Raw genomic sequence first — 56445 nt, forward strand, 5'->3', positions numbered from 1 at the left:
AAGAGGGCAGCACGCGTGACATGATTTTCGATATCCCCGCGTTGATCGCTTGGTTCTCGAGTTTCATGACGCTTGAGGCTGGCGACATGATCTTGACCGGCACGCCCGAGGGTTTGGCCGACACGCAGCCCGGCGACGAGGTCATCACCGAAATCGAAAGCATCGGCAGGCTGGCGAGCACGATTGCCGCGGAACAGCTGAACAAGGAGCCCGCATGAACGCCGTCAACATGGACCCCGTCAAACACTGGATCGACGGCCGGCAGGTCGACAGCCCCGAGCGTTTTATTACCACCAATCCGGCTACGGGCGAGGCGATTACCGAGGTGGCGTCGGGCGGCGAAGCGGAGATCAATGCGGCGGTAGCGGCAGCCAAGGCGGCATTTCCAGCGTGGGCCAACACACCGGCCAAGCAGCGCGCCACGTTGATGCGCCGCTTGGGCGAGCTGATCGAGCAGAACGTGCCGCACCTCGCTGCGCTGGAGACGATGGACACGGGCTTGCCGATCGCGCAGACGAGCAAGCAGCTCATTCCGCGCGCATCGGAGAACTTCCACTTCTTCGCCGAGGTGTGCACGCAGGTCAACGGCCGCACGTATCCGGTTGACGACCAGATGCTGAACTACACGCTGTATCAGCCGGTGGGCGTTTGCGCGCTGATCTCGCCGTGGAACGTGCCATTCATGACGGCCACGTGGAAGGTCGCGCCGTGCCTGGCGCTGGGCAATACAGCGGTGTTGAAGATGTCGGAGCTGTCGCCGCTGACCGCCGAGCAGCTTGGCCGCCTGGCGTTGGAGGCGGGCATTCCGCCGGGCGTGCTGAATGTCGTGCAGGGCTATGGCGCAACTGCGGGCGATGCATTGGTGCGTCATCCCGACGTGCGCGTGGTGTCGTTCACCGGCGGCACTGTCACCGGCAAGCGCATCATGGAGCGCGCCGGCCTGAAGAAATTCTCGATGGAGCTGGGCGGTAAATCACCCGTGCTGATTTTCGATGATGCGGATCTGGACCGTGCGCTGGATGCGTCGCTGTTCACCATCTTCTCGATCAACGGCGAGCGCTGCACGGCCGGTTCGCGCATCTTCGTGCAGGAAAGCGTCTACGACGACTTCGCGCGCAAGTTTGCCGAGCGTGCGAAGCGGCTTGTGGTGGGCGATCCGGCAGATGAGAAGACCAACGTCGGCTCGATGATCACGCGCGCACATTGGGAGAAGGTCACGGGCTACATCCGCCTGGGCGAGCAGGAAGGCGCCAAGGTTCTGGCGGGTGGCCCCGACAAGCCGGCAGGGCTGTCCGAGCATCTGAAGAACGGCAACTTTGTTGCCCCGACGGTGCTGGCCAACGTCGACAACCGCATGCGTGTGGCACAGGAGGAAATCTTCGGACCGGTGGCTTGCCTGATCCCGTTCAAGGATGAGGCCGATGGCTTGAAACTGGCCAATGACGTGGAATACGGCTTGGCCTCGTACATCTGGACGCAGGACGTGGGCAAGGTGCACCGTGTGGCGCGTGGTATCGAAGCGGGCATGGTGTTCGTCAACAGCCAGAACGTGCGAGACCTGCGTCAGCCGTTCGGCGGGGTGAAGGCGTCCGGTACCGGGCGCGAGGGCGGCGAGTACAGTCTGGAGGTGTTTGCCGAGATCAAGAACGTCTGCATCTCGATGGGCAGCCACCATATCCCACGCTGGGGCGTTTGACGCTGCTGACGCTGCGCCGGACATACACCAAGACAAGGGCGGAAGGAGACATCATGGGCAAGCTGGCCTTGGCCGCAAAGATCACCCACGTGCCGTCGATGTACCTGTCGGAGTTGCCGGGCAAGCACCACGGCTGCCGCGCAGCGGCCATCGACGGGCACCGCATCATCGGCCAGCGTTGCCGTGATCTGGGTGTGGACACCATCGTCGTGTCCGATGTGCACTGGCTGGTCAATGCCGGGTACCACGTCAACTGCAATGCGCATTTCGAAGGCATCTATACGAGCAACGAGCTGCCGCATTTCATCAAGGATATGCGGTATGCGTACTCGGGCAATCCAGCGCTTGGCCGGTTGATTGCGCAGACGGCAACGGAGCGCGGCGTCTTCACCCGGGCGCACGAGATCGACAGCCTGGAACTCGAATACGGCACACTGGTGCCGATGCGTTACATGAACAGCGATCAGCATTTCAAAGTCGTGTCGATTGCCGGTTGGTGCGCGTGGCACAAATTGGATGAAAGCCGCCGCTTTGGTGCTGCACTGCTCGAGGCCATTGAAGCCAGCGACAGCACCGTCGCATTCCTGGCCAGCGGTTCGCTCTCACACCGCTTCAACGATAACGGCAGCCCGGAAGACGCTATCGACCGGATCAGCCGCGAGTTCTACCAGCAGGTCGATCTGCGCGTGGTGGAATTATGGAAGCAGGGCGACTGGAAAACCTTCTGCGCGATGCTGCCCGAATACGCATCGCTGTGCGAAGGCGAGGGCGGCATGCACGACACGGCCATGCTGCTTGGCCTGCTCGGTTGGGATGCCTACGACAAGGGCGTCGAAGTCATCACCGAATATTTTCCCAGTTCCGGCACGGGCCAGATCAATGCGATCTTCCCGTTGCCGGATCGGGTGTGAGCAGGAGCGCGACATGCCGCATGTCATCGTCGAATACACCGACAACCTGGGCGGCGACGCCCGCATCCAGCAACTGCTGCAGAGCCTCAACGAGACGCTGATCGCGCAGAATGGCGTGTTCCCGACGGGCGGCATCCGCTCGCGCGCCATCAAGCTGACGGACTACCGCGTAGCCGACGGCAAGGAAGACGACGCGTTCGTCCATGTCACGCTCAAGATCGGTGCGGGCCGCACGCCCGAGATCAAGAAGGTTGCGTGCGATGCGCTGTTCGAGGCGATCAAGGCGCATTTTGCGGAAGTCTTTGCGCGCCGTTACCTGGCCCTCTCGATGGAGCTGACCGAGTTTGACGAGGGCAGCAGCTATAAGCACAACAACATCCACGCGCGTTTCCGCAAGGCCTGATCCATGCTCGAACCCACGACCGTTGAGACCATCGCGCGCCGCTTGCATCGGGCCGAGATCGATCGCAAGCAGATCCGCCAGGTGTCGCTCGACTACCCCGACATCACCATTGAAGATGCTTACGCCATCCAGCGCGAATGGGTGACGATGAAGCTGGCGCAGGGGCGGCGCCTGAAGGGCCACAAGATCGGCCTGACATCGCGCGCGATGCAGCAGTCTTCGCAGATCGACGAACCTGACTATGGTGCGCTGCTCGACGACATGTTCTTTGCCGAGGGCAGCGAGATTCCCACCCATCGATTCATCGTGCCGCGCGTGGAGGTGGAACTGGCGTTCGTGCTCGGCAAGCGGCTGGGGGGCGCGGAGGTGACGCTGTTCGATGTGTATGAAGCGGTGGATCACGTGATTCCCGCGCTGGAGATCATCGATGCGCGTTCGCAATCGATCGACCCCGAAAGCGGCCGCCCGCGCAAGGTTTTCGACACGATTGCCGACAACGCCGCCAACGCTGGCGTGGTGATCGGCGGCCGGCCGATCCGCATGCACGATGTGGACCTGCGTTGGGTCAGCGCCATCCTGTCGCGCAACGCCGTCATTGAAGAAACGGGCGTGGCAGCCGGCGTGCTGAACCATCCGGCCAACGGCGTGGTGTGGCTTGCGAACAAGCTGGCGCCGCACGGTGTGGCGCTGGAGCCGGGGCAGGTCATCCTTGGTGGCTCGTTCACGCGGCCTGTGGCCGCACGCCCGGGTGATACCTTCCACTGCGACTACGGCCCGCTCGGCAGCATCGCCTGCCATTTCGTCTGATCCTCGACAGGGTGCACACCATGCAACTCCCAGAGAACCTCTTCAAGCGCGCGCTGGCCGAACGCCGTGCGCAGATTGGCCTGTGGATGGCGATGACGCATCCGTACCCGGCCGAGATCGTGGCGGGGGCTGGTTTCGATTGGCTGTTGATCGACAACGAGCACGCGCCTAACCAGTTGCAATCGACATTGGCCCAACTGCAGGCAGTGGCACCGTACCCGTCGCATCCGATTGTTCGGCCGGCCTGGAATGATCCGGTCGAGATCAAGCGCCTGCTCGACATCGGCGCGCAGACATTGCTGATACCGATGGTGCAGAACGCCGATGAGGCACGTGCCGCGGTGGAAGCGATGCGCTATCCGCCCAACGGTATCCGCGGCGTGGGCAGTGCGCTGGCTCGCGCGTCGCGCTGGAACCGTGTGGACGATTATCTGCACCAGGCCAATGCGCAGATGTGCACGCTTATTCAGGTCGAAACCGTAGAGAGCGTGGCGAATCTCGACGGGATTCTCGCGGTGGAGGGCGTGGACGGCGTCTTTATCGGCCCCGGCGATCTGGCTGCCTCCATGGGGCACCTGGGCGCGCCGGGGCATCCGGAAGTTCGCCAGGTCATTGACGGGACGATCGGCCGTATCGTTGCCTCGGGCAAGGCAGCCGGCATCCTGTCGGCGGATCAGGCGCAGGCACGGCACTACCTGTCGCTCGGGGCGACCTTCGTTGCGGTGGGGACGGATGTGACGTTGCTGGCGCGCAGCGCCGAACAACTGGCGCAGGCGTTCAAGGGAACGGGCGCTGCCAAGCCTCAGACCGCTGGCAGCGTTTATTGACGGGGGTTACTCGTCGCCCGTGAACCGTGCCATCGGTGTGTGCGTTTCCATGACGCGGATTGACTCGTCGATGGCAGTGTAGAGGGCGTCCAGCCGCGCGCGACCAAGCTGCCCCTCGATACGTGCGTACTCCGCATCCACCTGCGGTTCCACATCGGCCAGGAACTGGCGGCTCTTGGGCGTGAGCGAAATCACTTGCCGACGCTGATCTACCGCCGACTTCGTCCGCACGATCATCTCGGATTGCTCCATCGCCGCGAGCATGCGCGTCAGGCTTGGGCTCAGGATCAGGCACGCATCGGCAAGCTGGTTGGGCTCCATGTCGCCCGTGTCGTTGAGCGTGCGCAGCACACGCCATTGCTGCTCGGTGATGCCGTGCTCGCGCAGGATCGGCCGAAAGCGCGCCATGAAGGTCTCACGCGCGCGCAGCAACAGATGCGGCAGATTGCGGTGCTTGAAAGCAAAAGCCATGCTGGGCGCCCCCTATGCGCTGCGCAGAGCGGCGACCACAGGCGTATGGTCCGAGGGCTGCTCCCACGTGCGCGGCACACGATCGATATGGCACGACTCGCACAGCTTGGCGAGTTCCGGCGACAGCATGATGTGGTCAATCCGCAGGCCGGCATTGCGCTTGAAGCCGAACATGCGGTAATCCCACCACGAGAAGAGCTTGTCTTCCTGTTCGAACATGCGGAAGGCATCGACCAGACCGGCGCCTTCCATCGCGCGAAACGCGGCACGCTCTTCCGGCGACACCAGATTCTGACCTTCCCACTTCTTCGGGTCGTGCACATCGCGGTCTTCGGGGGCGATATTGAAATCGCCCAGCAGCATCAGGCGCGGGTTTGCTGCCATCTCGGTCTTCAGCCACGCTTGCAGCGCCTCCAGCCAGCGCAGCTTATAGACGAACTTGTCGGAGTCGAGCGCCTGCCCGTTCGGGATGTAGGCAGAGATCACGCGAACGGGGCCACCGTCCACGTCATACGTGGCAGCCAGGATGCGCTGCTGCTCGTCGTCAAAACCCGGGATGTTCTTCACCACATCGCGGCCTTCTGGCACCGCAGCCTTGCGCGCGAGGATGGCGACACCGTTGTATGTTTTTTGACCCGTGAACAGTGATGCATAACCGGCAGCGTCCAGCTCGGCCAGCGGGTAGCGGTCGTCGGGCAGTTTGAGTTCCTGCAGGCAGAGCAGGTCGATGGGCGTGGCGTCGGCTTCGCGCTCGGCCAGCCACTGCAGCACGTGCGGCAGGCGGACTTTGAGGGAGTTAACGTTCCAGGTTGCGACGCGCATGGGGCTCGGTCCTTGCAAATGGCGACGGCGCACGGGTGGCGCCGTCCAGGGGTGCGTTATTGTGCCATCAAGCGCAGTGGGCTCTAATGAAAACGCCGCTTCGGCGCAAGGCGCGAAGCGGCGTTGCCATCGCTGACGACGCAGCGCGTTATGCGGCTTCCTCCACCATGCCGCCGTGGCGCAGCAGCGCGTCGATGCTCGGCGCGCGGCCGCGGAAGGCTGTGAACGATTCGATCGCTGGACGGCTGCCGCCAACGGCCAGGACTTCGCGGCGATAGCGTGCACCGGTCTCGGCATCCAGCACCGAGCCACTCAGCTTGCAAGCCTCTTCAAACGCCGCATAGGCGTCCGCCGACAGCACCTCAGCCCACTTGTAGCTGTAGTAGCCCGCCGCATAGCCGCCGGCAAAGATATGGCTGAACGTATTCGGCCAGCGCGACAGCTCGGCCTGCGGCACCACGTGGAAACGGTTGTTGACCTGGCGCGACAGATCCAGCACCGAGGTTGCGCCTTTCGGGTCAAAGTCCGTATGCAAATGCATGTCGAACGTCGAGAACACGATCTGGCGCAGCGTCGCCATGCCGTTCTGGAAGTTCTTCGCGGCCAGCATGCTCTCGTACAGCTTGCGCGGCAGTGGCTCGCCGGAAGTCACGTGGCGGGTCATGCGCGAGAGCACTTCCCACTCCCAACAGAAGTTCTCCATGAACTGCGATGGCAACTCCACCGCGTCCCATTCCACGCCGTTGATGCCCGACACGCCCAGCTCATCCACCTGCGTGAGCATGTGGTGCAGGCCATGGCCGAACTCGTGGAAAAGGGTGATGACTTCGTCGTGCGTGAACAGCGCGGGTTTGTTGCCGACCGGACCGGAGAAATTGCAGGTGAGGTAGGCCACCGGAGTTTGTACGCGCTGGTTGGGCGTATTCGCGTTCAGCAGCTTGCGGCCGCGTGCGTCGTCCATCCAGGCGCCGCCGCGCTTGCCTTCACGCGCGTACAGGTCGATGTAGAACTGCGCGAGCAAGTCGCCTTGCGCCGATTCCACGCGGAAAATGCGCACGTCCGGGTGCCACACCGCTGCCGCTTCCGGCTGGATCTTCACCGAAAACAGCGTCTGCACGACGTTGAACAGGCCATCCAGCACGGCAGGTTCCGGGAAGTACTGCTTCACCTCCTGCTCGGAGAATGCATAGCGCGCCTCGCGCAGCTTTTCTGACGCATAGGCCATGTCCCACGGTTCGAGCTTGTCGATGCCGAGCGTGGTCTTGGCGAACGCCTGCAGCTCTTCCCAATCCTTCTCGGCGAAGGGGCGGGCGCGGTCGGCCAGTTCGCCCAGGAAGCGCAGCACGTCTTCCGGTGAATCGGCCATCTTCGGCACGAGCGACACCTCGCCGAAATTGCGATAGCCGAGCATGTGCGCTTCTTCGGTGCGCAGCGTGAGCTGTTCGGCCATGTTGGCAGTATTGTCCCACTCGGCCTTGCCGCTGCCGTACTGTGCGCCCAGTTCGGACGCGCGTGTGACGTTGGCTTCGTACAGCGTGCGACGCAGCGCACGGTCGTCTGCGTACTGCAGCACCGGGAAGTACGAGGGGAAGTGCAGCGAGAATTTCCAGCCGGTCGCGTCGGCGTTGTCGCGGCGGGCGGCTTCCTGGGCGGCTTGCTTTGCGTCGTCGGGCAGGCCGGCCAGGCGGGCTTCATCGTCGATCAGCAGCGCGTAGGCGTTGGTGGCATCCAGCACGTGGTCGCTGAAGGCCTTGGTCAGTTGCGCCTGTTGTTCCTGGATGGCTGCAAAGCGCGGTTTCTGGTCTTCCGGCAACTCGGCGCCACCCAGGCGGAAGCCGCGCAGTTCATTGTCGAGCAGCTTCTTGCGGGCGGGCGACAGCCCAGCGTATTCCGCGCTGTCGGCAATCGCCTTGTACTTTTCGAACAGCTCCAGATCCTGGCCCAGACCCGACCAGAATTCGGTCACGCGTGGCAGGTTGGCGGCGTGTGCTTCACGCAGCGGAGGTGTGTCGACGACGGCGCTCAGGTGGCTGACGATGCCCCAGGCCCGGCCCAGCGGCTCCGTGGCTTCTTCCAGCGCGGTGACCACGGTTTCCCAGCTTACCGGCGTGGTCGGGTTCTTGACCTGCGCAACCGCCGACGCGGCCTGCTCGAGCAGCACGTCAACAGCCGGTGTGATGTGTTCGGGGCGGATGTCTGCAAAGCGCGGCAGACCGGAGAAATCGAGCAGCGGATTGTTGGCTTGGGTCATGGCGGGCTGGGGTAGAAAAATCGAAGGGACAAAAAAAGCGTCCGATCCAACAGGTGGGGACGCTTTTTCCGTTTCCAACTGGATCGGGGTGAAGCTTACGCCGCCAGAGCGGCTCCTTCAGCAGCGCGCTCGGCCGCTTCCAGGGTATTGATCAGCAGCATGGTGATCGTCATCGGGCCAACGCCGCCCGGCACCGGGGTGATGTAGCCCGCGACTTCTTTGACACCGGCAAAGTCGACGTCGCCGCAGAGCTTGCCGGCATCGTCTCGGTTCATGCCCACATCGATGACGACGGCGCCCGGCTTGACCATGTCGGCGGTGATGATGTTACGGCGGCCAACGGCGGCCACGATGATGTCGGCCTCACGCGTGTGCGCAGCCAGGTTGCGCGTCTTGCTGTTGCAAATGGTGATGGTGGCGCCGGCCTGCAGAAGCAGCATCGCCATTGGCTTGCCGACGATGTTCGAAGCGCCCACCACCACCGCATTGGCCCCGCGCACCGGGTAGTTGATCGATTCCAGCATCTTCATGCAGCCGTAAGGCGTGCATGGGCGGAACAGCGGGGCGCCGGTCATCAGCGCGCCGGCATTGGCGACATGGAAACCGTCGACGTCCTTCTCGGGCGCAATGGCTTCGAGCACCTTGTGGCTGTCGATGTGCTTGGGCAGCGGCAGTTGGACCAGAATGCCATGGATGCGCGGGTCGCGGTTCAGGGCATCGATGCGGCCGAGCAGGTCAGCTTCGGTCAGGTCAGCGGGGTAGCGGTCGAAGCTGGACAGAAAGCCGTTGTCTTCGCACGCCTTGATCTTGTTGCGCACGTAGACCTGGCTGGCAGGGTCTTCACCGACGAGGATGACGGCGAGGCCAGGCTGGTGGCCCCGTGCGGTCAGCGCGGCGGCGCGTTGTGCGGCCTCGGCGCGGAGTTGTTTGGCAAGCGCGTTGCCGTCAATGAGTTGGGCGGTCATGGCTGGGCGGAGGAGGGAGAGGGCAAACCGCGATTATAAATCGCCGCCTCCCTTCCGCCCGCCCGGATGATCGCTTGGCAGTTCCTGCGGCCGAATCAGGCGTTGCGCGACAAGGCCAGACGCAGCAGGTCCGCCACGGTGTTCACGTTGAGCTTTTCCATGATGTTGGCGCGGTGCGCTTCCACCGTCTTGATGGAAATGCCCAGATCGTCAGCAATCTGCTTGTTCAGGCGGCCCGCGACGATGCGCTCCAGGACTTGCTGCTCGCGCGTGGTCAGGCGGCCGAGCAGATCCTTGGCGGCCTTTTGCTCGCGGGCGACCGAGTCTTCGCTGCGGGCCTTGCTGAGCATGCGCTCAACCAGCTCGCGCAGTTCGGATTCGTCGAACGGCTTTTCGATGAAATCCACCGCGCCTTTCTTCATGGTCGACACCGCCATCGGCACGTCGCCATGGCCGGTGACGAAGACGATGGGCATGCGGCTGTTTTCGGCCACCAGGCGGTCTTGCAGCTCGGGGCCGCTCATGCCTTGCATGCGCACATCGAGGATCAGGCAGCCGACGCCTTCGCCGCGCTTGTCGTCAACCAGGAATTCTTCGGCGCTGCGATAGGTGCGCACGGTGTAACCGTTGCCTTCGAGCAGCCACGTCAACGAGTCGCGCATGGCTTCATCGTCGTCGACGACAAACACGGTTTCGTTGCGCGGGGCAACTGCAGCGGGCGTTGCACTCATGGAGGAGTCCTCGGATTTACGTTCTACGTTTTAAAAGCGATTTACAGCGGATTCAGCGGCAGGATGATTTTAAACGTACAGCCGATGCCGTCGGCGTTGTTTTCGACCCAGAGCCTGCCGAGGTGGGATTCTATGATGGAGCGGCAGATATTGAGCCCCATGCCCATACCGTCGGATTTGGTGCTGAAGAAGGGCTCGAACAGGCGCTCCTTGGTGCTGTCGTCCACGCCCGGGCCCTGGTCGATCACTTCGATCAGGACGGAGTTTTCGGGGTCGTCGATCAGGTTGGCGTGCAGGCGCAGGACGCTGGCGGCGCGCAGGCGCGGGTGAGCGGCCATGGCTTCAGCGGCGTTCTTGAGCAGGTTGACGAGCACCTGCTCGATCAACACCGGGTCGACATACAGATGCGGCAGGTCGCCCGGCAGGCGCGTGAGGATGGTGATGCCGCGCCGCGTGGCTTCCAGCTCGGCCAAGCCGACTGCATCGGCCACGATTTCGCGCAGGTCGGATTCGCGCCGCTGCGGCTGGCTTCGCTTCACGAAGCCGCGGATACGCTGGATGATGGTGCCGGCACGCACGGCCTGGGCGGAGGTCTTTTCGAGCACCGGAATCAGCTCTTCCGGCGTGCTGCGCCCGGACTTCAGACGGCCGACCGCGCCCATGCAGTAGTTGTTGATGGCGGCCAGTGGCTGGTTCAGCTCGTGTGCCAGCGACGATGCCATTTCACCCATCGTTGTCAGGCGGCTGGTGAACTGCAGCCGCTCTTCGTGCTGGCGCGTCATTTCTTCTGCGGCCTTGCGCATGGTGATGTCGGTGGCAATCTGCATCTGCGCCAGGTGCCCGTCCACCCATTGGATGTAGCGGCGCCGCACTTCAAACCACTTCTGCATCGACGGCACATAGATTTCGCGCGCGTCAGCCGCATGCGGCGTCAGTTCGGAGGCGGGCAGGCCGGCGTAGGCATCCACCAGGTCGAGTGCATCGCTGGACACGTCTTCCGTGTTGACGTCATTGCCGGAGAGCTGCAGATGCCCGAATGCCTCCCAGCCGAAAAGCTGGCGGTAGTAGCGGTTGGCGAACAGCAGTTCGGCCTTGTCGGTCGAGAGCACGGAAACGGCGGCGTCCAGGCTTTCCAGCACGGTGGTGAAACGGTCGTGCGCGGCGGCCAAGTCTTCGCGCGCGCGCTTGGGCTCGGTAATGTCGGTAATCGAGCTCATCCAGCCTGTGTGCCGGCCACGTGCGTCGATCAGCGGTGAGACGTACATCCGTGCGTAAAAGCTGGTGCCGTCGCGGCGCATCATGCGCAATTCCATACCGTTGGCGGGCGCCTTGCCGCGCAGGGTCAGCTCGATGTGCTTCTGCATCTCGCCAACCTCATTGGGCGGCCAGTACGGGAAAGGCGGCATGCGGCCGACCAACTCGGCCTCCGTCCAGCCGATCATGCGGCAGAACGCCGGGTTCACGTAGGTGATGCGGCCGTTGAGGTCAAGGGAGCGCATGCCGATCACCATGGAGTTCTCCATGGCACGTCGGAACGAGGTTTCCGCCAGCAGAGCGCGTTGCGCTTCGGAGCGGCGGCTGGTGTGGCGCCATACGCTCCAGAGGCTCCAGATCACAAAGCACGACAGGCCGGCCACCAGCCACATCAGCATGTTGTTTGGCAGATTGGACGGCGCCGGATACGCCTCTGCCCGCAACGACAGCGAATGCCCAGGCGGATCCAATAGCACCTCGTACGACGCGGCCGCCTTGGGCACCGGCCGCAGCGACGTGCTGGCGCGGATCACGTTGTTCTTGTCGACCAGCGAGAAGCGGTAGCGATCGGTCAGCTCACCCGGCAGCAATTGCGTGAGGATGCCCGTCACGGAGTACATGGCGCCGACAGTGCCGAGGAACTCGTTGTCCCGAACGATCGGCACTTCCATGAGCATGAAGCTCTCGCCGCGCTCGTTCTGGATGGGGCGCGAGTAGACGGCGCGCTGCGTTTCACGCGCGGCATCGTAGGCGAACTGGATTTCGGATTCGAGCGGGTGGTCACGCGTTTCGCGCACGCGCGTGGTGAATTCGGAATTGGACGGGAATGCCCAGCGCGGGCGGCGCGTGGCATCCAGCCAATTGATGAAGACCAACTCGGGGTTCTCGCGCAGCAACTGGCGGGCAGCATCGCGATAGGCGCTCGGGTCGAGCTGCGCGGCGCCAATGTCGCGCGCCAGGGCGGCTACCTGATCCTGGTTGCTTTGCAGGGACAGGCGCACCTTCTGCTCGGCCCAGGCGGCATCGCGGTAGAGGGCGTCGCGCTGTTGCTGCACCTCGGTGGCGTGCAGTTGGTACAGGATGAAGATCATTGCGCCGGCGAACAAAACGATGGCCACCAGCGGGATGAACATGAACCAGTTGGTCGTCCACAGGCGGCCCAGGCGCGTCAGCCACAGGCGGCGCGGCATGTTTGGGCTGACGACTTCATCGGACGGCAGCTCGGGCGCATTCACGGAAATGGGCGCAGGCACGGCAGGCGGTGACGGCTCGGACTTGGCGGCCGGATCCTGCGAGGCGTGGGAGGGGGCAAGCATGATAGGCGGGCGAACGCCGGAATTCTGCGGAGGTAAAAGAGTGGACATCTGTGCAACTGCGCAAAACCAAGTGTAACGGCAATTAACTTGCTGGTCGCTTGGGGAAATCGCTTGGTGAGGTGTCTCGGTCGCTCGAAAAATGCTGCGGTGCAATGTCAAAAGTGATTTGTTTTGCGTCGCCGCAATATTTCATATTATAAAAAACCATATCGCAATTTGAAAATTCCGCTTGTGCTGCATTCGGGGGTGCCCATAGAATCAGCGCAAAAGTCGGGGTGGCCCCGTGCATGCGTGCGAACGCGCACTGGTGGGCGCCTCACAAGAGACGCAACTACCGTTACTGCTACCAAGGAGACCGCCATGTCGGCCGTACCAGAACAAGTCCTGGGTGCCACGAGCGCCAGCGACGTTGATCCCCAGGAAACGAAGGAGTGGCTGGAGGCGCTGCAAGGCGTCATCGGCGCGGAAGGCCCGCAGCGCGCGGCGTTCCTCCTCGACAAACAGATCGAGTACGCACGCATCAACGGCGTGACGTCTCCGCTGCACGCAGAAACCCCCTATATCAATACGATCCCGGTCGAGAACCAGGACCGCATTCCCGGCAACCAGGAAATCGAGCACCGCATCCGCTCGTACACGCGCTGGAACGCCATGGCGATGGTGCTGCGCGCGAACAAGGACACCAACGTTGGTGGCCATATCTCGTCGTTCGCCTCGGCAGCCACACTGTATGACGTCGGCTACAACCACTTCTGGCACGCCCCGTCGGACAAGCACGGCGGCGACATGGTTTTCGTGCAGGGGCACTCGGCGCCGGGCGTGTACTCGCGCGCATTCCTGCTGGGCCGCCTGACCGAGAACCAGCTCGACAGCTTCCGTCAGGAAGTGGACGGCCACGGCATTTCGTCGTATCCGCACCCGTGGCTGATGCCGGATTTCTGGCAGTTCCCCACCGTGTCGATGGGCCTGGGCCCGATCATGGCGATCTACCAGGCACGCTTCACCAAGTACCTGGCCAGCCGCGGCCTGATCCAGAACTGGGAAAACCGCAAAGTCTGGGCCTTCCTGGGCGACGGTGAAACTGACGAGCCGGAATCGCTGGGCGCGATCGGTATGGCCGGCCGCGAGAAACTGGACAACCTCGTCTTCGTGATCAACTGCAACCTGCAGCGCCTGGACGGCCCAGTGCGCGGCAACGGCAAGATCATCCAGGAGCTGGAGAGCGAATTCCGCGGCGCCGGCTGGAACGTCATCAAGGTCATCTGGGGCAGCCGCTGGGATCAACTGCTGGCGCGCGACACCAAGGGCCTGCTGATGAGCCGCATGATGGAGTGCGTCGACGGCGAGTACCAGACCTTCAAGTCCAAGAGCGGCGCCTACGTGCGCGAGTTCTTCTTCAACACGCCGGAACTCAAGGCCATGGTGGCCGACTGGTCCGACGACGATATCTGGGCGCTGAACCGCGGCGGCCATGATCCGCACAAGATTTACGCGGCGTTCCAATCGGCGAGCAACCACAAGGGCCAGCCGACCGTCATCCTCGCCAAGACCATCAAGGGCTATGGCATGGGCGAAGCGGGTGAGGCGATGAACATCGCTCACCAGCAGAAGAAGATGCCGGTGGATGCCATTCGCAAGCTGCGCGATCGCTTCAACATCCCCGTTGCTGACGACCAGCTCGAGCACGTCCCGTACGTCAAGTTCGAAGAAGGCTCGAAGGAGCTCGAATACATGCGCCGCGCCCGCATGGACCTGGGCGGCTACCTGCCGGCCCGCCGCCAGAAGGCTGACGCGCTGCAAATTCCCGCACTGGCTGCGTTCGACGCGCTGCTCAAGGCCACCGGCGAGGGCCGCGAAGTGTCCACCACGATGGCCTTCGTGCGCATTCTGAACATCCTGCTGAAAGACAAGAACGTCGGTAAGCACGTTGTGCCCATCGTGCCGGATGAGTCCCGCACGTTCGGCATGGAAGGTCTGTTCCGCCAGGTCGGTATCTGGAACCAGGAAGGCCAGAAGTACGTGCCGCAGGATCACGACCAACTGATGTTCTACAAGGAATCGCAGACGGGTCAGGTGCTGCAGGAAGGCATCAACGAAGCCGGCGCCATGTGCGACTGGATCGCGGCCGCCACGTCGTATTCGACGCATGGCGTGGCGATGATCCCGTTCTACATCTATTACTCGATGTTCGGCATCCAGCGTATCGGCGACCTCTGCTGGGCCGCTGGCGACATGCGCTCGCGCGGCTTCCTGCTGGGCGGTACCGCTGGCCGCACCACGCTGAACGGCGAAGGCCTGCAGCACGAAGACGGTCACTCGCACGTGTACCACGCCGCCATCCCGAACTGCATCTCGTATGACCCGACCTTCCAGTACGAACTGGCTGTGGTAGTGCAAGACGGCCTGCGCCGCATGTATGTCGAGCAGGAAGACGTCTACTACTACCTGACGGTGATGAACGAGAACTACGAGCACCCGGAAATGCCGGCGGGTGTCGAGGGCGACATCATCAAGGGGATGTACCAGTTCAAGAAGGGCGTCGAGAACAGCAACGCGCCGCGCGTGCAACTGCTGGGCTCGGGCACGATCTTCCGCGAGGTGATTGCCGCCGCTGAGCTGCTCAAGAAGGACTGGGGCGTGGAATCCGACCTGTGGGGCTGCCCGAGCTTTACCGAGCTGGCCCGCGAAGGCAATGCCACCGCACGCTGGAACCTGCTCAACCCGACCGAACCGCAACGTGAGTCGCACGTTGAGAAGCTGCTCAAGAACGCACGCGGCCCGGTCATCGCTTCGACCGACTACGTCCGTACCTTCGCCGAGCAAATCCGCGCGTTCGTGCCGCGTCGCTACGTGGTGCTGGGCACCGACGGCTTCGGCCGCTCGGATACCCGCGAGAAGCTGCGTCACTTCTTCGAGGTGGATCGCTACTGGGTGACCGTCGCGTCGCTCAAGGCGCTCGCCGATGAAGGCGTGCTGCCGCGCGAAAAGGTGGCCGAGGCACTGAAGAAGTACAACCTCGATCCGAACAAGCCCAACCCGATGACCGTATAACGGAGCCGCCGGGCGCGCAGGTTGCGTCCCGGCCGGTCACCGCCCCGGCAGACTTTGTCGCGACGTGCATTTGCCTGCACGATGCGGTAGCCTGCGGAGCGCGCGTGTCCACCGCCGGATGCTCTCGCCGCCAGACCCTCTGGAGACCGAAGAATGAGTCAAGTCGTAGAAATCAAGGTGCCGGACATCGGCGACTACAAAGATATCCCGGTGATCGAAGTGCTGGTGAAGGCGGGCGATACCGTCAAAGCCGAGGATTCGCTGGTTACGCTGGAGTCGGACAAGGCGACCATGGACGTGCCGTCGCCCAAGAGCGGCGTCGTCAAGGAAGTGAAGGTCAAGGTGGGCGACACGGTGTCGGAAGGCTCGCTGGTGGTGCTGCTCGAAGAGCAGGGCGCTGCCGCTGCTCCGGCGCCTGCCGCACAAGCTCCGGCACCGGCTCCGGCCGCTGCTGCACCGGCACCCACACCCGCTGCACAAGCTCCGGCCCCCGCGCCGGCGGCCGCAGGTGGCGGCACGGTTGAAGTGAAGGTTCCGGATATTGGCGATTACACCGACGTGCCGGTCATCGAGATCAGCGTGAAGGTGGGCGACAAGGTGGAAGCCGAGCAGTCGCTGATCACGCTCGAATCGGACAAGGCCACCATGGATGTGCCGTCGCCGGCTGCGGGCACCGTCAAGGAAATCCGCGTGAAGGTGGGCGATGCAGTGTCGCAAGGCACGCTGATCGTCGTGCTCGAAGGTGCTGGTGGCGCGGCTGCTGCACCCGCATCGACACAAGCGGCACAAGCTTCGGCGCCCGCACCGGCTGCTGCCGCACCGAGCCCGGCACCCGCTGCTGCGCCCGCTGCCGCTCCGGCCGCGGCACCCGCTACATACACCGCCGACACTGTCGGCACGGTGGGCAAGGCCGCCCACGCCAGCCCGTCAGTGCGCAAGTACGCGCGTGACCTGGGTGTGAACGTGAATCTCGTTGGCGGCACGGGCCCGAAGAATCGCATCACGCAGGAAGACGTGCAGCGTTACGTCAAAGGCGTGATGAGCGGCCAGGCTGCTGCGCCGGGCAAGGCTGCCGCAGGTGCACCGGCTGGTGGTGGCGAGTTGAACCTGCTGCCGTGGCCGAAGGTGGATTTCACCAAGTTCGGCCCGGTCGATCCGAAGCCGCTGTCGCGCATCAAGAAGATCTCGGGCGCGAACCTGCACCGCAACTGGGTCATGATCCCGCACGTCACCAACAACGACGAAGCGGATATCACCGACCTCGAAGCCCTGCGCGTGACGCTGAACAAGGAAAACGAAAAGGCCGGCGTGAAGTTCACGATGCTGGCGTTCGTGATCAAGGCGGTGGTCGGCGCGCTAAAGAAATTCCCGACCTTCAACGCCAGCCTGGACGGCGACAACCTGGTCTTCAAGCAGTACTTCCACATCGGCTTTGCGGCCGATACGCCCAACGGGCTGATGGTGCCGGTGATCCGCGATGCCGACAAGAAGGGCCTGGTCGACATCGCACGCGAAATGGCCGAGCTTTCGAAGGCTGCGCGTGACGGCAAGCTCAAGCCGGACCAGATGCAGGGCGGCTGCTTCTCGATCTCTTCGCTGGGCGGCATTGGTGGCACCAACTTCACGCCGATCATCAACGCACCGGAAGTGGCCATCCTCGGCTTGTCGCGTGGCTATCAGAAGCCGGTCTGGGACGGCAAGCAGTTCGTGCCGCGCCTGACGCTGCCGCTGTCGTTGTCGTACGATCATCGCGTGATCGACGGGGCGGAAGCTGCGCGCTTCAATGCGTATCTGGCCAGCGTGCTGGCGGACTTCCGCCGCGTCAGCCTGTAAGCCCGTACGGGTGCGGCACGCATCTGGCTTCTGGCCTGTGCGTGCCGACCCACATGGGTTTGCAGCGGTCGGCGGATTTTTCGCGAGGACGACATGACGACGTGCGTGGTGGTCAAGAAAGACGGCGAAGTGGCGATTGCGGCGGATTCGCTGGTGACGTTCGGTGATACGCGTTTGGCGCGCGGTTACGAACAGAACCAGAAAATCTTCCAAGTGGGCGATTCGCTGATTGCCCTGGCGGGTACGACGGCGCATTTCCCGGTCATGCGCAGTCTGCTGACGGGGCTGGCCGATGAGTGCCGGCTCGGCACGCGCGATGACGTCTTCCGGACCTTCCTCAAGGTGCACGAAAAGCTCAAAGACGAGTATTTCGTCAACACCAAGGAAGACGACGACGACCCCTATGAATCGTCGCAGATCACCTGCCTGATCGCCAACGCAACCGGCATCTACGGTGTTTATTCGTACCGTGAGGTGTTTTCGTTCGATCGCTTCTGGGGCATCGGGTCGGGGCGCAATTTTGCGCTGGGTGCGATGTCGGCGGTGTTCGATATGCCGGGAAAGTCGGCGGCGGATGTCGCGCAGGTGGGCGTGTCCGCAGGCGTGGAGTTTGACAAGAGCTCCGGTGGCCCGATCGAAGTGCACACAGTACGTCTGCAGGATTGAAAAGCGTCAGCGGGCCTCGGCGATGCCAGGTGCCGACGACAAGAACAAGGAGTCAGGAATGAGCGTGGTGGAAATCAAGGTGCCGGACATCGGCGATTTCGATGCGGTGGAAGTCATCGAAGTGCTGATCAAGGCGGGCGATACCGTGGCGCCCGAGCAGTCGCTGATTGTGCTGGAGTCTGACAAGGCCAGCATGGAAGTGCCCTCGGATGTGGCCGGCAAGATCGTCGACGTGAAAGTCAAGGTGGGTGATAAGGTCGCCAAGGGCGCGGTGATCGCTACGGCGGAAGCCGGTGCAGCCGCTGCGGCGCCTGCGCCTGCGCAAGCACCGGCTGCTGCGCCTGTAGCCGCAGCCCCTGCTACGTCATCGGCGCCCGCACCGCAGGCTGCCAAGCACGCTGGCGGCGCCGATATCGAATGCGACATGCTCGTCCTCGGTTCCGGCCCCGGCGGTTATTCGGCCGCTTTCCGCAGTGCCGATCTGGGCATGAACACCGTGCTGGTCGAGCGTTTTTCCACGCTGGGCGGCGTCTGCCTGAATGTAGGTTGTATCCCGTCAAAGGCGCTGCTGCATACCTCTGCCGTGATGGAAGAGGTCAAGGCCATGGCCGCACACGGCATCGTCTACAGCGAGCCGAAGGTTGATATCAACCAACTGCGCAAGCACAAGGAATCCGTGATCGGCAAGCTGACCGGCGGCTTGGCTGGCATGGCCAAGGCACGCAAGGTCCAGGTCGTGCGCGGCGTCGGCACGTTCCTCGATCCGAATCATCTGGAAGTGCAACTGACCGATGGCGCTGGCAAGGCTACCACCGGTGAGAAGAAGGTCATCCGCTTCGCCAAAGCGATCATCGCTGCGGGCAGCGAGGCCGTGAAGCTGCCATTCATTCCGCAAGACCCACGCATCGTCGATTCGACCGGCGCGCTGGAACTGCGTGAGGTGCCGGCCAAAATGCTGGTCATCGGCGGCGGCATCATCGGCCTGGAAATGGCCACGGTGTACAGCACGCTGGGCACACGCATCGACGTGGTGGAAATGCTCGACGGCCTGATGCAGGGTGCCGACCGCGACCTCGTCAAGGTGTGGGACAAGATGAACAAGGGCCGCTTCGACAAGGTCATGCTCAAGACGAAGACGGTCGGGGTCGAAGCCAAGCCGGACGGTATCTACGTCAAGTTCGAAGGCGAAGCCGCACCGGCCGAGCCGCAACGCTATGACATGGTGCTGGTGGCCGTGGGGCGCGCTCCGAACGGCAAGCGCATCGGCGCGGAAAAGGCCGGCGTGGCCGTGACGGACCGCGGCTTCATCGGCGTGGACAAGCAGCAGCGCACGAACGTGCCGCACATCTTCGCGATCGGCGACATCGTCGGGCAGCCGATGCTGGCACACAAGGCGGTGCATGAAGGCCACGTGGCAGCCGAGGCCGCGCACGGCGAGAAGGCGTATTTCGATGCCAAGCAGATTCCGTCAGTCGCCTATACGGATCCGGAAGTGGCGTGGGCAGGTCTGACCGAGGACCAGTGCAAGGCGCAGGGCATCAAGTACGGTAAGGGTGTGTTCCCTTGGGCCGCTTCGGGCCGCGCGATCGCCAACGGTCGCGATGAGGGCTTCACCAAGCTGATCTTCGACGAGGAAACACATCGCATCATTGGCGGCGGCATTGTCGGCACGCATGCCGGCGACCTGATCGGCGAGGTCTGCCTGGGCATCGAGATGGGCGCAGACGCCGTGGACATCGGCAAGACCATCCACCCGCACCCGACGCTGGGTGAGTCGGTGGGCATGGCGGCCGAAATCTACGAAGGTGTTTGCACGGATGTGCCGCCGGCTCGTAAGCGTTGATGTGCAATTAACCGCCTCGATTTCAGGAAGACCCTGAAACGCGTCGAGCAAGGAGAAGGGCCGCCCAATCGAGCGGCCCTTTTTCTTTGGGTGCAATGCTGGGTGAGTTAGCGTCGAGGTTCGATGGGGCGGCGGTGGCGGCGCAGCAGGCGCACTGCCGCGGTCAGGCGTCGCCATATCTGCTGCACCAGACCGTGCCGGCGGGTGCGCCAGACAGCGATTCTCACCTGCAGCGCCTGCCATGCCGGCGTTGCCTGCAGGGCGGCCACCATTCGCTGTTTCCACGCCAGAAAAGCAGATTCCCAGCGGGCATACCAGGCAATCGTGTGCAATTGCGGCCGCACGGCCGAATAGATGCGCACGCCCAGCCCAGTGCTAACGACTTTGGCAGCCACCAGAACTAGCGTGCCCGCAATCAGATGGCCACGTGCCAGCACGTAAACAGCTGCCAGCTTGAATGGCAGTAGCGCGAGCATGGGCAGGGCAAAGGCGCTGAGCGCTTCGATGGGTTCCAGTTCGGCCAACTTCCGCTCTGCCGCCTGAACCCAGGAATGCTCCGCCAAGCGGATGGTTGCCCGCTGCATGACGTTCCAGATCCACTCTTCGAACAGCAGGATGAGCGCCGCCGCGACGATCAGACTGCGCTTGGCCAAGGATTCACGAGACATTGGAAAGGAGAGTAGGCGGCGGGCCGCAATACAGGATGGAGCGCCGGTCACGCACAAAAGTTCGCAATTTGAGCGTGCGAGACATTTCTAGCGCACACAAAAAACCCGGCCGAAGCCGGGTTAAAGGTACCCACTGATCACCACTGAGGACAGTTTTTCGGTAGCGGGACCGAGGAGACAATCTAACGAACACGGTGGAATGGACCGGCGGGCGTGCGTTTCGGTTCCGCGCAAATGCGCGCAAACGGTGTGTTTGGAGGTGTGGCTCGGCGGCCAAAACAAAACGGGCCTCCCGAAGGAGGCCCGCTTGAACAACCGAGTGACTACGGTCGCTTAGGCAGCGGTCGTGGCCGACTTCTTGCCCGTGGCAGCACGCGCTTGGGCCGAAGCTTGGGCGGTTGCCTTGCTTGCAGCGTTGGCAGCAGCGTGGAAGTTGCTTTCAGCCAGTTCCACGGCTTGCTTGGTGGCCTTCTGCACCGAGTCGTAGGCGTTGTTGGCAGCCGACAGTGCCGACTTCACCAGGGCAACAGCCGATTCCGAACCTGCCGGAGCGTTCTTCGACACGTTGTCGACCAGCGCTTGCAGCTTGCGGCTGTTCTCAGCGATTTGCGATTCAGCGGCCTTGCTGAATTCGGTTTGCGTGTCCGAAGCGATTTCGTACAGGTGGCGGCTGTAAGCCAGAACCTTTTCAGCCAGCGGCTGCACAGCGGCGGTTTGCACCGACAGCAGCTCTTGAGCATCCTTGGCGGACAGGGCCTTCTTGGCGTGTTCGACGTTCTCGGCCAAGGTGGCCTTGACGACCTGCAGGTTCAGTTCGACCAGCTTTTCGACGCCTTCAAATGCCTTGTTGGTCAGGCCGAAGAACGTTTCCAGATTGGCTTTGTGCGCCGCAGCGATCTGTTCCTGAGTCAGCATGTTGTCTCTCCAATTACAAAGGTGGGTCGGGGAATCAAAATAAGAATTTAGATCGCCCAGATGTACAAAGCATGACGGTCAGCGTCGAGCCTTCCAGGCGACATCGCGGTGCATTAGGGATGGTGCATCGCAACAATTTCATTGTTGTTGAATGCCAAATGAGTGTCAAGCGTTCTTTGTGCATCGCACAAAAATCAGAATTAGCTGATTTTCTATGCAGAACAATTGCGCAACCAACCGTTTGGCGTAACTTTTTGTGGCATGAAAATGCGCGTCCGTGGTGCGTGTGAAATGCATTTAGCCACTTCGTTCGGCAACTTCGTCTCAAAAAACATACGGGAGCAGCGTAGGTTAGGATGCGCCCGAGTGCCATTCTTGTTGCGTTGCGATTCTTTGTTCACATGCGGGCGTTCTATACAGACCACTTTGTTTTGCCGCTGCCGCCTGGCCATCGGTTTCCCATGCGCAAGTACAGCGACCTGCGGGCGCGGGTGCTGGCCGACGTACCGGGACTGTCCATGCACGAGGCGCCGCGCGCCGATGACGACGCGTTGTTGCTGGCGCACACACTCGAGTACGTTAGTGCAGTCAGTGCGGGGCAACTCGACCCGGCACGCCAGCGCGAGATCGGCTTTCCGTGGTCGCCGGAAATGGTGGAGCGCAGCCGCCGTTCGGCCGGCGCCACGATGGCCGCCTGCGAGGCGGCGCTGGCGGATGGCGTTGCCGTGAATATGGCGGGCGGTACGCATCATGCCTATGCAGATAAAGGCGGTGGCTTTTGCGTATTCAACGACGCGGCAATCGCCTCGCGCTGGATGCAGCGCCGGCCGGGCAGGGCGCCGGCGGATTTTCCGGTCGCCATCGTCGATCTGGATGTGCATCAGGGCAATGGCACCGCGTCGATCCTGCGCGACGATACGACCGTGTTTACGCTGTCGCTGCACGGCGAGAAGAACTACCCGTTCCGCAAGGAAGCGTCGGACCTCGATATCGGCCTGCATGATGGCTGCGGCGACGAGGACTATCTACAGGCACTGACCGGCGCACTCGATATCCTGGCCGGGCGCTTCAAGCCGCAGTTGATCATCTATCTGGCTGGCGCCGATCCCCACGAGGGCGATCGTCTGGGCCGGCTCAAACTGACCCTGCAGGGCCTGGCCCGGCGTGATCAGGAAGTCTTCGACTTCGCCTACCTGCGACGCATACCGATTGCCGTTACCATGGCGGGCGGCTACGGCAACAATATTAGCGACACCGTGGCCGTTCATGCGCAGACCATCGCGCTGGCTGCCAAGTATGCACAGCGCTGGGCCGCACGCGACGCCGCCGCATCGATCTCTCTTCCGCTTTCCGCATGACCCAAGCGTTTTCTGCCGCGCCAACCTCGGCGCGTAACTCCCTGTTTGTCGTCGCCATGCCGTGGCTGTTCGTGCTGATCTGGAGCACGGGCTTTATCGTGGCCAAGTACGGCATGCCGTACGCCGAGCCAATCACCTTCCTCTTCTTCCGGTTTGTTGGCGTGCTGGTGTGCCTGTTGCCGCTGGTGTGGCTGGCGCATGTGCGGCTGCCGCGTCGTGCGGGCACAGGCGAGACCGATTGGGCGACCGTTGGCCACATCGCGGTGGCCGGGGTGTTGATGCAATGGGGTTATCTGGCGGGCGTCTGGGCTGCAGTCAAACTGGGCATGCCGGCGGGGATGACCGCGCTGATCGTCGGCATGCAACCCATCCTGACCGCGCTCTATGTGTCGATGCGCGGTGAGCGTGTCTCCGGCCGCCAATGGCTGGGCTTGCTGTGCGGTATCGGCGGCGTGGGTCTGGTGGTGGCCAACAAGCTGCATCTGGCCGGTGTGGGCGCAACGACGCTCGCGTTGTGTGTGGGTGCGCTGCTGTCGATCACGATCGGCACGTTGTATCAGAAGCGCCATTGCCCATTATTCGATTTGCGTATGGGCGCGTGCATCCAGTTCGGCGCATCGGCGCTGCTGTGTCTGCCGTTCATGTTTCTGTTTGAAACGCGCGAGGTGCATTGGACGGCGCAGATGATCGGCTCGCTGGTGTGGTCGGTGCTGGCCTTGTCGATCGGTGCGATCTCGCTGCTGTTTGTGCTGATTCGCAAGGGCGCGGCCACCAAGGTGACGTCGCTCCTGTATCTCACGCCGCCCACGACAGCCGTGATGGCCTGGGCGTTGTTCGGCGAGCGTTTTCCGCCGCTCGCAGCGCTCGGCATGGTGATTGCCGCGTGCGGTGTGGCGCTTGTCATCCGCAAGTGACTGCCGATAAGCGGCTGGCGTATCCTGAACACTTTCCATTGACCCGCCTGCCGCCCATGAGCACGCTCCGTCAGACGCGCGACGACTATCGCCACTTCCACACCATCACCACGCGCTGGATGGACAACGATGTCTACGGCCACGTCAACAACGTCGTTTACTACAGCTACTTCGATACCGTGGTGAACGCCTACCTGATCGAGCAAGGCGTGCTGAACCCCGAGCACAGCGACACCATCGGCCTCGTCATCGAGACGCAATGCAATTACTTCGCGCCGCTGTCGTTTCCTGATCCCGTTGTGGCGGGGATGCGCGTGGCGCGCTTGGGCAACAGCAGCGTGCGCTATGAGGTGGGTCTGTTCCGTGGCGACTCACAAGAGGCCGCCGCACAAGGCCATTTCGTGCACGTCTATGTCGATCGCGAAACGCGCCGGCCTGTGCCGTTGCCCGACGCGCTGCGCGCCGTGCTTGAACCGCTTGCAACTGGCATCGCCGCCTGAGTTTTCGTATCGCCATCGCCATCGCCATCGCTATCGCTATCGCCATGACCGACCGACGCCCCACCTCTGCCGAAGTCGAACTCGTCGATCAGGCAATCACTTCGCGCCGCTCGGTACGCGCGTTTCTGCCCACGCCTGTTGCGCGCGAAGACATTGAGGCGATTCTGGATGTGGCACGCCGCGCACCATCCGGCAGCAATACGCAGCCATGGAAGGTCTACGTGCTGACAGGCGAATCGAAAGCACGCTTGTCCGAATCCGTACTTGCAGCGTACGACCATCCGGAAGTCGACACGCTGCATCGCGAGGAATATCCGTACTACCCGCGCACGTGGATCGATCCGTACCAGAGCCGGCGCCGCAAGGTCGGCTGGGATCTCTATGGCTTGCTCGGCATCGAACGCGCCGACAAAGCGCGCATGCACGCGCAGCACGCTCGCAACTTCCGTTTTTTCGATGCTCCAGTCGGCATCATCTTTACCATCGACCGTGTGATGGAGCAGGGTAGTTGGCTCGATTACGGCATGTTCCTCGAAGCCGTCATGGTGGGTGCCCGCGCGCGCGGCATCGATACGTGTCCGCAGGCCGCTTTCACGCAGTTCCATCGGATCATCGGTGAGCATCTCGGTCTGACCGATGACGAGATGGTCGTCTGCGGCATGTCGATGGGCTATGCGAACCCCACCGCCATCGAGAACACGCTCCTTACCGAGCGCGCACCTGTCTCCGACTTCACTCGCTTCTTCGACTGACGTCGTTATCACGGCGCCGCTTGCACGCTACAGCGCACTTCTTCGTGCAAAGCGCGAATTGGCGCTGAAAAATCATCGAATTCTGTCAACAGACTCGACCGATGTGTCGTTAGACTTCCATCATGCGACTCCGTGTACGACGCGAGCGTGTTGTGAGGAAGTGCCGGGCCTGGTTGCACACCGTGATTGTCGTCATGCGCGATGGAATCCCGGGGCAATTTCCGACTCCGTTCTGATCCCGCACACAACGTCATGTGCTGTTTGCGCAACTTTCTTCGCGATCTGAATCCTGCCGAAGCAGACAATTGCGTCGAAATGATGACCGAATGATAAGGCTCCAGAGGTCAAACTTTAAGGCCGTGAGCTAAGTCCTTCATCTTGCTTAGAATTTTGTTTTTGCCTACACTTGCGCCATCTCACGCGCGGGTGATCGAACCATGTCACGGTCTGTTTCCTCATTTTTTCGACGTCTCGGCTTCGTTTCGCTGATGACCGTCGCGCTCGCTGCCGCCTCCGTCGCTACCGTGGCCAGCGCTGCCACTACTGACAAAAAGCCCGCTGCCAGCAAGAAAGCCACAGTCAAATCCAAAGGCAAAACCGTCGCCAATCGCAAGGCCAGCGCCAAAGTCGCGGCTGCGAGCAACGATGAAGTCGCCTCCACCAAAGTCCGCAAGGTCGTCACCGTCAAAGGCAAGCGCCGCGTGATCTTGGTCGAGCGGGGTGCGCATCCGGTGCGCGCCGCCTTCGTGCCCGCCGCTCCGACGCTGGGTGAAGCGATGGGTCTGCGTTCGACGCCCGATGCGCTGGCGCTGCGTTCGTCCGTCGCGCTGGTGATGGATCAGAACAGTGGTGAAGTGCTGTTCCAGAAGAATTCGTCGGCCGTGCTGCCGATCGCCTCGATCACCAAGTTGATGACTGCGCTGGTTGTGACCGACGCGCATCAGCCGATGGACGAGTTGCTTGAGATCACCGATGACGATCGCGACTACGAGCGCAACACCGGTTCGCGTCTGCGCTTTGGCACGATGCTCACGCGTGAAGACCTGCTGCTGCTGGCGCTGATGTCGTCGGAAAACCGTGCCGCCTCGGCGCTGGGCCGCAACTACCCGGGCGGTCGCCCGGCATTCGTTGCCGCCATGAACCGCAAGGCGCGCGAGCTGGGCATGAACGACACGCACTATGTCGATTCGAATGGCCTGTCGAGCAGTAATGTGTCGAGCGCACAGGATCTTGCCAAGATCGTGATGGCGGCTTACAAGGTGCCGCAGATCCGTCAGTTCACGACCACGACGGAACATACCGTCAACGCCAACGGCCGCACGCTGCACTACGTCAACACCAATCGCCTGGTGCGTGGCGGTGAATGGGACATTGGCTTGCAGAAGACCGGCTTCATCAACGAAGCAGGCCGCTGCCTGGTGATGCAGGCCAACGTGCACGGTCGCAATGTCGTGATGGTGTTCCTGGATTCGGCCGGTAACCTGACGCGCTTTGCGGATGCCACGCGCGTACGCAACTGGCTGGAGCGCAGTCCGCATATCGAGCAGGCCACGCAAGCTGCGGCGCCGCTGCGCAATGTGCCGGTGTCCACGCAACCGGCAACTGTGTTGGCGTCGGAGCAGCACGGCGCCTGAGCTACTGCGTCACCCAACAAAAAAGCGCGTTCGATGACGCGCTTTTTTGTTGGGTAAAACCGGCGCTTACTCAGCGCGCACGGCGTCCTCTTCATACGTGTAACCCATGCCTTTGGAGATCTGCAGGGCGGTGTCCTTGAGGTTGTCGAGCCAGCTGTCTTGCAACCGGTCGGCCGGTGCAGACAGCGATAAGCCCGCCACCAGCCGGTTTGAATCATCGTAGATTCCAGCGGCGATACAGCGCACACCGAGTTCCAGCTCTTCGTTGTCGCGCGCGTAGCCGTTGGTGCGCACCCAGTTGAGTTCGCGTTCGAGCTTAGGCAGATCGGTGATCGATGTGCGCGTGTGGCCGGACAAACCGGTGCGCGTGGCATAGGCCCGCACGCGGCCGAGTTCATCGGCGGCGAGAAACAGCTTGCCGACCGACGTCAGATGCAGCGGCGCGCGGCCACCGATGGCGCGCACCACTTGCATGCCAGAGCGCTCGGAATACGCACGCTCGATGTAGACGATTTCGTCGCCCTGGCGTACCGAGAGGTTGACCGTCTGGCCGGTCAAGCGGTGCAGGGCGCGCATCGGCGCGAGCGCCGCTTCACGCACCGACAGGCGCGCTTTGACGAGGTTACCCAGTTCCAGCAAACGCATGCCGAGACGGTAGCTGCCCGGGTCGGAACGATCGACAAAGCGGCAAGCCACCATGTCGTTCAGGATGCGGTGCGCGGTAGACGGGTGCAAGCCGGTGCTGGCGGACAGCGCTTTCAGGCTGACCGGATCGGCATGATCGGCGAGCGCGTCGAGCAGCATCATCATGCGTTCGATGACCTGGATAGACGTCTTGCCGGGGTCCTTGTCTGCTTCTGCCATGGGTGCAGTGGGTTGCGGATGCGATGCAAAATTCTATCCCACGATGTGAAAATACGCACCATCCCGACGCATGATTCCGGGTATTTTTGAGGACTTTCTCAGTCGGCGCGCAGTTGTGCTTGGCGGGGCCTGGTGAAGCGCACTCACCACTGGCATGAAGAAGTTCTATGCCATGAGAACCGCGCCGGGCGGAGCATCGGGCGCATAATGGTGGCTTCCCGCAGAACACACGAGACTCCTCATGCGCGTAGGTTTGTTTGTCACTTGCCTCATCGATCTGATGCGGCCCGACATCGGGTTTTCGGTGCTCAAGCTGCTGGAAAAGGCCGGTTACGACGTTGTGGTGCCGCCCGCGCAAACCTGCTGCGGCCAGCCTGCCTACAACTCTGGTGATCGCCCGCTGGCACGCCATCTGGCCGAGAAAACGCTCAAGGAATTCGAGCAGTTCGACTACGTGGTCATCCCCTCTGGCTCGTGCGGCGGCATGATCCGCAAGGGCTATGCAGACCTCTTCCGTGACGACCCGGAACTCGCCGCCCGCTACGAGCGCCTGGCGCCCCGCGTGCATGAATTGACTGATTTCCTCGTCAACGTGGCGCACATCGAATCGCTCGACTCTGAATTCAAGGGCCACGTGACGTACCACGACTCGTGCTCCGGCCTGCGTGAACTGGGCGTCAAGGCGCAGCCGCGTGAGTTGCTGGGCAAGCTGCCCGGCGTGCAGTTGACCGAGATGCCAGCGTGCGAGGCATGCTGCGGGTTCGGCGGCACGTTCTCGATCAAGTACGGCGATATCTCTACCGCCATCGCCGATGAGAAGTGCGCCAACATCAAGGCCAGCGGCGCCGATGCCGTGGTGCTCGGTGACGTGGGTTGCATGCTCAACATCGAAGGCCGCCTGCGCCGCACGGGCGATACGCAAACGCGCGTGCTCCACATCGCGCAAATCCTCGCCGGCGACGCATAAACCACAGCTGCCCAAGAACACGACGGAGACGCAATCGCATGCAAGTCCGCAGCATGGAATTCAAGGCGCGCGCCGGGCAAAAGCTTGCCGACAAGCGCCTGCAGCAGAACCTCACCAAGCTCTCGACCAAGTTCGTCACCGCGCGCGCGGCGGCCATCCAGGAAATCGATTTTCCGGCCACGCGTGAGGCGCTGAAGGAGCGTCGCAACCGTGCGCTCGAGAACCTCGACGTCTGGCTGGCGACGTTTGAAGCGGAAGCGACGCGCCGCGGTGCCACGGTGCTCTTTGCCGAGACCACGGCGGATGCTGCGCGCCTCGTCGCCGAGATTGCCCGCAAGCACGACGTGAAGAAGGTCATCAAGAGCAAGTCGATGGTGACCGAGGAAATGCGCCTGAACCAGGTGCTCGGCGAGATGGGCGTGCAGAGCATCGAGACCGATCTGGGCGAATACATCCTCCAGATCAACGACAGCGAACCGCCGTCGCACATCATCGCGCCGGTGGTGCACAAGGATAAGGAAGAGATTGCCGACCTTTTCGCCAAGACACACAACAAGCCGCGCCTGACTGACATTCCTGAGATGACGCGCGAGGCGCGCGAAGTGTTGCGGCCAGAGTTCCTGTCGGCCGATATGGGCGTGACGGGCGGCAACTTCATCATTGCCGAGACGGGTTCGGTGGCGATCGTCACCAACGAGGGCAACGAGGGTATGTGCACGATCATGCCGCGTGTGCACGTTGCCGTGACGGGTATCGAGAAGGTGCTGCCAACGCTTGAAGACTTGGCGACCGTGATGCGCCTGTTGCCACGTTCGGCTACGGGGCAGGCAATCTCGAATTACTTTTCGTTGCTAACCGGCCCGCGTGCGCCGGGCGAGCAGGACGGCCCTGAGCATATGTATTTCGTGATCGTTGACGGCGGCCGCAGCGGCCTGATCGGCGGCGAATTTCAGGAGATGCTGCGTTGCATTCGGTGCGGGGCGTGCATGAACCACTGCCCGGTCTATCAGAAGATCGGCGGCCATGCCTACGGTTGGGTGTATCCGGGCCCGATGGGCAGCGTGCTGACGCCGAGCTACGTTGGACTGTCGAATGCGCTGGATCTGCCGCAGGCCGCCACGTTGTGCGGCGAATGCAACCGCGTGTGTCCCGCGTCCATCCCGTTGTCCGACTTGCTGCGCACGTTGCGTGAGAAGCAGATGGAGCGCGAACTGCGCCCGCAATCGGAGCGCTTTGGCCTGCGCATGTGGGGGTTCATGGCGCGGCGTCCGGCGTTGTACTCGGCCGGTACCTGGGTTGCTGCGCGTGTGCTGCGCTGGATGGGCGGTGACAAGAAACTGATTCACTCGCTGCCCGTGGGCAAGGGCTGGACGGATACGCGCGACATGCCGGCCCCCGCAGGCAAGACGTTCCGCGAGCTGTATCGCGAAAAGAAGGCGCGAGCATGACTGCCACTGAATCCCTTCAGACACTGCGAGGCGCGCTCGATCGTCACGCGAAATCGTCTGATCTGCCGCACCTGCTCAAGACGTGGCGCGACGATGCGGTGCTCGCGCCGTTGACGGTCCTGCCACCCGCATATGATCAGGTGCGCCACTCGCTGCTGCAGCGGCTCGACATGGCGGTCTCGTTTGGCGAAGAGAGCTGTTCGTTCTCGCCGTCGTCGCTGCTGGCCGAAATGCGCTTGTGGACGGACAAGGCCGAGGCGAAGCTCGCCAGCATGTAACCGGCGGTCGACATGGAACGCAGGATGCGTGCTAGTGTCTGACACGTTATTCCCGTGCCAGCCGACGCGCCATGAACCAGACCGCCCGCGAAATCATGCTGTACGACGCCCAGAAGAAAAGCACGGGCGTGGCTTATCTGTGGTGGTTCCTGTTGGGCTTCCTGGGTGCGCACCGTTTCTATATGAAGCGACCCGGCAGCGGCATCGCGCAGGCTATCGCCAATATTGGCGGTACATGGCTGGCATTCCGCGATATGGGTAACACGGCCGGCTGGGTATTGGCCGTCATCGGTGGGCTGTGGGTGCTGGTGGATATGTTCCTGATCCCGGGGATGGTCCGCGCGTACAACACAGTGCTTGCCGAGCGGCTCTCGGCCACGCCTTGAAAGGCCTCGATCTCATGAACAAGACGACTTGGTGGAAACGTGCCGCGCTGTGGGCGGCTGGTTTGGCTTGCATTGGTGGCGCACTGACAGGTTGCACGACCTCGCGCGATCAATACAGAGATAGCTCCAACGTCAGCGCATATGGCGTAGTGGATGTGGGTATCGAGCGCACCTCGCGCTGACCGTCATTCCGTGGCGGATGTCGCATCCTCAAACGGCCGCCATTCCCCATTGATCAGCAGCTCCAGCGGCTGGAACAACGCCTTGTAGGCCATCTTGCGGCTTTGCTTGATCCAATAGCCGAGATAGACGTAGGGCAGGTCCAGCGCCTGCGCCTGGGCGATCTGCCACAGCACGTTGTACGTCCCGTAGCTCGCCTTTTGCTCGATTGGATCGTAGAACGTGTAGACGGAAGACAGGCCGTCTTCCAGCACATCAATCATGCTGACCATGCGCAGCTTGCCCGCCCATGGCGATTCGGGCGGCTCGCGAAACTCCACCAAACGCGAATTCACGCGACTCTGTAGTAAAAATTGCTCGTATTGGTCGCGGCTGTCGTGATCCATGCCACCGCCCGCATGGCGGACTGACTGGTACAGCAGGTAGAGCTGATAGTGCTCTTCGACATAGGTGAGCGGCGCCACCAGCGCTTCAAGCGCTTGATGCCGCTCGGCGGCCCGGCGTTGGGCGCGCGACGGCGAGTATTGATCAACGACGACGCGGCATGGCGTGCACGCATGACAGTCGTCGCAATGGGGGCGGTACGTGAAGATCCCACTGCGCCGGAACCCGGCCCGCACGAGCTTGGAGTAAACATCTGCGTTGATCAGGTGCGCTGGCGTGGCAACCTGCGAGCGCGCCAGGCGGCCATCCAGGTAGCTGCATGCATAAGGCGCGGTGGCATAGAACTGCAATGCCGAGAGGGGGAGTTCCTTAAGCTTGCTCATTGCGCACGGTCCACCGGCGGAGCACCGATTTGTCGAAATGCCAAGGCACGATGGCCGGCGCATTGGCTGCTTCGCGCACATGTGCGAGAAACGCCGCGCGCGGCACAGGTGCCCCGCCCAGCGACGCCAGATGCTCTGTCTCCTGCTGGCAGTCTATCATCGCGACGCCCTGACCGCCGAGGAAGGCGCACAGCGCCGCCAGCGCTATTTTCGAGGCATCAGTGCGGTGCGCAAACATCGATTCGCCGTAGAACATGCGGCCGAGCGCCACCCCATACAGCCCGCCCACGCGTTCCCCCGCGTACCAAGCCTCGACACTGTGCGCATAGCCGCGGCGGTGCAGGGCGGTGTAGGCGAGGATCACGTCTTCGGTAATCCACGTGCCGTGCTGGCCGGGGCGCGCAGTCGTGGCGCAGGCGACCATCGTGTCGCGGAAGGCGTGATCGATGCGGATTTCCCAGGCAGGGTCATCGAGCACGCGGCGCAGCGTCTTGCGAAACGTGGTCGACACACGAAAATCTTCGGGGCGCAGCACCATGCGCGGATCTGTGCTCCACCACAGCACCGGCTGACCCTGGGCGTACCACGGAAAAATGCCCTGTCGATAGGCAATCAGCAGCCGCTGTGGCGATAGCTCTGCGCTGGCAGCAAGCAGCCCAGGCGCTTCGGACTCAGGCCCGAGCGCGCGATCGGCCGGCGGGAAGGGATCGTGCGGATCCAGCCAGGCGATCATGATTCGGACAACGTTGGTTTGAAGTTATGACGTCGTGGCCGGCGTATCGATCACGGCCGAGCGCATCGGCTTGTAGATGTCGAGCGTATGGAGGCGGAAGCTGCCATCGGCCAGCTTGCCCGCCGCGCGGTCGGCGAAGAAGCACCGCAGTGTGTGGATGACCGTCGGGAAGGCGAGGTCATCCCAGGGGATGTCGGCTTCATTGAATAGCGCGACTTCAAGGCTTTCTTCGCCCGCTGCGAAATCCAGATCGTTCAACTTGGCCAGATAGAACAGGTGTACCTGGTGCACGTGCGGCACATTGAGCACCGAGTAAAGCTCGCCGATCTCGACGTTGGCGCCAGCTTCTTCCTGCGTCTCGCGCAAAGCTGCCTGTGCAGTGGTCTCGCCGATTTCCATGAAACCTGCGGGCAAGGTCCAGAAGCCGTAGCGCGGCTCGATGGCGCGTTTGCACAGGAGAATTTGATCGTTCCAAACGGGCACCGTGCCGACCACATTGCGCGGATTCACGTAGTGAATCGTATTGCAGTGGTCGCAAACGTCGCGCAGTCGGTTGTCTCCGGCGGGAATGCGCGAGACGATTGACTGGCCGCAGTTGGAACAGAATTTCATGGGGAATCGTCGCGGGTGGAATGTCTCAGTGTATCACCGCGGCGTAGCGGCCCTGCGTGGCAGAGGTATCGACTGAGTTGCACACGAAACGGTGCGTAAAAACGTAGAAAAGCAAAAAGCCCGCTGTGTGCGGGCTTCATGATTCGGCTCAGGTCTTGGAGCGAGCCGCTCTACTTGGCTGGTTGCGGGGGCAGGATTTGAACCTGCGACCTTCGGGTTATGAGCCCGACGAGCTGCCAGACTGCTCCACCCCGCGTCCGTCGAATAAAAGAGTATAGCGATATCTGTGCGGCGATGCAACACCTTTTCTGCGGGAGGTACATCGCAATGGTGCTTGATGTTCGTGCGACGGGCCCGCAAAGCGAAGCGTCGACCTGTTGTTAGACAGATCGTGTGCCGCAATGTTCGAAAGCGGTGCGCTCGATGCATTGTGGGGCGCTGGCCGTTTACAATGCCGCCTTTCGCGCTCTCCTCTTGATTCCGATCGTGCTTAACGCCCTGTATCCGCTTGCCCGTCCGCTGCTGTTTTCGATGGACCCCGAAGACGCGCATCACTTCACGTTGAATCAGCTCAAGCGGGCGCATGCGTTGGGGCTCTCGGGTTGCATTGGTGGCCGCGTTGCGCCGCAGCCGCGCACGGTGATGGGCGTCAAGTTTCCCAACCCGGTGGGTCTGGCTGCTGGCTTGGACAAGGACGGTGCGTATATCGATGCGCTTGGCGCGCTCGGTTTTGGCTTTATTGAAGTTGGCACGGTCACGCCGCGCGCGCAGCCGGGCAACCCGCGCCCGCGCATGTTCCGCTTGCCGGCGGCCAATGCGCTCATCAACCGGATGGGTTTCAACAACGGCGGTGTGGATGCATTCATCAATAACGTGAGGGCATCGAAGTGGCGCGAGGGGGGCGGCGTGCTCGGCTTGAACATCGGCAAGAATGCCGATACGCCTATCGAACGTGCCGTCGACGATTATCTGCATTGCCTTGAGCGTGTGTATCCGCACGCCAGCTACGTGACGGTGAATATTTCGTCGCCGAACACAAAGAACTTGCGCCAGCTCCAGGGCGCGAGTGAGCTGGACAGCCTGCTCGGCACCCTGCGCGATGCACAGCAGCGTTTGGCCGACCAGCACAAGCGCTACGTGCCGGTGGCACTGAAGATCGCGCCGGATCTGGACGACGATCAGATTGCCAACGTGGCCGATGCGCTGCTGCGTCACAAGATGGATGGCGTGATCGCCACGAACACGACGATCCGCCGTGAGGCCGTGGCCGGTCTGGCGCACGCTGAGGAGGCGGGCGGCTTGTCTGGCCAGCCGGTGCGTGACGGCTCGACGCACGTGATTCGCGCCTTGCATGGTTTGCTGGGCGACGCCGTGCCGATTATTGGTGTGGGCGGCATCCTGGCCGGTGAGCACGCGCGCGAGAAGATCGACGCCGGCGCGCAGCTGGTGCAGCTCTATACGGGATTGATCTATCGCGGCCCTGCGCTGGTGGCGGAATGCGCCCGCGCACTGGCGCGTTGAAAACAGCTGGCAGCGCCTAGCGGCGGAACAGGAAGATGATGAGCGCGCTGGCGGCCACCACAGCGGCTGCCAGGTCGTACGGGCCAGCGTAGTCGGCCCAGACCGCCGGGTCGAGGCGCTGCATGAACGCCGACTGCGTCCACGGCAGGATCATGCGCGGGATGGCAAACAATAGGACAGCCACGACCAGCAGCACGATCAGTGCAGTCAACGAAGGCTTGGAGCGCCCCCAGATGCGGATGGATGAGTGGGGCAAGGCCGTCCCCGTTTTTGAGGTGCTGGGCGGCCGATCGCCAGTCGCTCAACAAAGTTTTGCAATAAAGGTTTGTCGGGCATTTTCCTACAAAGTTCTGTCGGCCGCAGTCCTACTTTTGGCTATGTGCGGCACAGCATGCACAACCTGTTGCCAGTACGCGAAGCCGCGCCAGTTGGCGCCGCGCAATGTGATCTATGCTGATTTTGTGTGCTCGGGCAGTATGTCTTCGGCCCATCAGAACGCTTTACCAGTGCGGCAGCGCATCGTGACGCACCGCGGCAACGAATGGCCGTTCGAGGGGTTGGCGTGACAGAGGCGGGGAGTACAATCCGCCCTCATTGTGCATTGCACTATTTTTGAGCGGCCAGCCATTCGGCCGATTTCCAAGTTCATGAGTCAAGCTCTCACAGCAACCGGGTCGCCCCAGACCAACGTGAACCTGCGCGCCATGGTGATCGGCGCCGTGGGTGTGGTGTTCGGAGATATCGGCACCAGCCCGCTGTATTCGCTCAAGGAATGCTTCAGCCCTGACCACGGCATTCCGTTCTCCAGCGGCGCGGTGCTCGGCATCATCTCCATGCTGTTCTGGGCGATGGTGATCGTGGTGTCGCTCAAGTACGTGCTGTTCGTCATGCGTGCTGACAACAACGGCGAAGGTGGCATCCTGGCGCTCATGGCGCTGTCGCTGCGCACGGCCAATACCAGTTCAAAGCGCATGTCACTGCTGATGATGCTGGGCGTCTTCGGCGCGTGCATGTTCTACGGCGATGCGGTGATCACGCCTGCCATCTCGGTGCTATCTGCCATGGAAGGCCTGGAGATTGCCGCGCCGTCGCTCACGCCGTTTGTGCTGCCGATCACGATCGTGATCCTGGCGGCGCTGTTCCTGATCCAGCGCAGCGGCACGTCGGTGGTCGGCAAGCTGTTCGGCCCAGTGATGTTGCTGTGGTTTGCCGCGCTGGCGGCGCTGGGCATGATGAATCTGGTGAAGGCGCCGCAGATCCTGGTGGCCGTCAACCCGATGTATGCGATTTCGTTCCTGCACAACCATGCACTGCAGGCGTTCATCGTGCTGGGTTCGGTGTTTCTGGTGCTGACCGGCGCTGAGGCGTTGTACGCCGATATGGGCCACTTCGGGGCACGCCCGATCCGTTGGGCGTGGTTCTTTATCGTGGCGCCGAGCCTGCTGCTGAACTACTTTGGCCAGGGTGCGATGTTGCTGACCGACCCGAGCACAGTCGAAAACCCGTTCTACCGTTCAGTGCCCGAAGCGCTGCAACTGCCGATGGTGGTGCTGGCTGCAGCAGCCACCGTGATTGCCTCGCAGGCGGTTATCTCTGGCGCGTTCTCGCTGACGAGCCAGGCGATTCAGCTTGGATTTGTGCCGCGCATGCGCATCCGCTACACATCGGAAGCCGAAATCGGCCAGATCTACGTGCCGATGGTCAACTGGATGCTATTGATCCTGGTGGTGGGCGTGGTGCTGGCGTTCAAGAAATCTGACAATCTGGCTGCAGCCTACGGCATTGCCGTGACGACCACGATGGTCATCACCACAGTGCTGGCGACGGTGGTGATGCGCTCGGTATGGCGCTGGCATGCGGCGCTGGTGACGCTGGTGAGTCTGGGGTTCCTGGTGGTCGACATGGCGTTCTTCTCGGCCAACCTGCTGAAGATTCGCGATGGCGGGTGGTTCCCGCTGACGCTGGGTGGTGCCGTGTTCTTCCTGCTGATGACCTGGTACAAGGGCAAGAAACTGGTGCGTGCGCGCAGCCTGGAAGACGGTATCCCGCTGGAGCCGTTTCTGGCCGGTCTGCTGGCCCATCCGCCGCATCGTGTGGAAGGTACGGCCGTATTCCTGACGGGTAACACCGAGTTCGTGCCGGTATCGCTATTGCACAACCTGAAACACAACCGCGTGTTGCACGAGCGCGTGATCTTCATCAGTTTCGTCACGCGCGACATTCCGTACGTAGACGACAAGCGCCGCGTGGCCGTGCGCGATCTGGGCCGCGGTCTTTATATCGTCAAGGCAGAGTACGGCTTCAAGGAAACGCCGGATGTGTACCGCGTGCTCGAACTGAGCCAACCGCAAATCGGCACGCGCTGTGAGCTGATGGATACGTCGTTCTTTATTGCGCGCGAATCGGTTGTGCCATCCAAGCTGCCCGGCATGTCGATGTGGCGCGAGCGCCTGTTTGCGTGGATGCATCAGAACGGTGCCAAGCCGTCGGATTTTTTCCACATCCCTGCCAACCGCGTGGTGGAACTGGGGACCAAGGTCGAGATCTGATTCGTCGGCATCGCTGTGTAGCAAAACGGCCCGTGCGAGAGAGACGCACTGGCCGTTTTGTCGAGCGCTACAGGAATTACATCTTCGAGGCAGCGTGGTTACGCTCACGAACCTCGTCGTTGCGCGCATGGACGTCGTGGTTGCGGTCCTTGACGTCGTGGTGCAAGTCACGGCGGTCCTGATGCAGGTCGCGGCGGTCGGTGTTGACCTGACGCTGGTCCTGAGCGCGTTGCTTGTTCCAGTATTCGGCGCCCTTGACGTTGCCATTGGCCAGATCGCGGTTTTCGCGGCGTTGTGCAGTATTGCGCTCGGCGCGCTCGTCAGCCAGGGCGGCCTTGTCCTTGCCGATGTCGGCGCGGTCGTGGCGGATGTCACGGTTGTCGTGACGGATGTCTCGGTTGTCCTGGTGAATCTGCTGGTTGTCTTGTTGCACCTGCGTGGCGGGCGCCACGGGAGCGGGCGGCGTGGTCTGCGCGAAGGCAGCGGTACCGGCGACAGCAAGCAGGGCGGCGATCAGGGTGTGGCTCGTCTTCATGGAGTTTCTCCTCGTGGGTGCCAGGCGGTGTGCCTGTGTCTCCTTAACGGGCCGAAAAGACGCTCTGACGACGCGCGAGTGTTAGAAAAGCTCCATGCGCGTAAGGACTTGTAACGGTCGGGGCAAGAAAAAACCCGCCGAGCCCGAAAGCTGAGCGGGTTCTGCCTTGCAGAATGTGCGTTAGCGCTTGAGTTTGGCGAAGGCTTCGGCCATGGCGCCAGACGGCTCCGGCGTGCGGCGCTGCTGGCCGCCCTGGCGGTTGCCGCCGTGGTTCGGCCGGTCACCGCCGCCGGTGCGCGCAGGGGCCTGGCCGGGCTCGTCCGACAGGCGCATCGTCAGGCCGATCCGGTTGCGCTTCACGTCGACTTCCATCACCTTGACCTTGACGATCTGGCCGGGCTTGACCACCTCGTGCGGGTCACGCACGAACTTGGTGGAGAGCGCCGACACGTGCACCAGCCCGTCCTGATGCACGCCGATATCAATGAACGCACCAAAGGCCGCCACGTTGGTCACCACGCCTTCGAGCACCATGCCGGGCTGCAGGTGCTTGATGTCTTCCACGCCATCCTGGAACGTTGCCGTCTTGAACTCGGGGCGCGGGTCGCGGCCGGGCTTTTCCAGTTCAGAAAGGATGTCGATCACGGTCGGCAGGCCGAACTTCTCGTCGGTGAACTCACGGGCAGTCAGACCACGCAGCGCTTCGCGGTTGCCGAGCACATCGCCGATGCCCTTCTTGATGCTGTCGAGAATGCGTTTGACCACCGGATACGCTTCCGGGTGGACAGACGAACGGTCCAGCGGGTTGTCACCGTTATTCACGCGCAGGAAGCCTGCTGCCTGCTCGAATGTCTTGTCGCCCAGGCGCGGCACATTCTTGAGCGCATCGCGGTTGGCAAACGCGCCGTTGGCATCGCGGTACTCGACGATATTCCTGGCGAGGATCGCGTTCAGGCCCGACACGCGCGCCAGCAGCGGAGCAGATGCCGTGTTCACGTCCACGCCGACCGCGTTCACGCAATCTTCGACGATGGCGTCCAGCGCACGGGCCAGTTCGCGTTGGTTCACATCGTGCTGGTATTGGCCGACGCCGATCGACTTCGGATCGATCTTCACGAGTTCGGCCAGTGGGTCTTGCAGGCGACGCGCGATCGACACCGCGCCACGCAACGACACGTCCAGTTCGGGGAATTCCTTGGCCGCCAGTTCCGACGCCGAATACACCGATGCCCCAGCCTCGCTTACGACGATCTTGGTTAGCTTCACCTCAGGTGCGGATTGGGCCAGAAGTTGCATCAGGTCTTGCACGAGCTTGTCGGTCTCGCGGCTGGCAGTGCCGTTACCAATGGAGACCAGGGCCACGTTGTGCTGCTTGGCCAGGCGTGCCATCGTGGCGAGCGAACCATTCCAGTCACGGCGGGGCTCGTGCGGGTAGATCGTGGCGGTTTCCAGCAGCTTGCCGGTGTGGTCGACCACGGCAATCTTGCAGCCGGTGCGGATGCCCGGGTCGACGCCCATCACGGCCTTCGGGCCAGCCGGCGCGGCCAGCAGCAGGTCGTGCAGATTGCGGCCGAAGATCTTGATGGCTTCCGCTTCCGCCGATTCGCGCAGTTGCGTCAGCAGTTCGGTCTCGATATGCGGCTGGACCTTGACGCGCCAGCACCAGCGGCACACGTCCGACAGCCACTTGTCGGCAGGGCGGCCTTTGTTCTCGATGCCGACATGGCGAGCGATCATGATTTCGCACGGATGCGGGCTCAGCGCGTCTTGTTCTTCGCCCAGGCCGAGCTTGACGAACAGCACGCCCGCATTGCGGCCGCGGAACAGCGCCAGCGCGCGGTGCGATGGCACATTGCGAATGGGCTCGCTGTAGGCGTAGTAGTCGCGGAATTTCTCTTCCTCAGCGGTTTCCTTGCCTTCCACCACGGTCGACGACACTTGGCCCTGATTCCACAGGTGGTCGCGCACCTTGCCGAGCAACTCGGCCGTTTCGCCGAATTGTTCGGAGAGAATGTCGCGCGCGCCGTCCAGCGCGGCCTTTACGTCTGGCACACCGCCGTCGGCAGTCGGGTTGCCGTTCACGAACTTGGCGGCTTCGGCTTGCGGGTCCAGCGTCGGATCAGCCAGCAGCGCCTGGGCCAACGGTTCCAGGCCGCATTCGCGGGCGATCTGCGCGCGCGTGCGGCGCTTGGGTTTATAGGGCAGGTAGAGATCTTCCAGTACCTGCTTGGTCTCAGCCGCCTCAATGGCGGTGCGCAAGACGTCAGTCAGCTTGCCTTGTTCTTCGATAGACGCCAGGATGGCCGCGCGGCGGTCCTCCAGTTCGCGCAGGTACAACAGGCGCTCTTCCAGGTTGCGCAACTGCGTGTCGTCCAGGTTGTCCGTCACTTCCTTGCGGTAACGTGCGATGAAGGGCACGGTGGCGCCCTCGTCCAGCAGTTGCACAGCAGCGGCAACCTGCTGCGGCCTGACCGCCAGTTCAATGGCGATGCGGGAGACGATCTTCTGCAACACGGAATCAGTCATTGCTTCCAGAGAGTGCGATGGAAAGCCGCGCATTTTGCCACAACGCGAACCCTGTTCCTGAGCTGAAATCCGTGGCCGCGCGGCGTTTGCCGCACAGGCGCGGTGATAAAATGCGCATTATGCCTACGCTCCCGTTTTCTGCCCGCTGCCGCGCTGCTGCGCGCCACGCTTCCCGTCTGGTTCTGCCGGCGTTCATGCTGACTTTCGCGGTGCTGGCCGCGCCTGCGTGGGGCCAGTCCCAGCCTGCCGCTGCGCCTGCGGCCGCGGTGCCCGTTACACCGCCGGATTTTGGCGCCGAGCACGATCGCATCACCAGCGCCAAATCCTGGGCCGAATACCGCTACGCACAGGCAGAGCGTGCTTGCTACGACAAATTCCTCGTCACGCGCTGCATCGATAAGGCCAAGGATGCGCGTCGCACGGAGCTCCACTCCATCCGCGAGCGCGAGTTGGCGCTGGACGAAGCCGAGCGCGCTGATCGTGCTGCCCGTCGAGACCAGGAGCGCGCCATCCGCGACGCTCAGTACAATGCCGAGCGCCCCCAGCGTGAAGCCGCCGAGCAGAAGAACCGCACCGATTTTGCGAACAAGCAAGAGCAGCAACGCCTGAACGAAGCGCAGCGCCAAGCTGATGCTCCGCAGCGCGCCGCCAACGCGCAGGCTGCGGCCAAGAAGCAGTCTGATTACGACGCCAAGCTCAAGGCGGCGCAAGAGCAGGGTGCTGCCAACGCCGCCAAGCGTGCCGAGAGCGTCAAGCAGTTCCAGGAAAAGCAGCAAGACGCCGTCAAGCGCCAGAAAGAACTGGATGAGCGCCGCGAACAGACCAAGCGCCGCAACGAGCAAAACCAGAACAACACCAGCCCGCTGGGGTTCTAAACTTCAGCCAAGGCCGGGGTTTCGGAGGAGAGCGATGGACAGCGATCTGAACACGATCTCGCGTCGCATCATTGAATTGCAGATCGAGCACCGCGATCTCGATTTCCTGATCGACCGACTCGCAGCAGCAGCCGATCATGACGAGCTGCAGTTGCGCCGTCTCAAGAAGCGCCGCCTCAAACTCAAGGACACCATCACCCTGCTACAGTTGCAGCTTGAGCCGGACGTGCCGGCTTAGCACACGACAAATGTTGGTTCGATTTCCATCCCGCGAGGCCGCAATCACGTGCGGCCTCCGTCATTTAACCCCACGGATTCCGCGTTGACTTCGCTTTCCCCGCTGGCCGAGCCGTCGGCTGATTCCGACGCCGATGCTGGCGACGCTTCGGCTCCCGCTGCCTCTGTATCCGCCGACGCCCACCATGCTGAGTTGGCGACGCTGTTCGCCGATGAGGGCACGCTGGCCAAGGGCATCGACGGTTACCGGCCTCGCAGCGCGCAGTTGACGATGGCACGAGCCGTGGCCAATGCCATCGAGGCCGCCGATTCCGTGATCGTCGAGGCCGGCACGGGCACGGGCAAGACTTACGCGTATCTCGTTCCGGCGATGCTGTGGGGCGGCAAGGTGATCCTTTCCACGGGGACGAAGAACCTGCAGGACCAGCTCTTCCTGCGCGATATTCCGACGGTGCGCAAGGCGCTGAATGCGCCGGTGTCGGTGGCGCTGCTCAAGGGGCGCGCCAACTACGTTTGCCATTACCACGTGGAGCGCACGTCGCAGAACGGGCGCCTGTCTTCCCGTCAGGATGCAGCGTGGCTGCGCCAGATCAATCTCTTTCTGAAGACCACGAAGACGGGCGACAAGGCGGAGCTTGCCAGCGTGCCCGAGAACGCACCGGTGTGGAACCTCGTCACATCCACGCGCGACAATTGCCTCGGTTCGGACTGCGCATACTACAAGGACTGCTTTGTCATGCGCGCCCGCAAAGAGGCGCAGCAGGCCGACGTGGTGGTGGTCAACCATCACCTGTTCTTTGCGGACGTGATGTTGAAGGACACCGGCATGGCCGAGTTGCTGCCGGCCGCCAACACGATCATCTTCGACGAAGCGCATCAACTGCCCGAAACCGCCACGCTGTTCTTCGGTGAGACCATCTCCACGAATCAGATTCTCGAACTCGCGCGCGACAGTGTGGCTGAAGGCCTTTCACATGCGCGCGACGCGGTGGATTGGGTCGCGATTGCAGCGCCGCTGGAACGTGCCGCGCGCGATTTGCGCCTGGTTTTCCGTCAGGATGGCTCGCGCCTGTCGATCAAGCAGATCGACAACGATGCGGCGATCGCCAAGCCGTTCTACGAGGTCTTGCCGAAGCTGGAACAAGCGCTGTCCGACTTCACTGGCGCGCTGGAAGCCCAAGCCGAGCGCGCCGAGACCATCGAGCAATGCCACCGTCGCGCTGTTGCGCTATGCGAGAAGCTCGAAGCATGGGCTGATCCCAAACCACCGCAAGCTTCCCAAAAGGGCGACGACGAGACAGGCAACACCCCGCCGCCCGTTGACGAACGCGTGCGCTGGGTCGAGGTGTTCGCCAATTCCGTGCAACTGCACCTGACGCCGCTGTCGATCGCGCCGATCTTTTCGCGCCAGCGCGCCGGCCAGCCGCGCGCGTGGGTCTTTACCTCGGCCACGCTGTCTGTGCGTGGCAACTTTACGCATTACGCGGCGCAACTCGGCCTCGATCGCGATCGTTCGATGACGCTCGACAGCCCGTTCGACTATGCGTCGCAAGGGCTGCTGTACGTCCCCCGCGATTTGCCGCAACCGAGCGATCCGCGCTTCACCGACGCCGTGCTTGACGCCACCTTGCCGCTGATTGACGCGGCGGGCGGCAAGACGTTCTTGCTATGCACGACGCTGCGCGCCGTCAACCGCGCAGCGGAGCGGTTGGCTGATGAGTTCGCGCAACGCGGTTGGGATTTTCCGCTACTCGTGCAGGGCCAAGCCAGCCGTACGGAACTGTTGGACCGTTTCCGCGCGCTCGGCAACGCCGTGCTCATCGGCAGTCAGAGCTTCTGGGAAGGTGTGGATGTGCGTGGCGAGGCGCTCTCGTTGGTGGTGATCGACAAGCTGCCGTTTGCCCCGCCAGACGACCCGGTGCTCAGCGCCCGCATGGAAGCACTGGAGAAAAAAGGGCTGAGCCCGTTTGCCGTGCATCAGTTGCCGCACGCGGTGATTACGCTCAAGCAGGGCGCGGGGCGGTTGATTCGCTCCGAGACCGATCGCGGCGTGTTGATGATCTGTGACCCGCGGCTGGTTGAGAAAAACTACGGTCGCCAGATCTGGCAGAGTTTGCCGCCATTCAAGCGCACCCGGGAGGCCGAGACGGCTGCCGAATTTCTGCGCTCCCTGCGGCCGGATTCGGATGATCCGCCCGCCAGCGATACGGAAGACTGATCTGCACGCACAAACAAAAAGCCCGGCCAATCCGACCGGGCTTTTTGCTGTGCTGTTCAAGCGCTGCTTACCACCATTGGTACCAGGGCTTGTCTTTCTTGCGCTGGCCGTAGGCGAGGAAATCGCTCTTCGGGTAGTTCTGCTTGATGATGCGCTCGGTGTCGTCGCGCATGTCTTTCATGCCCAGCGCCTCGTACGACTTCATCATGATGTACAGCGCCTCTTCCACAGCCGGTGCGCGGTCGTAATCCTTGATGGCGTCCTGTGCGCGGTTGACGGCAGCCAGGTATGCGCCGCGGCGGTAGTAGTAGCGCGCGGCGCCCACTTCATGCTCGGCCATCGCGTTCACGATGTACTGCATGCGCTGGGTGGCATCCGGCGTGTACTTGCTGTTCGGGAAGCGCGTGATCAGCGTCTTGAATGCATCATAGGCAGCGCGTGCGGCCTTCGGGTCGCGCTCGCTCAAATCCTGGTTCGAGAAACGGCCGAGCCAGCCCAGGTTGTCGTTGAAGTTGATCAGGCCCTTGAGGTAGTAGGCGTAATCAACGCTGGGGTGATTCGGGTGCAGTTGGATGAAGCGATCAACCGAGGCCAGCGCGGCAGCCGTCTCGCCATCCTTGTAGTTGGCGTAGGCGGTTTCGATCTGGGCTTGTTGCGCGTACTGGCCGAACGGATAGCGGCTTTCGAGCTTTTCGTAGTACTTGACGGCCTTGGCGTAGTCACCGCCATCGAGCGAGTCCTTCGCTTCCGAATATAATTTGTTGGCTGACCAGCCAGCCGTTTCATCTTGCTGCTCCGGCAGGATGCCGCAGGCCGAGATAGCCAGGCACGCAATACCTGCCACCAACACTGCTCCGATTCGCGCGCGGATTTGACTACCAAAACGCGCCTGCTTTACGCTCGTGACCGACATGGGCACCTTTTCTGAATGAAAAATCGCATCAAGCATTATAGCCCAAGCCCTGTGTCAGACGACGCAGTGGCTGACGTTTCCCTCACTGCGCAGGAAACCTCACAGGACACCGACGAGGCCCTCGACGATGAGGCACTGGATCTGTCTGCCGCCGGCGCGGCCCAGGCAGCCCAGCCGATTATCGTAGAGATTCCCGAAGCCATGCACGGCGAGCGCCTGGACAAGGCGCTCGCCAAGCTGCTGCCCGACTATTCACGCAGTCGCCTGCAGCAATGGATTGACGCCGGCGCGGTACGCGTCCGTGGCGAGGTGGTGCGTCCGCGTGCGGCCATCTCTGGCGGTGATCGTATTGAGGTTGTGCCGCAACGCGCGGCCGATGAGAGCGCCTTCGTCGCCGAGCCCATCGATCTGGATGTGGTGTACGAAGACGACACGCTGCTCGTCATCAACAAGCCTGCCGGGCTGGTTGTACATCCGGCTGCCGGCAACTGGAGCGGCACGGTGCTCAACGGCCTGCTGCACCGTTATCCGGACGCCGTGGAGTTGCCGCGTGCTGGCATTGTCCATCGTCTCGACAAGGACACCTCCGGCCTGATGGTGGTTGCGCGTACGCTGCCCGCGCAGACGGATCTCGTGCGCCAATTGCAGGCACGTACCGTCAAGCGGACTTATCTGGCGCTCGTGTGGGGCGAAACGCCCGAAGAGGCGACGATTGACGCCCCGATCGGCCGCGACCCGCGCGACCGCACGCGCATGGCTATCATCGAGACGGCCAGCGGCAAGCCGGCGCGCACGCATTTCAAGACGCTGGACGTGGTGGACTTGGGGCGCGCGCAGGTGTCGCTCGTACGCTGCCAGCTGGAAACCGGCCGGACGCACCAGATTCGTGTGCACTTTGAATCGGAAGGGCATCCGCTGCTTGGCGATCCGGTGTACACACGCAACTTCCGACGTGGCCAGCCGCAGACGATCAAGGCGCCGTTGCCGGTGCCGTTTGCGCGGCAGGCGCTGCACGCGGTGCGTCTGGGGCTCGTGCATCCGGCCTCGGGCAAATCGGTGCACTGGGAAGCCGGCGTGCCAGAGGATTTTGCCGACCTGCTGGAAGCCCTCGAATTGGACCCCGATACCGATGTCAACTGACTGGATCGTCCCCGACTGGCCCGCGCATTCGCATGTCAAAGCGCTGGCAACGACCCGCCTGGGTGGCGTCAGCGCAGGACCATACGGATTGGCCGGCGGTTTGCCGGGCGGCCTGAACCTTGGCCAGCACGTTGGCGATGCGCCGGAAGCCGTTGCTCAGAATCGCCGCATCTTGCGTGCGGCGCTGCCAACCGAGCCGACGTGGATGGAGCAGGTACACGGCACCGGTGTGGCCGATCTGGATCAACTCGCGGGCACGTCAGCGCCCGTGGTGGCCGATGCGGCGGTGGCGTCCTGGCGGGATCGCGTCTGCGTGGTCATGACGGCCGATTGCCTGCCTGTCTTGCTGAGCGACGCTCGCGGCGTAACCGTGGGTGCGGCGCATGCTGGCTGGCGAGGTTTATGCGGCGGCGTGATCGAGCGCACGCTCGATGCCATGACGCAACGGCTGCGCGCCAGCGGCCAGGAAGCCGATCCAACGTGGCTGGCATGGCTGGGGCCAGCTATCGGGCCATCGTGCTTTGAAGTGGGTGCCGAAGTGCGCCAAGCCTTTATCGACGCTGCGGTGCCCGGCGAACTGCCTGCCACGGAAGCGGCGTTCGTGAAGGGTGCATCCGCGGGCAAGTTCTTCGCTGATCTGTATGCGTTGGCTCGGTTGCGGCTGGCGCGCGTCGGCTGTACCGACGTGTACGGCGGCGGCCTGTGCACGATGACGGACGCCGAGCGCTTCTATTCGTATCGCCGGGAGCGCACCACGGGCCGCATGGCCACGTTGATCTGGCGCGCAGCGTGAGCGTTCAGGCGGCGCCGTCGTCTGCGCCGCCGCTCAATGCAGGGATGGTGTCCGCCTTGTCCTGCGCGGCTTCCTGGGCTTTCCGGCGCCGCTTTCGTGCCGGCGAGCCCGCAATCCACAGGAAGAGCGACAGCGGCGCCACGCCGTAGAAAACGAATGTGCCGATGCCGGCAATCCAAGATTGCTCAGTCAAGGACATCATCAGCACGACGTACAGCCAGGCGATGGCGACGATATACATGGAAAAAGGCGGTGCCCGGCGTTGGCGCAATGCAGCAGTCTCGCACGAAATTGCGCAGATTGGACCATAGCCCTGGCACCGCGCTTAGCCATTCGGTGGGCGTCATTCTTGGGCGGATGGCGCAAAACCCCCGCCGGGACAGCGTTTGCGGCCGATCATCAGGTAACTCCGATTGACAGCTTTGAAACGGCAAGGCAACAATGCCCCGCAATACTACGAGTTGCGCCGCCATTCCAACCGGAGCGGCGCATATCGTCGCATCGAGGGCACTATGGCATCGCGTCAATCGACATCATCCAAAGCATCTAGCGCCCACACTCAAGCTCCCTGGCAGGGCTTGTCGGACCCTACGCAGTGGGCGGAGCAGTTCAAGCAATGGCAAGCCTTTGCGGGCGCCTTCGCACAACCCGGTGCCGCAGCGCCCGGTCTTGGCCAGTTCAACGGCGCAGCGATGGGCGAGGGCACAGTTCCCTTCGCGCTGATCCCACCAGAGCGGCTGGCTGAAATCCAGCAGAGATACCTTGAAGAGTGGCTCCAGATCTGGCGCCAAATGAGCACCGGCGAAAGCGCCGAGGCCGTGGCCCCGTCCGATCGTCGTTTCTCGAACGACGCCTGGCGCAAGAGCCCACTCTACGGCTACGCCGCCGCGTTCTACGTGCTCAACGCCCGTACGCTGATGGAAATGGCCGATGCCGTGCAGGCCGATGCCAAGACCCGCGAGCGCGTGCGCTTTGCCGTGTCGCAATGGACGGCTGCCATGTCACCGTCCAACTTTCTTGCGACCAACCCGGAGGCGCAGAAGCATCTGATTGAATCGCGTGGCGAATCCCTGCGCACCGGCATCCTCAACATGCTGCAGGACATGGAGCGGGGCAAGATCTCGCAGACGGACGAAACGGCGTTCGAGATCGGCCGCAATGTCGCCAACAGCGAAGGCGCGGTCGTCTTCGAGAACGACTACTTCCAGCTTCTGCAGTACAAGCCGCTGACGGCCAAGGTGCATGCACGGCCGCTGCTGCTGGTGCCGCCGTGCATCAACAAGTACTACATCCTCGACCTGCAGCCCGCTAATTCGCTGGTGCGCTACGCGGTAGAGCAGGGCAACACGGTGTTCCTGGTGTCGTGGCGCAACCCGGATGCAAGCATGGCGTCCCGCACGTGGGACGACTACATCGAGGGCGGCGCGATCGAGGCCATCCGCGTGGCGCGCGAGATTTCTGCGCAAGACCAGATCAACGTGCTGGGCTTTTGCGTGGGCGGTACGATCCTCTCGACTGCACTGGCAGTGCTGGCCGAACGCGGCGAGCATCCGGCTTCGAGCCTGACGCTGCTGACCACGCTGCTCGACTTTACCGATACGGGCATTCTCGACGTCTTCGTCGATCAAGCCCAGGTGGAAATGCGTGAGCAGACCATCGGCAACAATGCGCCGACTGGCCCGGGTCTGCTGCGCGGCGTGGAGCTGGCGAACACGTTCTCGTTCCTGCGCCCGAACGATCTGGTCTGGAATTACGTTGTCGAGAACTACCTGAAAGGTAAGACGCCCGCGCCGTTCGACTTGCTGTACTGGAACGGAGATTCCACCAACCTGCCGGGCCCGTGGTACTGCTGGTATTTGCGTCATACGTATCTGCAGAACGACTTGAAGACACCGGGCAAGCTGAAGGTGAACGGCACGCCGGTGGATCTTGGCAAGATCGATGTGCCGGTCTACATCTATGGCTCGCGCGAAGACCATATCGTCCCGTGGAAATCGGCTTATGGCTCGGTGCCGCTGCTCAAGGGCAAACGGCGTTTCGTGCTGGGTGCCTCGGGGCATATCGCCGGCGTGATCAACCCGCCGGCGGCCAACAAGCGCTCGCACTGGATCAACGCAAAGCTGCCCGACACCGCCGATGCATGGTTCGAGGGCGCCAAGGAGCATCCGGGCAGTTGGTGGCCGGACTGGTCGGCTTGGCTGGCGTCCCACGCTGGCGCGCAGAAGGCTGCGCCCAAGGGTTACGGCAATGCGGACTATCCGGATATCGAGCCGGCGCCTGGCCGCTACGTCAAACAGAAAGCGTAAGATCGCGCGCATGAACCCCGTTGCCGTCGCGGCTCCGGCCGCTGGCGGCGTCTAACGACCCTCTCTTTCGACAGTGGAAGGTAAGCAAATGACCGATGTTGTGATCGTATCGGCGGTACGCACCGCCGTAGGCAAGTTTGGTGGCTCGCTGGCGAAGATTGCCGCGCCTGACCTGGGTGCGGCCGTTATTCGCGAAGCGCTGGCGCGCGCCAAGGTGGCACCGGATCAGGTGAGTGAAGTCATCATGGGCCAGGTGCTGACGGCGGGCTCGGGCCAGAACCCGGCGCGCCAGTCCGTCATCAAGGCTGGGCTGCCCAACATGGTGCCTGGCTTGACCATCAACAAGGTGTGCGGCTCGGGCCTGAAGGCCGTGATGCTGGCCGCTAACGCCATCATCGCGGGCGATGCGGAGATCGTCGTGGCCGGCGGTCAGGAGAACATGTCCGCTGCGCCGCACGTCCTGCCGGGCTCGCGCGACGGCTTTCGCATGGGTGACGCCAAGCTCATCGACTCGATGATTGTTGATGGCCTGTGGGATGTCTACAACCAGTACCACATGGGCATCACAGCCGAGAATGTGGCCAAGGAATACGGCATCACCCGTGAAGCTCAGGATGCGTTTGCTGTGGCTTCGCAGAACAAGGCAGAAGCTGCGCAGAAGTCCGGTCGCTTCAATGACGAAATCGTTCCGATCATGATTCCGCAGCGCAAGGGTGACCCGATTGCCTTCGCGCAGGACGAGTTTGTGCGCCATGGTGCCACGCTCGATTCGATGGCCGGCCTGAAGCCTGCCTTCGACAAGGCCGGTACCGTGACGGCTGCCAACGCCTCGGGCCTGAACGATGGTGCGGCCGCTGTCGTGGTGATGTCGGCTGCCAAGGCCAAGGAACTGGGACTGACGCCGCTGGCAACGATTCGCGCATACGCAAGCGCTGGTCTGGACCCGAAGGTGATGGGTATGGGGCCGGTACCGGCATCTCAGCGCTGCTTGTCGCGCGCTGGCTGGTCGGTGAATGATCTGGACCTGATGGAGATCAACGAGGCGTTTGCCGCTCAGGCGCTGGCCGTGCACCAACAGATGGGCTGGGATACGGCAAAGGTCAACGTCAACGGCGGTGCGATTGCGATTGGTCACCCGATCGGCGCGTCGGGCTGCCGTATCCTGGTCACGCTGCTGCACGAAATGCAGAAGCGCGATGCGAAGAAGGGTCTGGCCTCGCTGTGTATCGGCGGCGGTATGGGCGTGGCGCTGGCGGTTGAGCGCTCGTAAGCTTTTTGCAGTGGGATTGTGGCGCATGCGGCGGAACGAAAGCCGCATGCGCCAATTCGAGATACCTGAGCATTTGCTGCTCGGCAAGAGGCTGGGCGGTTCTAACAACAAGGACTAGGAGTGGACATGACCAAACGCATCGCATACGTCACCGGAGGCATGGGCGGCATCGGAACGGCGATTTGCCAGCGCTTGGCGCGCGACGGTTTCACCGTTGTCGCGGGCTGCGGACCGAACTCGCCGCGCAAGGCGAAATGGCTCGAACAGCAAAAGGCGCTCGGTTTCGATTTCGTGCCATCCGAGGGCAACGTCGGTGATTGGGAATCGACCAAGGCTGCGTTCGACAAGGTCAAGGCCGAAGTGGGTGAGGTTGATGTTCTCATCAACAACGCCGGCATCACGCGCGACGTGGTGTTCCGCAAGATGACTCGCGCCGACTGGGATGCGGTGATCGACACCAACTTGACGTCGCTGTTCAACGTGACCAAGCAGGTCATTGATGGAATGGCGGACCGCGGTTGGGGCCGCATCATCAATATCTCGTCGGTGAACGGGCAGAAGGGTCAGTTTGGCCAGACCAACTACTCGACGGCCAAGGCTGGCTTGCATGGCTTCACGATGGCGCTTGCGCAGGAAGTGGCCACGAAGGGCGTGACGGTCAATACCGTGTCGCCGGGTTATATCGCCACCGATATGGTGAAAGCGATTCGTCAGGATGTGCTCGACAAGATCGTCGGCACGATTCCGGTCAAGCGCCTGGGTGAACCGACCGAAATCGCCTCGATCTGCGCATGGCTGGCATCAGAAGAGTCGGGCTTCTCCACCGGCGCTGACTTCTCCCTCAACGGCGGCCTGCACATGGGCTGACGCGCCAATGCCCATGCTGCGGTGATGCTGCAGCATGGGCGCAGCATTTTTCCCTGATCTGCCCTGCATGCTGCAATGCTCAATTGCATTGCAGCAGGCTTTTTGCGTTTTTTTTCGGCAACTGTCCGAGTGCATGAGCCGTATCAAAATGCTGCGGGTTTTTACCGGGGGGAGCCGCCTTTTCTTTGCAGGGCGATCCGCATAGAATCCAGTCACGGAGGCGCTCCGCAGGGAGACACGGGGCGTCCGATCATAACCGGATGCATCTGCGCTGCTCTTAAAAGCAGCATTCGCGCGCAGATCGGAATAGCCAGGCAACCGCGTATTTTGCTGCATCGCTCGATGCAGTCATTTCGCACTGCATCGGCTGCACCGCAGCAGCATCGCCAACACGGAAAGGCACGATGGCCACCAGCAAGAAGGGCACCGAACGGCTGATCAAGAAATATCCCAACCGCCGGCTCTACGATACTCAGACCAGTACGTACATCACGCTGGCAGACGTCAAGCAGCTTGTGATGGAAACCGAGGAATTTCGCGTCGTTGATGCGAAATCCGGTGAAGACCTGACCCGCAGCATCCTGCTGCAGATCATCCTGGAAGAGGAAACCGGTGGCGTGCCGATGTTCTCGGGCGCGATGCTTGCCCAGATCATCCGTTTCTATGGCAACGCCATGCAAGGCATGATGGGAACCTATCTGGAAAAGAACATCCAGGCGTTTGTCGACATCCAGAGCAAGCTGGCCGAGAACTCGAAGGATCTATACAGCGGCAACACCTTCAACCCTGACATGTGGTCGCAGTTTATGAATATGCAGGGGCCGATGATGCAGGGCATGATGAGCAACTATATCGAGCAGAGTAAAAATTTGTTCGTACAGATGCAGGAGCAGATGCAGAGCCAGGCCAAGAACATGTTCGGGACGTTTCCGTTCAACCAGCCGCCCGAGAAGAAGTAAGTAAGCTCGGTCGGCTCGCAAAACAAGGCGAATCGCATGGCGGTTCGCCTTTTTTGTTGGGCACGCGTGGGCGCGGACGGCAAGGTAAAATGCAGTCCCTTCAGGTGAGGCATGCGCCTCATCGACGATCACGATTCCCACTTCGGTCCCCCATGTTCGATGTCCGCCCCCGGCTTGCGTGCCGGTTGTCTTCCGTTTTCGCATGAGTCGCCTGTTGCTCGCCCCGATGGAAGGGGTTGCGGACTACGTCATGCGCGACGTGCTGACACAGGCGGGCGGCTACGACGGATGCGTCTCAGAATTCGTCCGCGTGACGGGCTCCTTGCTGCCGGCACGAACTTACGAGCGCGAGACGCCCGAGATCCGCAATGGCGGCTACACGGCCAGCGGCACGCCGATGACCATCCAGCTTCTCGGCAGCGATCCGGAGTGGCTTGCTCGCAATGCCGAGTACGCGGCAACCCTGACGCCGCATGGTATCGACCTCAACTTCGGTTGCCCGGCCAAGGTGGTGAATCGCCATGGTGGTGGTGCCATGCTGCTCGCCACGCCGGAAGTGCTGCACGACATCGTGCATGCGGTGCGGGCTGCGGTGCCGGCGCACATTTCGGTGACGGCCAAGATGCGGCTTGGCGTTTCCGATACTTCCCGAGCGATTGATTGCGCGACAGCGCTGGCCGAAGGCGGCGCGGAATCGCTCGTGGTGCACGCCCGCACGCGCGATCATGGTTACCGGCCTCCGGCCCATTGGGACTGGATTGCACGCATCGCTGACGCTGTCAACGTTCCCGTCACAGCCAACGGCGAAGTGTGGACCGTGGCCGATTGGGAGCGTTGCCGTGCCGTCAGCGGCTGTGATGACGTGATGATCGGGCGCGGCGCCGTGTCCGATCCGTTCCTGGCCCAGCGCATTCGCGGGCAGATGGATCAGGAGCCATCTGCGGCGGAATGGCCGATCGTGCTTGGCTATCTCGCGGATTATCTGAAGAAGCTGCATGCGCGCATCTCGGCCAAGCATGAGCATGGTCGCGTCAAGCTATGGCTCGGCTATCTGAAGCGAACGTGGCCGCAGGCTGCAGAGCTGCACGACGCGATCCGCCGGCTGCAGGATGCAATGGAAATCGAGCGCGTGATTGAACAGATGCAGCTTCGGCTTGGCCGCCCAGGCGCGGCGAATGGTTAAAATACGCAACCGCGCGGCACACCCTGTGTGCACGGCGCAATCCTCTCCCCACATCAGGTTGTTCCCATGTCCAACGTCAGTACCCAGAGCCCGAAAGTAGGCTTCGTTTCGCTTGGTTGCCCAAAGGCTTTGGTCGACTCCGAGCAGATCATTACCCAACTGCGCGCGGAGGGGTATGAGATATCCGGCACCTACGGCGGGGCGGACCTGGTGGTTGTGAACACCTGCGGCTTCATCGACGAGGCCGTGCAGGAAAGCCTGGATGCGATTGGCGAGGCACTTGCCGAGAACGGCAAGGTGATCGTGACCGGCTGCCTGGGCGCCAAGAAGGACGCTGCCGGCCAGGACATCATCACCAACGTGCACCCGAAAGTGCTGGCCGTGACCGGCCCCCACGCGCTGGGCGAAGTGATGGAAGCGGTGCACACGCACCTGCCCAAGCCGCACGATCCGTTCCTCGATCTGGTGCCGCCGCAGGGCATCAAGCTCACGCCCAAGCACTATGCGTATCTGAAAATTTCGGAGGGCTGCAACCACCGCTGCAGCTTCTGCATCATCCCGTCGATGCGCGGCGATCTCGTCTCGCGACCGGTGGCCGACGTGATGCTGGAGGCGGAAAATCTGCTGAAGGCCGGTGTGAAGGAGCTGTTGGTCATCTCGCAGGACACCAGCGCCTATGGCGTCGACGTCAAATTCCGCACCGGTTTCTGGAATGGCCGTCCGCTCAAGACGCGCATGACCGAGCTGGTGGCTGCGCTGGGCGAGCTTGCTTCGCAATATGGTGCTTGGGTGCGCCTGCATTACGTCTACCCGTACCCGAGTGTTGACGAGGTGATGCCCCTGATGGCCGAAGGCAAGGTGCTGCCATATCTGGACGTGCCGCTGCAGCATGCCCACCCGGATGTGCTCAAGCGTATGAAGCGCCCCGCCAATGCCGAAAAAACGCTCGACCGCATTCGCGCCTGGCGCGAGGTGTGCCCCGAATTGACCATTCGCAGCACGTTCATTGCCGGCTTCCCGGGTGAGACGGAGGAAGAGTTCCAAACGCTGCTCGACTTCATCGCCGAGGCCGAGTTGGATCGCGTGGGCTGCTTCGCGTACTCGCCGGTCGAAGGCGCAACCGCCAACGACCTGCCGGGCGCGCTGCCCGACGAGGTGCGCGAGGAGCGCCGCGCGCGCTTCATGGAAGTGGCCGAACGCGTGTCTGCGCGCCGCCTGCAACGCAAGGTTGGCAAATCGCTGCGCGTGCTGGTGGATGAGGTGAACCAGGATGGCGGTATTGGCCGCTCGTCGGCAGATGCGCCGGAGATCGACGGTCTGGTCTATATCGCGCCGCCGTCCAAGCCGTACAAGCGCTACAAGGCGGGCGATTTCGTGTCGGTCAAGATCGCCGGCGCGGACGGTCACGACCTGTGGGGCGAGGTTTGAGGCAGGTTGGTCGCCAAGACCCCTTAGGTAATCGCACCTAAAATTTGCGAACGGTCGTTCATTTATACTGGCCGCCATCCGATTTCTAACGATGGAGACAGCAATGGCACGTGAAGTGGTGGTGGTCAGCGGCGTTCGTACCGCAATCGGGACGTTTGGCGGCAGCCTCAAGGACGTGGCGCCGTGCGAACTGGGCGCGCTGGTCGTGCGCGAAGCGCTGGCCCGCGCCGGTGTGAAGGGCGAAGAGGTCGGCCACGTGGTGTTTGGTCATGTGATCAACACTGAGCCGCGCGACATGTATCTCTCGCGTGTGGCTGCCGTGAACGGCGGTGTGTCGGCCGAGACGCCCGCGTTCAACGTCAACCGCCTGTGCGGATCAGGGCTGCAGGCCGTGGTGAACGCCGCGCAGACCGTGCTGTTGGGGGACGCCGATATCGCCATCGCCGGCGGTGCAGAAAGCATGAGCCGCGCGCCGTACCTCGCGCCCGCTGCCCGCTGGGGCTCGCGTATGGGCGACGCCAAGATGGTCGATATGATGCTCGGCGCGCTGCACGACCCGTTCCACGCCATCCACATGGGTGTGACGGCGGAAAACGTCGCCAAGGAATTCGGCATCAGCCGTGAGCAGCAGGACCAGACTGCACTGGAATCGCACCAGCGTGCGTCGCGTGCGATCCAGGCCGGTTATTTCAAGGACCAGATCGTTCCGGTGACGATCAAATCGCGCAAGGGCGATATCCAGTTCGATACCGATGAGCACGTCCGCCATGACGCGACCATCGACGACATGACCAAGCTCAAACCCGTCTTCACGAAAGAAAACGGTACGGTCACGGCGGGCAATGCGTCAGGCTTGAATGATGCGGGCGCGGCGCTGGTTCTGATGGAGCGCTCTGTGGCCGAAATGCGTGGTCTCAAGCCACTGGCGCGCCTGGTGTCGTACGGCCATGCCGGCGTCGACCCGAAGATCATGGGCATCGGCCCGGTGCCGGCCACGCGCCGCGCGCTCGAGCGTGCAGGCTTGTCAGTCAACGATCTGGACGTGATCGAAGCCAACGAGGCATTTGCAGCCCAAGCCTGTGCGGTGACCAAGGAACTCGGCCTGGACCCCGCTAAGGTCAACCCGAACGGCTCGGGCATCTCGCTCGGCCACCCGATCGGTGCAACGGGTGCCGTGATTACGGTGAAGGCGCTGCACGAACTGCAGCGCATTGGTGGTCGCTATGCACTGGTGACCATGTGTATTGGTGGAGGACAAGGCATTGCGGCGGTGTTTGAACGCATCTGAACGCATTTTTTCGATTGGACGCCTGGTTGGGCCGTCGGCTGCGCTGATCGCGCTGCTGTTGGCCCTGGGCGTGGCGCCGGTGTCTGCTCAGACGCCGAGCGCCAACAACGGTTATGACGTGTCGACCGGCAGCACCAACGTGCAGCCGGGAGACCTCGGTCTGAACCGCGCTGTGGCTGATGGCGACAAGCGCCGCGCTCAAGCCCACAAGGCCGGCAACGGGTTCTCCGCCCAGACCGCGCCGCCCAATGTGCTGCAACCGCAGCCCGACTACGCGAAATACCCCGTCTATACCGGCGTGATCGGCGATATGCCGATCCACATGCGCCTTGGGCGCAAGACGGGTGAAATCGACAGCGTCCACGGCGAGTACGTTGCGGGCAACGCGTCTGGCGTACGTCTTGTGACGGGCGAATACGAAAACGGCGGCTTCCTGATGGAAGAGTCAGATGACGGCACGCACGTTACCGGCACCTGGGAAGGCTCCATCGACGCCCGCGGCATTGTGCGTGGCACGTGGACGGACGTGGCCCACGATGGGCATATGCTCCCTTTTGTGCTGAGGCCGGTCGCTGTGGTGGTGATCCCGCCGTACGATGCCGCAGCCAACAGCAATGCTGCTGCGCCCGCAACGCCGCTAGTTCCCGCCGCGCCGGGTCAGATTGCGCCACCACCGGGCAATCCAACACGATCAAGCGCGCACTGGTAAGCGGCTGAAAGCCGCTCATACGCGATCAACCAGGAAACCACGTGAACGACGACACCAAGCTCCCGCCCATGTTTCCCGCGACCCAGGCTGTGCATCCGGAGCTGCACATCCCACCGGGCTTTTTGGCGTTCTCGCATGCCACACATCGTGCGTCGACGGTTGTGTTCAAGAACCTCGCCGACATGCGCGCCTTCGGCAGTGGCAGCGTGGTGCACTGGCGCTACGGCCTGCATGCCACGCCTACGTCCGACACGCTGTGTCAGGCGTTGGCGCAGATTGAAGGCGGCTCGCATACGTTGCTGTTG

At 62.6% G+C, this 56445-nt stretch carries 53 protein-coding genes and 1 tRNA gene (2 of these 54 cut by a window edge); 36 read left to right on the forward strand and 18 right to left on the reverse strand.

Annotation, left to right across the window (positions count from 1 at the left end):
- The 6 genes in view from PSUB009319_RS10855 to hpaI are tightly spaced (at most 53 nt apart) and all read left to right on the forward strand, a layout consistent with a single transcriptional unit that may run on beyond the window.
- Positions 1–218, forward strand: the 3' end of a protein-coding gene (locus PSUB009319_RS10855; protein ID WP_124382242.1) for a fumarylacetoacetate hydrolase family protein. 553 nt of this gene lie to the left of the window's left edge; 218 of the gene's 771 nt are visible here — the last part of the coding sequence; its start codon lies off the left edge, out of view; it ends in the stop codon at positions 216–218.
- On the forward strand, positions 215–1696 hold the full coding sequence (gene hpaE, locus PSUB009319_RS10860; RefSeq protein ID WP_124382243.1) for a 5-carboxymethyl-2-hydroxymuconate semialdehyde dehydrogenase: 1482 nt from the start codon (positions 215–217) through the stop codon (positions 1694–1696). The genes PSUB009319_RS10855 and hpaE overlap by 4 nt, the downstream gene beginning before the upstream one ends.
- Before the next feature lie 53 nt (positions 1697–1749).
- Positions 1750–2607, forward strand: coding sequence for a 3,4-dihydroxyphenylacetate 2,3-dioxygenase (hpaD, locus tag PSUB009319_RS10865; RefSeq protein WP_124382244.1), 858 nt, complete (start codon positions 1750–1752; stop codon positions 2605–2607).
- A gap of 13 nt (positions 2608–2620) precedes the next feature.
- Complete coding sequence (locus PSUB009319_RS10870; protein WP_124382245.1) at positions 2621–3010, forward strand: 5-carboxymethyl-2-hydroxymuconate Delta-isomerase; 390 nt, start codon at positions 2621–2623, stop codon at positions 3008–3010.
- Between the two features lie 3 nt (positions 3011–3013).
- Positions 3014–3817, forward strand: coding sequence for a 2-oxo-hept-4-ene-1,7-dioate hydratase (gene hpaH, locus PSUB009319_RS10875; RefSeq protein ID WP_124382246.1), 804 nt, complete (start codon positions 3014–3016; stop codon positions 3815–3817).
- 20 nt (positions 3818–3837) lie between these two features.
- Positions 3838–4644 (forward strand): 4-hydroxy-2-oxoheptanedioate aldolase, encoded by an 807-nt coding sequence (gene hpaI / locus PSUB009319_RS10880; RefSeq protein ID WP_124382247.1) that lies wholly within the window; start codon positions 3838–3840, stop codon positions 4642–4644.
- A gap of 6 nt (positions 4645–4650) precedes the next feature.
- On the opposite strand, the gene hpaR is transcribed toward hpaI, so the two are convergent.
- The 6 genes from hpaR to PSUB009319_RS10910 all read right to left on the reverse strand — a co-directional run bounded on the left by hpaR (position 4651) and on the right by PSUB009319_RS10910 (position 12454).
- A complete protein-coding gene (gene hpaR, locus PSUB009319_RS10885; protein ID WP_124382248.1) occupies positions 4651–5115 on the reverse strand; it encodes a homoprotocatechuate degradation operon regulator HpaR in 465 nt (154 codons plus the stop codon).
- Between the two features lie 12 nt (positions 5116–5127).
- Positions 5128–5937 carry an exodeoxyribonuclease III gene (gene xth / locus PSUB009319_RS10890; protein WP_124382249.1) on the reverse strand — a complete coding sequence of 270 codons (810 nt, stop codon included), beginning with the start codon at positions 5935–5937 and terminating at the stop codon, positions 5128–5130.
- 148 nt (positions 5938–6085) lie between these two features.
- A complete protein-coding gene (locus PSUB009319_RS10895; protein WP_124382250.1) occupies positions 6086–8188 on the reverse strand; it encodes a M3 family metallopeptidase in 2103 nt (700 codons plus the stop codon).
- 95 nt (positions 8189–8283) lie between these two features.
- Complete coding sequence (gene folD, locus PSUB009319_RS10900; RefSeq protein ID WP_124382251.1) at positions 8284–9153, reverse strand: bifunctional methylenetetrahydrofolate dehydrogenase/methenyltetrahydrofolate cyclohydrolase FolD; 870 nt, start codon at positions 9151–9153, stop codon at positions 8284–8286.
- Positions 9154–9248: 95 nt separating this feature from the next.
- Positions 9249–9884, reverse strand: coding sequence for a response regulator transcription factor (locus PSUB009319_RS10905; RefSeq protein ID WP_124382252.1), 636 nt, complete (start codon positions 9882–9884; stop codon positions 9249–9251).
- A 41-nt stretch (positions 9885–9925) separates the two neighbouring features.
- The gene (locus PSUB009319_RS10910) at positions 9926–12454 is read right to left on the reverse strand and encodes a PAS domain S-box protein (RefSeq protein ID WP_374704189.1); all 2529 of its coding nucleotides are present in this window, start codon (positions 12452–12454) and stop codon (positions 9926–9928) included.
- A 360-nt stretch (positions 12455–12814) separates the two neighbouring features.
- On the opposite strand from PSUB009319_RS10910, the gene aceE reads away from it, so the two are divergent.
- The 4 genes from aceE to lpdA all read left to right on the forward strand — a co-directional run bounded on the left by aceE (position 12815) and on the right by lpdA (position 19847).
- Positions 12815–15505, forward strand: a complete 2691-nt coding sequence (gene aceE, locus PSUB009319_RS10920; RefSeq protein WP_124382253.1) for a pyruvate dehydrogenase (acetyl-transferring), homodimeric type — start codon at positions 12815–12817, stop codon at positions 15503–15505.
- A 153-nt stretch (positions 15506–15658) separates the two neighbouring features.
- Entirely contained in the window at positions 15659–17338 is a 1680-nt protein-coding gene (gene aceF / locus PSUB009319_RS10925) for a dihydrolipoyllysine-residue acetyltransferase (protein ID WP_124382254.1), read from the forward strand.
- Positions 17339–17431: 93 nt separating this feature from the next.
- Positions 17432–18004 (forward strand): MFS transporter, encoded by a 573-nt coding sequence (locus PSUB009319_RS10930; protein ID WP_009240789.1) that lies wholly within the window; start codon positions 17432–17434, stop codon positions 18002–18004.
- Positions 18005–18062: 58 nt separating this feature from the next.
- A complete protein-coding gene (gene lpdA, locus PSUB009319_RS10935) occupies positions 18063–19847 on the forward strand; it encodes a dihydrolipoyl dehydrogenase (protein ID WP_124382255.1) in 1785 nt (594 codons plus the stop codon).
- A gap of 107 nt (positions 19848–19954) precedes the next feature.
- Here the strand turns inward: lpdA and PSUB009319_RS10940 are convergent, their stop codons facing one another.
- Positions 19955–20515, reverse strand: a complete 561-nt coding sequence (locus PSUB009319_RS10940; RefSeq protein WP_124382437.1) for a hypothetical protein — start codon at positions 20513–20515, stop codon at positions 19955–19957.
- A gap of 333 nt (positions 20516–20848) precedes the next feature.
- On the reverse strand, positions 20849–21430 hold the full coding sequence (locus PSUB009319_RS10945) for a phasin family protein (protein ID WP_124382256.1): 582 nt from the start codon (positions 21428–21430) through the stop codon (positions 20849–20851).
- 356 nt (positions 21431–21786) lie between these two features.
- Between PSUB009319_RS10945 and PSUB009319_RS10950 the strand changes: the two genes are divergently transcribed.
- The 5 genes from PSUB009319_RS10950 (at position 21787) to pbpG (ending at position 26588) form a co-directional block, all read left to right on the forward strand.
- A complete protein-coding gene (locus PSUB009319_RS10950) occupies positions 21787–22788 on the forward strand; it encodes a histone deacetylase (RefSeq protein WP_124382257.1) in 1002 nt (333 codons plus the stop codon).
- A complete protein-coding gene (locus PSUB009319_RS10955) occupies positions 22785–23702 on the forward strand; it encodes a DMT family transporter (protein ID WP_124382258.1) in 918 nt (305 codons plus the stop codon). Before PSUB009319_RS10950 ends, PSUB009319_RS10955 begins: the two co-directional genes overlap by 4 nt.
- A 56-nt stretch (positions 23703–23758) precedes the next feature.
- The gene (locus PSUB009319_RS10960) at positions 23759–24202 is read left to right on the forward strand and encodes a thioesterase family protein (protein WP_124382259.1); all 444 of its coding nucleotides are present in this window, start codon (positions 23759–23761) and stop codon (positions 24200–24202) included.
- 44 nt (positions 24203–24246) lie between these two features.
- Positions 24247–24954, forward strand: a complete 708-nt coding sequence (locus PSUB009319_RS10965; RefSeq protein ID WP_124382260.1) for a nitroreductase — start codon at positions 24247–24249, stop codon at positions 24952–24954.
- Between the two features lie 437 nt (positions 24955–25391).
- On the forward strand, positions 25392–26588 hold the full coding sequence (pbpG, locus tag PSUB009319_RS10970) for a D-alanyl-D-alanine endopeptidase (protein ID WP_124382261.1): 1197 nt from the start codon (positions 25392–25394) through the stop codon (positions 26586–26588).
- Positions 26589–26654: 66 nt separating this feature from the next.
- On the opposite strand, the gene PSUB009319_RS10975 is transcribed toward pbpG, so the two are convergent.
- Entirely contained in the window at positions 26655–27452 is a 798-nt protein-coding gene (locus PSUB009319_RS10975; RefSeq protein WP_124382262.1) for an IclR family transcriptional regulator, read from the reverse strand.
- A 241-nt stretch (positions 27453–27693) separates the two neighbouring features.
- Between PSUB009319_RS10975 and PSUB009319_RS10980 the strand changes: the two genes are divergently transcribed.
- From PSUB009319_RS10980 to PSUB009319_RS22890, 5 genes are all read left to right on the forward strand, one after another.
- Complete coding sequence (locus PSUB009319_RS10980; RefSeq protein WP_124382263.1) at positions 27694–28419, forward strand: (Fe-S)-binding protein; 726 nt, start codon at positions 27694–27696, stop codon at positions 28417–28419.
- Between the two features lie 38 nt (positions 28420–28457).
- On the forward strand, positions 28458–29867 hold the full coding sequence (locus PSUB009319_RS10985) for a LutB/LldF family L-lactate oxidation iron-sulfur protein (protein WP_124382264.1): 1410 nt from the start codon (positions 28458–28460) through the stop codon (positions 29865–29867).
- The gene (locus PSUB009319_RS10990; RefSeq protein ID WP_124382265.1) at positions 29864–30145 is read left to right on the forward strand and encodes a hypothetical protein; all 282 of its coding nucleotides are present in this window, start codon (positions 29864–29866) and stop codon (positions 30143–30145) included. The genes PSUB009319_RS10985 and PSUB009319_RS10990 overlap by 4 nt, the downstream gene beginning before the upstream one ends.
- Positions 30146–30216: 71 nt before the next feature.
- Complete coding sequence (locus PSUB009319_RS10995; RefSeq protein ID WP_124382266.1) at positions 30217–30531, forward strand: TM2 domain-containing protein; 315 nt, start codon at positions 30217–30219, stop codon at positions 30529–30531.
- Between the two features lie 14 nt (positions 30532–30545).
- Positions 30546–30713, forward strand: coding sequence for a hypothetical protein (locus tag PSUB009319_RS22890; RefSeq protein WP_185453445.1), 168 nt, complete (start codon positions 30546–30548; stop codon positions 30711–30713).
- A gap of 3 nt (positions 30714–30716) precedes the next feature.
- Here the strand turns inward: PSUB009319_RS22890 and PSUB009319_RS11000 are convergent, their stop codons facing one another.
- From PSUB009319_RS11000 to PSUB009319_RS11015, 4 genes are all read right to left on the reverse strand, one after another.
- Positions 30717–31478: an arginyltransferase gene (locus tag PSUB009319_RS11000; protein WP_124382267.1), complete on the reverse strand. Its 762-nt coding sequence runs from the start codon at positions 31476–31478 to the stop codon at positions 30717–30719.
- On the reverse strand, positions 31465–32211 hold the full coding sequence (gene aat / locus PSUB009319_RS11005; RefSeq protein WP_124382268.1) for a leucyl/phenylalanyl-tRNA--protein transferase: 747 nt from the start codon (positions 32209–32211) through the stop codon (positions 31465–31467). The genes PSUB009319_RS11000 and aat overlap by 14 nt, the downstream gene beginning before the upstream one ends.
- A gap of 24 nt (positions 32212–32235) precedes the next feature.
- A complete protein-coding gene (locus PSUB009319_RS11010) occupies positions 32236–32823 on the reverse strand; it encodes an NUDIX hydrolase (RefSeq protein ID WP_124382269.1) in 588 nt (195 codons plus the stop codon).
- A 179-nt stretch (positions 32824–33002) separates the two neighbouring features.
- Positions 33003–33079, reverse strand: a tRNA-Met gene (locus PSUB009319_RS11015).
- Positions 33080–33309: 230 nt separating this feature from the next.
- On the opposite strand from PSUB009319_RS11015, the gene PSUB009319_RS11020 reads away from it, so the two are divergent.
- Positions 33310–34344, forward strand: coding sequence for a quinone-dependent dihydroorotate dehydrogenase (locus tag PSUB009319_RS11020; protein WP_124382270.1), 1035 nt, complete (start codon positions 33310–33312; stop codon positions 34342–34344).
- A gap of 16 nt (positions 34345–34360) precedes the next feature.
- Here the strand turns inward: PSUB009319_RS11020 and PSUB009319_RS11025 are convergent, their stop codons facing one another.
- Positions 34361–34600, reverse strand: coding sequence for a hypothetical protein (locus PSUB009319_RS11025; RefSeq protein ID WP_124382271.1), 240 nt, complete (start codon positions 34598–34600; stop codon positions 34361–34363).
- A 391-nt stretch (positions 34601–34991) separates the two neighbouring features.
- Here PSUB009319_RS11025 and PSUB009319_RS11030 point away from each other — a divergent pair, with 391 nt between their 5' ends.
- The gene (locus PSUB009319_RS11030; protein ID WP_124382272.1) at positions 34992–36893 is read left to right on the forward strand and encodes a potassium transporter Kup; all 1902 of its coding nucleotides are present in this window, start codon (positions 34992–34994) and stop codon (positions 36891–36893) included.
- A gap of 76 nt (positions 36894–36969) precedes the next feature.
- Here the strand turns inward: PSUB009319_RS11030 and PSUB009319_RS11035 are convergent, their stop codons facing one another.
- The gene (locus PSUB009319_RS11035) at positions 36970–37428 is read right to left on the reverse strand and encodes a hypothetical protein (RefSeq protein ID WP_124382273.1); all 459 of its coding nucleotides are present in this window, start codon (positions 37426–37428) and stop codon (positions 36970–36972) included.
- Positions 37429–37608: 180 nt separating this feature from the next.
- Positions 37609–39954 carry a Tex family protein gene (locus PSUB009319_RS11040; protein WP_124382274.1) on the reverse strand — a complete coding sequence of 782 codons (2346 nt, stop codon included), beginning with the start codon at positions 39952–39954 and terminating at the stop codon, positions 37609–37611.
- A 110-nt stretch (positions 39955–40064) separates the two neighbouring features.
- Between PSUB009319_RS11040 and PSUB009319_RS11045 the strand changes: the two genes are divergently transcribed.
- The 3 genes from PSUB009319_RS11045 (at position 40065) to PSUB009319_RS11055 (ending at position 43284) form a co-directional block, all read left to right on the forward strand.
- On the forward strand, positions 40065–40829 hold the full coding sequence (locus tag PSUB009319_RS11045) for a hypothetical protein (protein ID WP_124382275.1): 765 nt from the start codon (positions 40065–40067) through the stop codon (positions 40827–40829).
- Positions 40830–40863: 34 nt separating this feature from the next.
- Positions 40864–41067, forward strand: coding sequence for a DUF465 domain-containing protein (locus PSUB009319_RS11050; protein WP_124382276.1), 204 nt, complete (start codon positions 40864–40866; stop codon positions 41065–41067).
- An 84-nt stretch (positions 41068–41151) separates the two neighbouring features.
- Positions 41152–43284, forward strand: coding sequence for an ATP-dependent DNA helicase (locus tag PSUB009319_RS11055; protein WP_185453447.1), 2133 nt, complete (start codon positions 41152–41154; stop codon positions 43282–43284).
- Between the two features lie 67 nt (positions 43285–43351).
- On the opposite strand, the gene PSUB009319_RS11060 is transcribed toward PSUB009319_RS11055, so the two are convergent.
- Positions 43352–44197, reverse strand: a complete 846-nt coding sequence (locus PSUB009319_RS11060) for an outer membrane protein assembly factor BamD (protein WP_185453448.1) — start codon at positions 44195–44197, stop codon at positions 43352–43354.
- A gap of 15 nt (positions 44198–44212) precedes the next feature.
- Between PSUB009319_RS11060 and PSUB009319_RS11065 the strand changes: the two genes are divergently transcribed.
- Together PSUB009319_RS11065 and pgeF are read left to right on the forward strand one after the other, a co-directional pair.
- Positions 44213–45337 carry an RluA family pseudouridine synthase gene (locus tag PSUB009319_RS11065; RefSeq protein WP_124382279.1) on the forward strand — a complete coding sequence of 375 codons (1125 nt, stop codon included), beginning with the start codon at positions 44213–44215 and terminating at the stop codon, positions 45335–45337.
- A complete protein-coding gene (gene pgeF, locus PSUB009319_RS11070; RefSeq protein WP_124382438.1) occupies positions 45321–46130 on the forward strand; it encodes a peptidoglycan editing factor PgeF in 810 nt (269 codons plus the stop codon). Before PSUB009319_RS11065 ends, pgeF begins: the two co-directional genes overlap by 17 nt.
- A gap of 4 nt (positions 46131–46134) precedes the next feature.
- Here the strand turns inward: pgeF and PSUB009319_RS11075 are convergent, their stop codons facing one another.
- Complete coding sequence (locus PSUB009319_RS11075; protein ID WP_124382280.1) at positions 46135–46371, reverse strand: hypothetical protein; 237 nt, start codon at positions 46369–46371, stop codon at positions 46135–46137.
- Between the two features lie 271 nt (positions 46372–46642).
- Between PSUB009319_RS11075 and phaC the strand changes: the two genes are divergently transcribed.
- The 9 genes from phaC to PSUB009319_RS11120 form a co-directional block, all read left to right on the forward strand.
- A complete protein-coding gene (gene phaC / locus PSUB009319_RS11080; protein ID WP_124382281.1) occupies positions 46643–48436 on the forward strand; it encodes a class I poly(R)-hydroxyalkanoic acid synthase in 1794 nt (597 codons plus the stop codon).
- A gap of 88 nt (positions 48437–48524) precedes the next feature.
- Complete coding sequence (locus PSUB009319_RS11085; RefSeq protein ID WP_124382282.1) at positions 48525–49706, forward strand: acetyl-CoA C-acetyltransferase; 1182 nt, start codon at positions 48525–48527, stop codon at positions 49704–49706.
- A 126-nt stretch (positions 49707–49832) separates the two neighbouring features.
- Entirely contained in the window at positions 49833–50573 is a 741-nt protein-coding gene (locus PSUB009319_RS11090) for a 3-ketoacyl-ACP reductase (protein ID WP_124382283.1), read from the forward strand.
- 404 nt (positions 50574–50977) lie between these two features.
- Positions 50978–51532 (forward strand): polyhydroxyalkanoate synthesis repressor PhaR, encoded by a 555-nt coding sequence (gene phaR, locus PSUB009319_RS11095; RefSeq protein ID WP_004627096.1) that lies wholly within the window; start codon positions 50978–50980, stop codon positions 51530–51532.
- Positions 51533–51734: 202 nt separating this feature from the next.
- Positions 51735–52715: a tRNA-dihydrouridine synthase gene (locus PSUB009319_RS11100; RefSeq protein ID WP_124382284.1), complete on the forward strand. Its 981-nt coding sequence runs from the start codon at positions 51735–51737 to the stop codon at positions 52713–52715.
- 66 nt (positions 52716–52781) lie between these two features.
- The gene (gene rimO / locus PSUB009319_RS11105; protein WP_124382285.1) at positions 52782–54143 is read left to right on the forward strand and encodes a 30S ribosomal protein S12 methylthiotransferase RimO; all 1362 of its coding nucleotides are present in this window, start codon (positions 52782–52784) and stop codon (positions 54141–54143) included.
- A gap of 103 nt (positions 54144–54246) precedes the next feature.
- Entirely contained in the window at positions 54247–55431 is a 1185-nt protein-coding gene (gene bktB / locus PSUB009319_RS11110; protein WP_124382286.1) for a beta-ketothiolase BktB, read from the forward strand.
- Positions 55406–56140, forward strand: a complete 735-nt coding sequence (locus tag PSUB009319_RS11115; protein WP_124382287.1) for a hypothetical protein — start codon at positions 55406–55408, stop codon at positions 56138–56140. The genes bktB and PSUB009319_RS11115 overlap by 26 nt, the downstream gene beginning before the upstream one ends.
- 41 nt (positions 56141–56181) lie before the next feature.
- A protein-coding gene (locus PSUB009319_RS11120; protein ID WP_124382288.1) for a cystathionine beta-lyase crosses the window boundary here: on the forward strand, positions 56182–56445 show its 5' end (the start). Its footprint extends 948 nt past the window's final position; only the first 264 of its 1212 coding nucleotides appear in the window; the start codon lies at positions 56182–56184; its stop codon lies off the right edge, out of view.

Origin of the sequence: Ralstonia sp. SET104 (assembly GCF_003851545.1) — a bacterium.
GTDB lineage: Bacteria > Pseudomonadota > Gammaproteobacteria > Burkholderiales > Burkholderiaceae > Ralstonia.

What these genes read in the sequence shown, in the direction of transcription:
- hpaE (WP_124382243.1), top strand. Translation starts at nt 215, where the DNA reads ATGAACGCCGTCAACATGGACCCCGTCAAACACTGGATCGACGGCCGG.
- hpaD (WP_124382244.1), top strand. Translation starts at nt 1,750, where the DNA reads ATGGGCAAGCTGGCCTTGGCCGCAAAGATCACCCACGTGCCGTCGATG.
- PSUB009319_RS10870 (WP_124382245.1), top strand. Translation starts at nt 2,621, where the DNA reads ATGCCGCATGTCATCGTCGAATACACCGACAACCTGGGCGGCGACGCC.
- hpaH (WP_124382246.1), top strand. Translation starts at nt 3,014, where the DNA reads ATGCTCGAACCCACGACCGTTGAGACCATCGCGCGCCGCTTGCATCGG.
- hpaI (WP_124382247.1), top strand. Translation starts at nt 3,838, where the DNA reads ATGCAACTCCCAGAGAACCTCTTCAAGCGCGCGCTGGCCGAACGCCGT.
- hpaR (WP_124382248.1), bottom strand. Translation starts at nt 5,115, where the DNA reads ATGGCTTTTGCTTTCAAGCACCGCAATCTGCCGCATCTGTTGCTGCGC.
- xth (WP_124382249.1), bottom strand. Translation starts at nt 5,937, where the DNA reads ATGCGCGTCGCAACCTGGAACGTTAACTCCCTCAAAGTCCGCCTGCCG.
- PSUB009319_RS10895 (WP_124382250.1), bottom strand. Translation starts at nt 8,188, where the DNA reads ATGACCCAAGCCAACAATCCGCTGCTCGATTTCTCCGGTCTGCCGCGC.
- folD (WP_124382251.1), bottom strand. Translation starts at nt 9,153, where the DNA reads ATGACCGCCCAACTCATTGACGGCAACGCGCTTGCCAAACAACTCCGC.
- PSUB009319_RS10905 (WP_124382252.1), bottom strand. Translation starts at nt 9,884, where the DNA reads ATGAGTGCAACGCCCGCTGCAGTTGCCCCGCGCAACGAAACCGTGTTT.
- PSUB009319_RS10910 (WP_374704189.1), bottom strand. Translation starts at nt 12,454, where the DNA reads ATGCTTGCCCCCTCCCACGCCTCGCAGGATCCGGCCGCCAAGTCCGAG.
- aceE (WP_124382253.1), top strand. Translation starts at nt 12,815, where the DNA reads ATGTCGGCCGTACCAGAACAAGTCCTGGGTGCCACGAGCGCCAGCGAC.
- aceF (WP_124382254.1), top strand. Translation starts at nt 15,659, where the DNA reads ATGAGTCAAGTCGTAGAAATCAAGGTGCCGGACATCGGCGACTACAAA.
- PSUB009319_RS10930 (WP_009240789.1), top strand. Translation starts at nt 17,432, where the DNA reads ATGACGACGTGCGTGGTGGTCAAGAAAGACGGCGAAGTGGCGATTGCG.
- lpdA (WP_124382255.1), top strand. Translation starts at nt 18,063, where the DNA reads ATGAGCGTGGTGGAAATCAAGGTGCCGGACATCGGCGATTTCGATGCG.
- PSUB009319_RS10940 (WP_124382437.1), bottom strand. Translation starts at nt 20,515, where the DNA reads ATGTCTCGTGAATCCTTGGCCAAGCGCAGTCTGATCGTCGCGGCGGCG.
- PSUB009319_RS10945 (WP_124382256.1), bottom strand. Translation starts at nt 21,430, where the DNA reads ATGCTGACTCAGGAACAGATCGCTGCGGCGCACAAAGCCAATCTGGAA.
- PSUB009319_RS10950 (WP_124382257.1), top strand. Translation starts at nt 21,787, where the DNA reads ATGCGCCCGAGTGCCATTCTTGTTGCGTTGCGATTCTTTGTTCACATG.
- PSUB009319_RS10955 (WP_124382258.1), top strand. Translation starts at nt 22,785, where the DNA reads ATGACCCAAGCGTTTTCTGCCGCGCCAACCTCGGCGCGTAACTCCCTG.
- PSUB009319_RS10960 (WP_124382259.1), top strand. Translation starts at nt 23,759, where the DNA reads ATGAGCACGCTCCGTCAGACGCGCGACGACTATCGCCACTTCCACACC.
- PSUB009319_RS10965 (WP_124382260.1), top strand. Translation starts at nt 24,247, where the DNA reads ATGACCGACCGACGCCCCACCTCTGCCGAAGTCGAACTCGTCGATCAG.
- pbpG (WP_124382261.1), top strand. Translation starts at nt 25,392, where the DNA reads ATGTCACGGTCTGTTTCCTCATTTTTTCGACGTCTCGGCTTCGTTTCG.
- PSUB009319_RS10975 (WP_124382262.1), bottom strand. Translation starts at nt 27,452, where the DNA reads ATGGCAGAAGCAGACAAGGACCCCGGCAAGACGTCTATCCAGGTCATC.
- PSUB009319_RS10980 (WP_124382263.1), top strand. Translation starts at nt 27,694, where the DNA reads ATGCGCGTAGGTTTGTTTGTCACTTGCCTCATCGATCTGATGCGGCCC.
- PSUB009319_RS10985 (WP_124382264.1), top strand. Translation starts at nt 28,458, where the DNA reads ATGCAAGTCCGCAGCATGGAATTCAAGGCGCGCGCCGGGCAAAAGCTT.
- PSUB009319_RS10990 (WP_124382265.1), top strand. Translation starts at nt 29,864, where the DNA reads ATGACTGCCACTGAATCCCTTCAGACACTGCGAGGCGCGCTCGATCGT.
- PSUB009319_RS10995 (WP_124382266.1), top strand. Translation starts at nt 30,217, where the DNA reads ATGAACCAGACCGCCCGCGAAATCATGCTGTACGACGCCCAGAAGAAA.
- PSUB009319_RS22890 (WP_185453445.1), top strand. Translation starts at nt 30,546, where the DNA reads ATGAACAAGACGACTTGGTGGAAACGTGCCGCGCTGTGGGCGGCTGGT.
- PSUB009319_RS11000 (WP_124382267.1), bottom strand. Translation starts at nt 31,478, where the DNA reads ATGAGCAAGCTTAAGGAACTCCCCCTCTCGGCATTGCAGTTCTATGCC.
- aat (WP_124382268.1), bottom strand. Translation starts at nt 32,211, where the DNA reads ATGATCGCCTGGCTGGATCCGCACGATCCCTTCCCGCCGGCCGATCGC.
- PSUB009319_RS11010 (WP_124382269.1), bottom strand. Translation starts at nt 32,823, where the DNA reads ATGAAATTCTGTTCCAACTGCGGCCAGTCAATCGTCTCGCGCATTCCC.
- PSUB009319_RS11030 (WP_124382272.1), top strand. Translation starts at nt 34,992, where the DNA reads ATGAGTCAAGCTCTCACAGCAACCGGGTCGCCCCAGACCAACGTGAAC.
- PSUB009319_RS11035 (WP_124382273.1), bottom strand. Translation starts at nt 37,428, where the DNA reads ATGAAGACGAGCCACACCCTGATCGCCGCCCTGCTTGCTGTCGCCGGT.
- PSUB009319_RS11040 (WP_124382274.1), bottom strand. Translation starts at nt 39,954, where the DNA reads ATGACTGATTCCGTGTTGCAGAAGATCGTCTCCCGCATCGCCATTGAA.
- PSUB009319_RS11045 (WP_124382275.1), top strand. Translation starts at nt 40,065, where the DNA reads ATGCGCATTATGCCTACGCTCCCGTTTTCTGCCCGCTGCCGCGCTGCT.
- PSUB009319_RS11050 (WP_124382276.1), top strand. Translation starts at nt 40,864, where the DNA reads ATGGACAGCGATCTGAACACGATCTCGCGTCGCATCATTGAATTGCAG.
- PSUB009319_RS11060 (WP_185453448.1), bottom strand. Translation starts at nt 44,197, where the DNA reads ATGTCGGTCACGAGCGTAAAGCAGGCGCGTTTTGGTAGTCAAATCCGC.
- PSUB009319_RS11065 (WP_124382279.1), top strand. Translation starts at nt 44,213, where the DNA reads ATGAAAAATCGCATCAAGCATTATAGCCCAAGCCCTGTGTCAGACGAC.
- PSUB009319_RS11075 (WP_124382280.1), bottom strand. Translation starts at nt 46,371, where the DNA reads ATGTATATCGTCGCCATCGCCTGGCTGTACGTCGTGCTGATGATGTCC.
- phaC (WP_124382281.1), top strand. Translation starts at nt 46,643, where the DNA reads ATGGCATCGCGTCAATCGACATCATCCAAAGCATCTAGCGCCCACACT.
- PSUB009319_RS11085 (WP_124382282.1), top strand. Translation starts at nt 48,525, where the DNA reads ATGACCGATGTTGTGATCGTATCGGCGGTACGCACCGCCGTAGGCAAG.
- PSUB009319_RS11090 (WP_124382283.1), top strand. Translation starts at nt 49,833, where the DNA reads ATGACCAAACGCATCGCATACGTCACCGGAGGCATGGGCGGCATCGGA.
- phaR (WP_004627096.1), top strand. Translation starts at nt 50,978, where the DNA reads ATGGCCACCAGCAAGAAGGGCACCGAACGGCTGATCAAGAAATATCCC.
- PSUB009319_RS11100 (WP_124382284.1), top strand. Translation starts at nt 51,735, where the DNA reads ATGAGTCGCCTGTTGCTCGCCCCGATGGAAGGGGTTGCGGACTACGTC.
- rimO (WP_124382285.1), top strand. Translation starts at nt 52,782, where the DNA reads ATGTCCAACGTCAGTACCCAGAGCCCGAAAGTAGGCTTCGTTTCGCTT.
- bktB (WP_124382286.1), top strand. Translation starts at nt 54,247, where the DNA reads ATGGCACGTGAAGTGGTGGTGGTCAGCGGCGTTCGTACCGCAATCGGG.